Here is a 57,671-nt window from a genome sequence, read left to right as displayed (position 1 = left end):
ATTAAATCAGCCAGCTTAAAACCCACTCGATACCATTCTAGTAACGTAAACTCAGGGTTATGAAAACGCCCCCGTTCAGACTGTCTAAATGATTTTGCTATTTGATAAATAGAACCCGAGCCCGCAGCCAGCAAACGCTTCATGGCAAATTCAGGTGACGTTTGCAAGTACAGTTTTTGAGACGCCGACAGGGCCGTACAAAAACTATCTAAATTAATATCACAACTTGCTGCTGCTGAAAGCACCGGCGTTTCGACTTCCAGAACAGCTTTTTCTATAAAGAAAGCCCTGATCGTTCGATAAAGCTCGGCACGCTGATGCAATAAAGCCGCTGAACAAGTCGGCGGCCATTGCTTATTGTTAAGGTCAGTCAATTAAAAACTAGTTTTTCACACGTGAAGTGTATTCGCCTGTGCGAGTATCAACCTTAATCACTTCGCCAATTTGCACAAATAAAGGAATTCGAACAACTGCACCTGTTTCTAATGTTGCGGGCTTACCACCACCGCCAGAAGTATCGCCTTTTAAGCCAGGGTCGGTGTCGGTCACTTCAAGCTCTACAAAATTTGGTGCCGATACCAATAAAGGCGCCCCATTCCATAAAGTCACAATACATTTATCTTGTTCTTTTATCCACTTTGCAGCATCGCCAACTGCGGTTGCATCACCGGATACTTGTTCGAACGTTTCATCATCCATGAAGTACCAAAAATCCCCATCGTTATATAAATAAGACATTTCAGTTTCCATTACGTCAGCCGCTTCAACGGTTTCGCCCGACTTAAACGTGCGGTCAATGACCCTACCTGTTTTTAAATTACGAATCTTTACTCGACTAAACGCAGGCCCCTTACCGGGTCTCACGAATTCATTTTCAACAATCGTGCATGGCGAATTATCCAACATAATTTTTAATCCGCCTTTAAATTCATTTGTACTGTAAGTGGCCATGTAAATTCTCGTTAATTAATATAGTTAAATTATAAAGTTCTTCAATTAATGGTCATTATAATGGCTAATATGATGAACACAGAAAAAACTTCTTTAATTCCGAGCTGGCAGCAAGAACTCCAATCGGCCTTTACAAACATCAATGACTTATTGTGTTTTTTAAACCTTAATATTGACGACCTTAGCCTTCATACTGAAGCAGCTAAAGATTTTCCACTTCTGGTCACAAAAAGTTACGCACAGCGCATTAAAAAGTCTGATTGGGGTGATCCGCTGCTTCGGCAAGTTCTCCCCGACCCTAGTGAGCTTTTAACAAACCCAGATTATTTAAATGACCCAGTTGGTGACAGCCAAGCCAGTGTCTTGCCCGGCTTGTTACATAAATATTATGGTCGTATTTTACTGGTTAGCACGGGGGCCTGCGCAATACATTGTCGTTACTGTTTTCGTCGTGAGTTTCCATATACTGACAATAGTGCAAACCGCTCACAGCTTGACTCTATTAAACAGTACCTCATTGAACACCCAGAGGTAACCGAGGTCATTCTCAGTGGTGGCGACCCGTTAACGCTAAGTGATACCAGACTTCAGCACTTATTTGACTTGTTTGAACAGCTGCCACAAATTGAGCGTATTCGAATTCATTCAAGAATACCCATTGTGTTGCCTAGCCGGATAAGCAAAAAATTATTGGAAATACTTTCCTCAACAAATAAAAAAGTCATTATGGTTATTCACGCCAACCACCCAAACGAGTTAGATGATAGTGTTTCTAACACTTTGTTTGCTATAAAAAAAGCGGGGCTTACTTTACTCAATCAAACGGTATTATTACGGGGCATAAATGATAATGTAGAAACCTTAACTAACTTAAGCCACCGTCTATTCCATTGCGACACCCTCCCCTATTACTTACACGTTCTTGACAAAGTAAACGGTGCCATGCATTTCGACACACAGATGGAGCATGTGTTTGATGTATACCAACACCTTCAAAAAAAACTCCCAGGTTATTTAGTACCTAAGCTGGTACGCGAAGAAGCCGGCAAGCCTTATAAAACATTATTATCTACAAATATTAACTTTCCTTAAAATAAGGCGCATAATCAAACCTAACTTATAAAAAATGATTTTAAACACACCTTAAATAAATACTGACTTAAGAAACACCACATGGATATGCACAAAAAATTCACGGATAGAATTGGGCCTGTCGTAACTAAATCTCACGTAGATTTGCCTTTTGAGCCTAATACAAGATCCTGCCAAGAGTGGGTAGACGACTTGCCGATCTTAGACGCCGCATCGACAGCAGGAATGATGTTGACAGCAACGCAAGGGCTATTATCAACGACCGTTGCCCCCTACACTGAGTTCAAAATTTCTGAGGTAGTTAGCCCTTATGTTATAAAACTAACTATCCTTAGTCTCAAAACGATAGAAAACTCCAACCTTCCGTTAAGCCAAAAACAAGCTAAGTTATCAACACAAATTTTAAATATCTTAACCAACACCCAAAATGTATATCAAAATATTGTTCGTTCAACATGTTTTATTGAAAACAATTTTGATAAAAACAATAACAATAAATCTGTTTTTTCTGAACATGAAAAAGGCCTTATTATCTTTAGAGCCATAGAACTTCAGGGCATTATTCAGCTTTTTGATGCTCTAGTCTACAGACCCACTGACCATAACTTCTGGAATAACTTAAATGCCCTATATATGCTTGCTGAAGGGTTAAACATTCATCAGTTAGAATATTTGACAATAGATAAAAGAAAACACACAACCATAGAAAATGAATTTAAAAAAAATCACTTTTTCCATTTAGCCAGTCCGAATAGGTTTAACCGACACGACATAAAAACTATTCAGCGTATTTTGTCTATACAGGCTAATAACATTTTAATATCATCAAAACCACAAGCATCAGCGACCTTTTATATTGACATTTCATTACCTAAGCCCGCTTCTCACTTGATCAACTTAAATATAAATGATCATTGTAGATTTATAGATAATGAGAAGCTTTTAAAATTCATTTGTAGTGATCACATCATGTCCCCCAAAAGGTATGACTCAATTTCACTTATGTCTGACAAACCTACCTTATCAAAAATAACAATCCAAAGATTACTTCCTAGCTGGAGTACTTTTCAAAACCGACGGTCAGTAAGGCATGAAAAAATTGAAGAGGTTCTTGTCTACCCTGGCTTTGACAGTATCATTAGAGCTTTAGTTATTGAGCAAAACCCCGAACACTTCAATAATAAATCAGCACAGCAACAAAAGAACTCGATCAACTTTAATGTCGAGAATCTAGAAATAATACCAATGGAGTTACACCAAAGAAATTACCATAAATCTAGTAATGCCCTCGTGAATAAAGCTCTTAAAGCGACTGCCGAGAGCACGCTCAAAGAGACTAACAAATACTCTCTTTCTGCAGAAAAAATCTGGAAAGCCCAATATGCTCTAAACCCAGGTGAAAAAGGCGAAAAAGTAACCGCGCACATTGGAGATAGTAGCTTACAAGGCTTAAGGTTTAATATCACTTCTAATAACAAACCTCTTTTGAAAGCTTGCGATATTATCTGTCTTAAATCAAAAAATGGGTTACTCCAATTAGCGATTATTAGACGTATCAACAAACTTGATGACGGCGATATTTCTGTGGGCGTAGAAATGATGTCACCTAGCCTTAAAATTGCTAATATCAATTTCCATGATAAGGAGCTCCACCCAAAACCCGTCATTTTCCTCCAAAGCATTCCCAATATTCATCAGCCTGACTCAATTATCACCCCATTTTTACTAGACAACACTACTAAAAATATCGCGTTAATAACAAAGGGCAACACCGATTATTATCGTATTGGTACAGCAATTGAAACAAATCAAGTTTTTAACCATTACACAGTGTTAAAAGAAACGAATCTAGATTAAGGTATGCAATAACATAATACTTGGCTAATAGATGACTAAGAGGACTGTACTAACTGTTGATTTTTCAACAAAAGAAATTAAGGCTTTAGAACTTGCATTGAACACAACAAAAACCGATGTCACTTTAACGCCAACAACTATTAACCGTCTAAAACCGGAGTCATACTCTGATGCGAACCTAGTCGTTGTAAAATTAAACGATGATGACTCTAAAAACGAAGATTTAATACGAAAAGTAAAACAGTACTTTCTTCACTTCCCCATAATTTTACTGACAGAAAGACACCTAAGCAGCAAGGAAGTCAAGCTTTACGATGCTAATAACATTATCGATATTCGCAGCTTTAACCCTGTTCTTTTGGTCGCTAAATCTATCGCCCGTGAGGTAACCTTACAGCATAATAAATATTTATTACACCAAGTTAATTCACAGTTTAAAAATGAATCTTACCGGTTCGAGTCTTTTCTAAAACATACCGAAGACGGTGTCGCGCTTATCCACGATGGGCAATATTGGGCAACCAACTCAGCCTATAAACGTATTTTTAACATTCCTGATGATGAAAACATTATTTGCAAACCCGTTATGGAGTTCAGCACCCCAACATCTTGCCCTGTCCATGGTAATCCATCTAAAAGAAACTTCAATACGTCGCTAGAATCGTTACCTGATGAAACCGTCTTATCAGTTCTTATACAAACTCGAGATGGCGACTCATTTATCACCACTCTCTATAAAACGCATTGCTTTGTTAAAGAGCAGCTTTGCACACAAATCTTAATTCATAACCCCGATGCATGGAGTAGCGTAGAAAAAGGCTTCACCGACCTACGAACCTTTGACCATGAAACTGGCTTGTACAACAAAAGATTTGTGACTGAATATATTGATAAAGAGATAGCCAGTGAAGAAGCACATGGCTCGCTGGCCATTATTCTGATTGATGACTTCCGCACTATTCGAGAACAGCATGGTATTAATTATACCGACGACGTTATTCGCTCCCTAAGCCGCACGATTAACGAAACCTGCTCGCAAAATGATATTCTTGCGCGCTATGGTGATGCTGTCTTCACCTTGTTTTCAGATGAGCTTGGGCGCTCTGAGTTTTTGTTAAGCTGTCAAAAAATACTAACCCAAGTTAACAACACCCTCTTTGGCGATGATAGCCAATACATTAAATTAACCTTAAGTATTGGTGTTAGTTTTATTGACCCGCGAGTCACCACCTCTAAACAACTCACCTCACAGGCTGATAAAGCCTGTGACAAAGCCAGTTCTCATGGTGGCAACCAAATTCATGTCTTTGATTCTGTCACGACACCCTTAACCGTTATCATCGATGAGGCAAAAAACACGCATTTGATACAATCTGCTTTAGAACAAGACAGACTTCACCCGTTATACCAACCCATTGTGGAACTATCCCAGAAAAAAACTGAAAATTATGCGGTGCTACTTAGAATTCTTGATAGCAAGAATGCACATATCCCACCCGATCATTTTATTTTAACAGCCGAAAAAACCGGCTTAATCAGCCAGCTTGATGAGTGGGTATTGAAAAGCACCCTAGAACAAATCAAAGAAGCCTCTCGCCAAGGGATTAAAAGAAAATTCTTTATTTCTATCTCTAATATTACCTACCGAAATACACCGTTCATAGAAACGCTTGTGAGTGAATTAAAGTTCTATAATATAGATGCCAGTTTATTGGTTTTCCAAATCAGCTTTTCCGATGTAAAAATTGAACCTACTGTTTTAAAGAATTTCATCACCGTCATTAAAAAAGAGTGTGGTTGTCAAATCGCTTTTGACCAGATTGGTTTTAGTCAAATCACTGACAGCATATTAAAAGAGTACCATGTTGATTACTTAAAAATAGACGGTACGTTTAGTCAAAACTTACTTAACAATGAAGAGTCACAACAAACCATTAAAGATCTTATTCAAGTTACTCGCAGAAATAACGTAAAAACAATTGCAAAGTCGGTTGAGAATGCAAATACACTCGCGCTACTTTGGAACCTTGGTATTGACGCAGTACAGGGCTATTTCTTACAAGAACCCTCCGACATCATGCGTTTTGACTTTGACCTTAACAACTAATCTTCATTTGCCACGCCATGAGGCACATGTCCAGTAGCAACGTGTAGTTGAGCAGACTCGCAGTGCGCTGCTTGATCATCAAAGAAAATATCAGCACCAAATGATTTTAAAAACTCACCTTTTGCTAGCCCACCTAAAAAAAGCGCCTCATCAATTCTAATATCCCAAGAACGAAGCGTTCGAACAACACGCTCGTGGGCTGGCGCTGAACGAGCCGTTACCAACGCTGTGCGAACAGGAGATATTTCTTCAGCAAACTGACTTTGTAAATTATGCAAGGCAGATAAAAAGGATTTAAAGGGACCGCCAGACATCGGTTCTTTAGCTGATACCTGCTCATTTTCAGTAAACGCATCCAGCCCTTTTTCCTTATATATTCTCTCCGATTCATCAGAAAAAATAACCGCATCACCATCAAAGGCTATCCGTAACTGATCATTAGCAGCATCCGTGCCTTTACCAGACAAAATAGTCGCTGCAGCATGCCCTACCTCCAACGCCTTACGTACATCTTCTGGAGAGGTTGAGAGAAACAAGTCCACTTCAAAGGCTGAGATATAACCAAACGGGCTATTACCACTGGTAAAAGCAGCACGCTTTATATCTAAATCATGTTCGCGTATTGAGTTAAATACCCTAAGTCCAGTATCGGCGCTATTTCTTGATAATAAAATCACCTCAACTGATGCCTCAGGTAATCGTTTGTTCAAGCCCAAAAGCTTTTTCACTAAAGGGTAAGCCACCCCGGGGTTTAAACTCTCATCCTCCCTAGCAATTTGATAAGCGCAGTACGCTGCTTTGCCTTCTGTTTCAAACACTTTATTCGATTCGACTAAATCAAATAATGCCATTGAAGAGATCCCAATCGTTAATTTTTTAGAACCTGATGATTGCATGATGAATACCCCTATTTCGCTCGTCCATATTAAATCATGTAGATAAGCCCCATAAAAGAAGCCCTTTGCCATGTACAACTAGTTGAAGATTCAAGCAGTACTGACGATATTAGTTGTTTATAAAGCCTCTATCAATAACTCATATAAGCATAAACTAACTGCTAGTTTATTTGTTCATCTGTTGAAATCAGATCAGCGCTTAATTAGACAGAACTAATGCCTTCGCCTGTGGCTGCTAAGTCCTCAGAATTACCTCGTTCCACCCAGTTCCATGCAACAAAAAATGCTATTGCACTCAAGAAAGAGGCCATAGTAAATACCCATTGCGAACCAAACGCATCCCAAAGAAAGCCCGCTAGCAGCCCACCAAACATGCCACCTGCCCCATAACCAATACTCGTATATAAAGCCTGGCCTTTATCTTGCGCCGCACCTTTAAAGTAGTGATGTGTTAACTGTATGCAAACAACATGAAATGAGCCAAAAGATGCGGCATGTAATAGTTGCGCCACTAACAGCGCGACCAAACTTTCTGCTAGCCAAGCAATAATTAACCATCTAATAATGGTTAAAAATATACTTAACAATAAAACAAACCGTAATTGAAGATGATGAAAAAGCTTCTGAATTATGATAAATATCGCAATTTCAGCAAAGACGCCTAACGACCATAACAGGCCTATTTCAGTTTCGTTGTAATCTAACTTATCGAGTAATATCGAAAAAAATGCGTAATAGGCTCCATGTGAGGCTTGCATTAAAAAAACCACCATAAAAAATGCGACTATTGCCTTTTTGCTCAAAATGGAATAAATCGTAGGTCCCTTTGTTGGATGTTTTTTTCGCCCTTTTTCACTCAGCAGCAAGCTAGATAAAAAAATCATCACCAAGCACAGACTGACCAAGAGCGGCCATTCATCTAAACCGATGACTGTCAGCACATAGCCAACACCCAACACCGTCACAACAAACCCCACCGAACCCCATAACCTTATTCCGCTATATAGGTTTGTTCGCTGCGCCAATTTAGTTAATGTCACTGCCTCAAACTGCGGCAACATGGCATTCCAAAAAAAACTAAAAACAAAAAATATCAACAAGATAGCAACAAATTCTTGCTCAAATAGCACACAGGTATAAGCCGCCGCGGATACAAAAGAGGCCAACTGGATCAGTCTCATTCGGTCATTAAACCCTGAAGATATCCAAGCTAAAATACTCGGCGAAACCAGCTTAGTTCCTTGCATCACAGCAAAAACCAAACCTACTTGCACAGCCATATAGCCAATAGAATTTAAATACAGGCCTAAATACGGCGTGAGTGCACCTAAGGATGCAAAATAAAAAAAATAGAACCCAGATAACCGCCAATAAGGCAATTTTTGATTAGCCAACGAAATAAACCTTATGCCAGACTATTAGTGAACACTATAACGAGCTGTCTCCCGCTGGAATAATAGGTGCCGCTGATTTCACATCACTGTTTTGTCCTGTGTGTCTTAGCATATGATCCATTAACGTAATGGCCATCATCGCTTCTGCAATGGGGGTTGCTCTAATGCCTACACAAGGATCATGTCGTCCTTTAGTAACAACCTCTATGGGCTGCCCATGTATATCGACAGACTGACCAGGAATTCGTAAACTGGATGTGGGTTTCAAGGCGATACTGGCCGAAATCGCCTGACCAGTAGAAATACCTCCTAAAATACCGCCGGCATGATTACTGAGGAATCCTTCTGGCGTTATTTCATCTCGAAACGCCGTACCTAGCGCCTCCACACAGCCAAAGCCCCCTCCAATTTCAACACCTTTGACGGCATTAATACTCATTAAAGCATGCGCCAGTTCGGCATCAAGGCGATCAAAAATCGGCTCACCCAACCCTACAGGGACACCTGTTGCAGTAACATTGACCCGTGCACCAACAGAATCGCCTGATTTTCTCAATGCATCCATATAGTTTTCTAATTCACCTACTTTACTGGGATCTGGACAAAAAAATGGATTTTCATGGACATAGGCCATATCAACCACATCAATTTTAATTGGTCCTAATTGAGCCAAATACCCTTTAATTTCAACACCAAATTTCTCTCGCAAATATTTTTTTGCAATACCGCCAGCGGCTACTCTCATTGCCGTTTCACGGGCAGAAGAACGCCCACCACCACGATAGTCACGAAAACCATACTTATGCTGGTAGCTATAATCTGCATGCCCAGGTCTAAAGGTTTCTTTGATATTCGAATAATCCTTAGAACGCTGGTCTGTATTTTGTATCAACAGCCCAATAGAAGTCCCTGTTGTTTTCCCCTCGAACACACCCGATAAAATTTTTACTTCATCAGCTTCACGTCGTTGTGTTGTGTGTCTTGATGTACCAGGTTTTCTTAAATCAAGATCACCTTGTAAGTCTGCCTCGCATAGCTCTAATCCCGGAGGACAGCCATCTACAATACAGCCAATAGCCGGACCATGACTTTCTCCAAAACTAGTCACCGTAAAAATTTTTCCTATTGAATTTCCTGACATATTCGTATTATTACTGTTAATTAATTACGCTAGTTTAGCTTGAAATAGCGTGTGATATTTTAATAATTGTTCTTTCGTTAACATGAAAACACCATGTCCACCATACTCAAACTCTTGCCATAGAAAGGGGACTACTGGGTAACATTGTTGCAAAGCCTCATCTGTGTTTCCAACTTCAACATAAAGCACCCCACCTTCTTTTAAATATTCTGGAGCCTTCACAAGAATGTTATGCACCAATTCTAAACCCGATACTCCACCATCCAAACCAAGTTGAGGTTCTTTATAAAACTCGTCAGGTAAATTAGAAAGCTCCTCATGCCCAACATATGGCGGGTTACTAATAATCAGATCATATTGCCGATTCGCCAAGCCTTCAAATAAATCTGACTCTATAGCCTCTATCCTGTCTGCAAGCTTATGCCGCTGTATATTTTTATTAGCAACATTTAACGCCAACGCTGAAATATCTGCCAAATCAACCTTTGCCTCAGGAAAGCTAAACGCACTAGCAATCCCTATGCAACCGCTGCCGGTACATAAATCTAGAATACTATTTATTTTTGAGCTATCCACCCAAGGAGCAAACCGGTCTTCAATAAGTTCTGCGAATGGCGAACGAGGGACAAGAACATTATTATCAACAAAAAAAGGTAGGCCAGCAAACCACGCTTCACCCACTAAATAGGCAGCAGGAATTCTTTCTACTATTCTACGCTCAAAAGCATCTAAAACTTTTTGCTGTTCATCAACACTCACCTCTGACGATAATATCTGCTCATTATCTAACGGTAAATTCTTTGTGATGCCCAGCACAATATAACTGGCTTCATCTAGTGTATTATCTGTCCCATGGCCAAAATAAAGCCCTGCATCAGCAAATAAATTAGCGCCCTCAGTAATGAGTTCATTAATTGTCTTTATTTTTTGTATTTTAATTGTCATAAGGGCATAGAAAGGGCTATATTTAACTGAATAAATTAATGGGTGATAATTTTAACTCAATTAATACCTTATCAAAGCAGTTTAAAAAAGCAGTTTAAATAATGTCCAGCAGAAGCTTAACAAACGAAGAAGTTAACTCTCTATTTCCTATCAGAAATTTCTCTGATAATAGTAAACAACAACTTCAAGGAATGGTAAAAACAGAACAATATGATGCTAATAGTATTTTATTCTCTGTGGGAAAAAGTGACGATAAGCAAATTTATTTGTTAGAAGGCAAAGTACAACTGACGTTTGCTAACAACAAAGAAAGAATCATTGAAGGTGGTAAAATAGAAGCACGTTTCCCCATTAACAACTCGTTACCACACCAAGCTACGGCTACTGCCGTTGAAGAAGTCACCGTTTTATCTATTGAGCGCAGCACATTAGATAATTTATTAAACGAAGCACTACCCAACAGTAATATGGCAATTCTCGAGGAAAGTGAAGACCCCTTGCTATACAACCAACTTTACTTTGAAATCACTCAAGAGATGCAAGCTAATAAACTTACCTTACCATCTATCCCTGAAACAGCTATAAAAGTTCGTAAAGCAATCTCGAATCCTCACGCAACCTCGGACACTATTGCGCAACTTACTCAGCAAGATCCTGCCATAACCGCTCAGCTAATCAAAGTCGCTAATAGTCCATTGTTTAGGGGCCGCGAAAAAATTGAATCACTTCCTCTTGCAATAACTCGACTAGGTATAAAAGCGACTAGCAATCTCGTTACAACATTTACCATGAGAATGGTTTTTAATGCTAAAACAAAAGACATAAAGGATTTGATCTCAGCGTTATGGCTTCACAGCCGAGATGTCTCTGGAATTTGTGCTGTGATGGCTAAAAAGCTCAAAGGTTTTAATACCGATAAGGCCATGCTGGCCGGCTTAATACACGATATCGGCTCCATTCCTATTTTAACTCATGCAGATAAACACCCAAACTTAATACATAACAAAACAGATGTTCAATATACACTTAAAAAGCTCTCCCCTGTTCTTGGAAAGATGGTCTTAAAAAAATGGAATTTCACTGACGATTTTATTGAATTAACTAGTAATGCTGAAAATTGGGAACGAAAAAATGACCAGCCTGCTAATTATACAGACCTTATTATTGTTGCCCAATTACTTAGTTTTAGAAACACTCTCCACCAAGATAGCTACCCAGAAGCCTCATCCACACCTGCTTATAACCGGCTATCTAAACTATTAAGAGACCCTAATGACTCTCTTGATGTGCTGGAAAACTCGCAAGAAGAACTAGCTCTAGTTAAACAACTTTTCAATTAAATAGCGACTTTTTTTTCATTGGAAATACCTAGCCTCCCAACCCGCGTAACAACAGCAACTAGGGAGACTGCTTTAATTATAGACAAGCTCCAAACCGGCCAACCCTTACAAGTAAAAATAGTCGATCAATTAGCCAATAAGCATGACGTTATTATCCGTTTAGGTAATCAACTGATAGCGGTAAAAACAAATATTCCCGTCACTGTTGGTCAAACGATTAACGTGATAGTCGACAGAACGCCTACTGAACTGATCCTAAACGTTAAACAGCCACCACAAGCCAATCAACAAATACCGTTAAGCTTACGTCACTTACTTCCAAAACAAACTCCCGTCAGTGATTTCCATCAGCCACTCGGCGAAGTGCTTGCTGGGATTAATAAGCAAACAGTTCAATCAGCGCTGACTCAGTCAAAAGAACTGGCGCTGCAATTACTTCAGCTTCGGCGTTTAGCCAATAATATTATTCACACCTTGCCCAAGCAAAAAAATATAACAACAGCTGCGGGACTAAAAGACGCAGTCCAGCACTCAGGTGTGTTTTTAGAACCAACCTTACAAAAAATGCTGTTGGACAATAAAGCCGCTTTAAAAAACCATTCTGATAACGCAACAACGAAACATCAGCTTCCACTCGAACATTTAGCCACTAAAGCATTAAACCAACAATCTACTGAGCTCTCTCGCGTTGATATAAAGGCAAACCTTATTAAACTCATACAATTATTGAATGCCTGGCCAAACTCCACAGCAAGCCAACAAAAAGCGCAGCCACAAAGGCTAACGAAAGAAGCGGCACCATCGTCCTCAGTAAAACCTACCGTTATGACACAACAGGCAAGCGCAGCGCAATTATTCGACCAACAAATAAAGGCCTTACTCAATAAAACAGAAGGTGCGCTTTCTAAAATAACGCTAAACCAACTGGCAAGCAGCAATATCGATAACAGTACCGGCCGCCAAACATGGCAAATTGAAATTCCGTTTCTAAACCAACAAGCTACGGAGTCTGTTTTTCTAAAAATTGAACAAGAAGACCCCTCTCGTAAAAAAACGAATGAGACGAGCCCTCAATGGGTCGTTTCGCTTGAAATGAACCCTCCAAAATTAGGCCTCATTAAAAACAAACTCACACTTCAAAACCATCAAATCAGCAGTCATTTTTGGGCAGAACAACTCGAAACACGGCAGCTAATTGATCGTCACTTAAATACCTTCAAAGAACAACTTAGCCGCGCCAACTTAAAGACCGATAGTATTCAGTTACAAGAAGGGCCAGGCCCGATAATGCAAAACAACAAACCTAGCGAATCTATTTTAAGTGAGAAGGCCTAATGACTGACATAGTAAACCCTGCTGATATTGCCATTGCTTTAAAATACGACGGTCAACATGCACCTACTATAACCGCAAAAGGTAGGGGTGATCTTGCACAGGACATTATTGACCTTGCTATTGCTAATGACATCCCCTTTGATCACAACCCAGAATTAGTCAAAATACTCAGTAGTATTCCTCTCGGAGATGAAATTCCCGAAGCACTTTATATAGCCGTTGCAGAAGTCATTGCCTTTGCTTATTTACTATCCGGTAAAGTACCAGACAACTATACAGAGCAACCAGACTAAGCCTTATGTAAGCGAATCAGTAAACTGGCTTCATCAACTGTTAGGTGGCACTTTTCAACAATTTCATCAGCGCTAGCCCCTTTTTGCGCCAACTCTATCGCACCTTGGAACTCTTGTAAGTGCTCAAACGTATCGCTTTCTTCTAATTCTTCTATACGGCCCATTAAACTACGAACACGCCGCTCTGCCCCACCCACGCGCTCATCAACACCTAAACCACTCGCACAAAGGGCTGAAATATCATGTTGAACCGTGTTAAGTTTCTTACCAAGGTGGCTAACTGTAGACTCTAGTGCTTTAGTTCTACACCATTGTTTATAGGTTAGAAAAAACAGCATCACCACCGCCAACAGCAGCGCGGTAACAACTATAGGTATATAAAATTCCATCAAACCCTTTCGTCTATATGTTTAGGCACTGAGTCATCCTCAGTATCTTTTGGTCGTTGCTTTTCAATTTTTTTATTTGTTTGAGCATCTGGTTTATTTTTATTGTTCGGCTTAACAGGACGAACAGCTCTACTTGGTGTTATTTTATTTATACCGGTCATCTTTACTAACCCATATATTAATTCAAAAATTTATTAAACCGACTATTTTTGGCTTTCTCAAGCTTCTCTATTTTTTCAGCTGTCGATTCATTTGATTCACTCACATTACCCATTGGCAACTCAATCGCTTCTTGCAATTCGACCGCTTTCTTTTCAACAACCATAGGCTCTTCAATAACCGCCTGCGCTGATTTTCTTTTTTCTGCAAAACGTGAAATAGCATTCGATTGAACCACAATAACCACTCGTCTATTCCTTTCACGCCCTTCTGGGGTTCGGTTATCCTCAACTGGGTGGTGTTCGCCATAACCAACCGCCGCCAAACGTTGCGGATCGATCCCATATTTAGTCAATAAATGAACAACACTGGCTGAGCGTGCGGCAGATAATTCCCAATTAGAAGGGTATTCAAATGAATTTATCGGAATATTATCCGTGTATCCTTCTACTTGCACCGTATTATTTAATTTTCTAATTGGCTTGGCGACTTGCCATAAGACTCTTAACGCTTCATCAGACAAGCTCGCATTACCACTTCCAAATAACATTTTGCTGTTCAATTCAATTTCGACCCAAAGGTCATTTTTTTTAACCGACACAAGGTCACTATCTATTAATGGGGACAAACCAGACTCCAAATTGTCGGCTAACTGGCCTAAGACTTTCGCTTCACTTATTGTTTGATCACTGTCAATGTCACTATCAACAATTTTAGCTGTTTGTTGTGGTTTGGCCTCAGAAAATAGCTCAGGAATCATTTTATCGCCCCCTCCTTCCAGCTCCATCAGCCTTTCAATCAGCGCTTTATTTTGCAGAACATCGCCAATTTCTATTGGATTCATGGTTCTAGGCTGACCTTTAAAAGCGCCATCTAAAGTGCTTGATAACACTCTATATTTCCCTTCATTCACCGACGAGACCGAATACATCACCACAAAAAAGGCAAATAAAAGGGTAATGAAGTCCGCATAAGAAACCATCCATCTCTCATGGTTTTCAACCTCTTCAAGCTTTTTTTTGCGTCTTGCCATTGACTATAAATACCCTTGAAGCTTTATCTCAACATTCCGTGGATTTTCACCTTCGGCTATCGCCGCAATCCCCTCTATCATCATTTCTCGAGATTGCGAGTATGCTTGAATTTGAACTTTTAATTTGGAGGCCATAGGAATAAATAATAAGTTAGCTAAGCCTACACCATAGATGGTTGCAACAAATGCGGTTGCAATACCAGCTCCTAATTTACTTGGGTCGGACAAGTTTTGCATAACATGAATAAGACCCATAACAGCACCAATAATGCCGATTGTTGGTGCATAACTACCCATCGACTCAAACACTTTTGCACTCAGCAACTGCCTTTCTTCTAGCGCTTCTAATTCAAGCATTAATATATCGCGTATTACTTCTGGTTCAGCTCCATCGACCAATAATTGCATTCCTTTTTTAGCGAACTCATCTTCTTCATCATCAACAACCGCTTCTAGACCGAGTAACCCTTCACGTCTAGCAATTTCGCTCCATTCAATAATTTTAGTGATTGACTGTTTTAGCTTAAGCTTAGGAGGAAAGAGCACCCAGCTTAATAACTTAAGTGAACCAAAAAATATTTTTGCGGGTGATTGCAGCAAAACTGCGCCAATGGTTCCACCCAGCACAATCAAGGCTGCCGGGCCATTAATCAACGCAGACAGGTGGCCACCATCCATAAAATTGCCACCTAAAATAGCACCAAAGCCAATAATTACGCCCAAAATGGTCAAAATATCCAAATTACACTCTCCTGGTTTAGGGCGAATAACATCGAATGAAAAATCATCAATACAGCTCCATTGTCTTAATTATTAGGCTTAATACCTGATGCTTATGAGGGCGCATAATTTACCAAACGTGATTTCAAGCGAAGCATTGCTTGATTATTAATTTGACACGCTCGTGATTCACTTACCCCTAATACACTGCCTATTTCTTTTAAATTTAGTTCATTATCATAATACAATGATACGACCATTTGCTCTCTTTCCGGCAAGCTAGAAATGGCCCCTGCTAGTGCCACTCTAAAGTCTTCTTCATTGATGTTTTCTAAAATATTTTCTGTAGAGACTTGGTCGCTTTCTCCCTCCATCTCATCGGTACTGAATAACCGACAACATGTACTATCTTGCAATATTTTATGGTATTCCTCTATTGTGATATCTAGCAGCGCGGCTATTTCTGTGTCACGCGCATCTCGCCCAGTTTGCTGTTCAATACGTCGCATCGCTTCAGTAATTTGACGCGCTTTTCTATGCACCGACCTAGGCGTCCAATCGGTGCGCCTAACATCATCCAACATGGCGCCTCGTATGCGAATTCCAGCATACGTTGCAAAACTAGCCCCATAGTTATCTTTATAGTTATTAGAGGCTTCTAATAAACCTATCATACCTGCTTGAATAAGGTCTTCTACTAAAACAGTATCCGGTAGTTTCGCTAATAAGTGATAAGCAATGCGTTTAACTAAAGGCGCATGTGTAGCAACCAGTTCCCCAGCAGTTTTTGCTTGAAGGTTGGTATACATCGCAATGCCGTTCACTCCGTCAACTCTCCTATTTAACTCGCCTGAATAAGCCGTTCTACAAAAAACTCTAGATAACCTGCCGCACCCCGTTGCACAGGCCATCGATCAATTTTATTTGCTAGGTTTTTAATCGCTACGGCGGCGTGACTATTTGGCGCAGACTCAAGTACTGCTTGTTGTTTTTGAACTGACTTACGGAGACTTGGATCAAATGGAACAGCACCTGTAAAATACAGCGCTACATCAAGATATTGATCCGTGACTTTACAGAGCTTTTGGTACAGCATTTTCCCATGTTGAAGCGACTCCACCATATTGGTAATAATATGGAAGCGAGACAGGCCATGATCACGGTTTAACAACTTAATCAACGCATACGCATCGGTTAATGACGTTGGTTCATCACAAACAACAATCAACACCTCTTGACAAGCCCTTGCAAAATTAATCACACCGCCATGAATGCCCGCTGCGGTATCAACCAATAATAAATCAATTTCTTCTTGAAATTCGCTGAACGCATTAATAATCCCAGCTTGTTCCAGCGTGCCCATTTCTGCCATATGCTGAACACCTGATGAGGCTGGAATGACTTTTAAGCCCTGAGGGCCTTCAACAACAATTTCGTCTAACGTTTTTTCCCCACTTAACACATGGGTTAAATTAAATTCCGGGTGCAGCCCCAGCAAAATATCAACATTGGCTAACCCCATATCTGCATCAAGCAGCGCAACTTTTCGGCCTAATTTACAAAAAGCGATTCCCAGGTTTACAGATAAATTTGTTTTACCCACCCCACCTTTACCACTGGCTACTGCAATCACTCTCACAGGTTTTTTATTTGTCATCTGTTTCATTCCTGATGCTTGATTCAAGCCTTCTTTAAACATTCGCATGTCGCGAAGACCCATCTAATAACACAGATAAACCAATATCTTCTTCATCTGCTAATAATTCACTGGGTTCAATAAACGTTGCCATAAGCTCGCTGGCAGATGGGTAATGGAGATCTTCAGGTACTCGTTGCCCATCTGTTACAAAACCCAAGGGTATTTGTTGTTCAATAATGGCAGATAGTGCACTGCCAGGGCAATCTGTTTCATCCAATTTACTAAGAATGCAGCCTTTTGGCTCTGCATCTGCAAACGTTTTAATCACTTCGCGCATAGCCCTAGATTCGGTAGTCGCCGAAATGACCAAATAATTATCTATCTCAAACTTATCGTCTTGCAATAATTTGAACTGTTCTGTCATCCGAATATCTCGTTGACTCATCCCAGCTGTATCGATCAATACCAACCGTTTATCGACGAAATCCGTTAATGCATCTTGGAAATCCTCTTCGGTAGAAGCAACACGCATAGGCACACCTAAAATTCTAGCAAAATTACTCAATTGCTCATGAGCCCCAATACGGAAATTATCTGTTGTGATTAATGCTAATGAATCAGGCCCGTGACGCATTCTAAAACGTGCAGCAATTTTTGCGATAGTGGTGGTTTTACCCACACCTGTAGGGCCCACTAAAGCGACCAAACCACCGTCATCAAGTATTTTGTTCTCCATGATAGGTAGTGAATCGGCGGCTAGTGTTAAGCAATTAAGCCACGCCTCTTCAAGCTCTGTTTCTGTAACAACCGTTTCGGCCAACTTAACACTTAGTTTTTTTGAAAACCCGGTATCCAACAATCGTCTAATAACATCAATTCGTACTGGGTTTTGTTGCGTCCGGTCTGACCAAGACAATTCGTTTAATACGGTTCTAAACTCATGCCGCATCATGTCTAATTCATGTTTAACTGCCTTAATAGCTGGGTCTTCAACCCATGTTGGCTCAACCCCTGCCGGTTTGTTTTTTGCTGGTTTTGGTTTAACTAACCGTTGTTTCAGCGCCGGTTTTTTGTGGCCCGGCGTATAGTCCTCTCTAAACGCCTGCTTAGGCGGCTCATTCCAGTCTATTGACACCCTGTCATCTTTTAGCTCCTCATCCAACCTAGCATCTAGCAACGTTTCTTTCTTATCGGCCGCTGCTTGAATGGCTTGCTCATCATAATCCTTAGCCGCCACAATTTCGACGCCACCGTCTACTCTATTATTTGATAGGATAACCGCATCCGCACCCAGCTGCTCTTTGACCAGCTTAAGTGCTTCACGCATATCGGGAGCAAAAAAACGTTTAATTTTCATCGAATATAACCTCGTAAAGTCTATTATCCATTTTGCCCAACACTCCCAACAACACGAACTTGTCTATCCTCAGGGATTTCGTTATACGACAAAACATTTAATGTTGATATTGAGTGGCGAACAAAATGAGCTAACCAAGGGCGCAAAAAGCCAGAGACTAGAAGAACGGCACTTTTCCCTTCCATTTCTAGTTTTTGAGTACTTTCTTGCAATGCATTTATCATTCTTTCTGCTAACCCTGGTTCCAATCCTGCGCTACCATCTTCTGACGCTTGTAAGCTTTGTTGCAATAAGCGTTCCAAATCTGGATCTAAAGTAATCACTGACAGTTCACTGTCTAAGCCACTGATTTTCTGGACTATTGAGCGGCCAAGGGCAATTCTAACGGCCGCTGTTAATGCGCCAGCATCTTGACTGCTACGCCCATGTTCAATCAGTGTCTCGGCAATTGTTCGCATATCTCGAACCGGAATATTTTCCTGTAATAAATTTTGCAGCACTTTAACAACTGTACCTAATGAAATGGTTTCTGGTACTAAGTCTTCAACCAGTTTTGGCGCTGACTTTTTCAGCGTATCGAGCATTTGCTGGACTTCCTCATGGCCTAATAACTCATGCGCATGTGTTTGAATAATCTGACTTAAATGTGTTGCCACAACAGTCCCAGGGTCAACAACGGTATAGCCCATTGTTTGTGCTTGGTCCTTTTGCGATGAGTCAACCCAAACCGCGTCTAGACCAAACGCGGGGTCTTTTGTAGCAATGCCTTGAATATCACCAAATACTTGGCCTGGATTAATCGCCAATTCCCTATCAGGGTGAATTTCAACCTCGCCAATATTAACGCCCATCAATGTTAGGCGATACACATTCGGTGCCAAGTCTAGGTTGTCACGAATATGCACAGATGGAATTAAAAAGCCTAATTCTTGCGAGAGCTTTTTCCGTACCCCTTTAATTCTTGACATCAGCTCACCACCTTGCGTTTTGTCAACTAAGGGAATCAACCGATAGCCCACCTCTAGGCCAATCATATCGACTGGGGCCACATCATCCCAAGACAGTTCTTTTGGTTCATCTGGCAATGCTTGTACAGGCGAATCAAGCTCAACAGGTGTTAATTCTGCCTGTTGCTGTTTTTTATGCATTAAATAAGCAACATAACCTAAGGCACCGGCCAATGACATAAACACTAAGTTGGGCATTCCTGGAATCAACCCTAATACGCCAATAATCGCACCAGCAATAGCCAATGCTTTCGGGTTACTAAGTACTTGCAGTGACACCTGCTCACCCATATCTTGATTACTATTCACTCGCGTCACGATAATGGCTGTTGCGGTAGAGAGTAATAAGCCGGGGATCTGCGCCACAAGACCATCACCAATTGTTAGCAATGTGTAATATTCCATTGCTTGAGAAAAAGCCAAGTCGTGTTGCAACACACCCACACCAAGGCCGCCAACAATATTAATTAGTAGAATCAAAATGCCTGCAATAGCATCACCACGAACAAATTTACTAGCCCCGTCCATCGAACCATAAAAATCAGCTTCCTGACTAATCTCTGCTCGTCTGTCACGTGCTTCATCTTGTGTTAACAGCCCCGCATTTAAGTCTGCATCAATAGCCATTTGTTTACCCGGCATTGCATCCAAAGTAAACCGAGCGCTCACTTCTGAAACACGGCCTGCACCCTTTGTAACTACCACAAAGTTAATGATAATCAAGATGCTAAAAACTACTAAACCAACCGCGTAGTTACCACCAATAACAAACGCACCAAATGCTTCGATCACTTTACCGGCAGCATCACCACCATTATGCCCCTCAAGTAAAACCACCCGCGTTGATGCAACATTTAAACTAAGCCGTAATAGCGTAGCTACCAATAAGAAGCTTGGAAAAACAGCAAAATCCAGTGGCCGTAATGCATAAACCACTACCAATAAAACAATCAACGACAACGCAATATTAAAGGTAAATAACATATCCAGCAAAAAGGGTGGCAATGGCAGCACCAACATCGCCAAGATGACCATAATCAAAATGGGTGCACCTAAACCATTTCGCGCGAAATCTAATAAAATTTTTGAAATGTCGTTAAAATTCATCGTCTATTGCTACCTTGTTAAACGCTAATCGGTGTTGTTTGTATATTTTTTGTATTCATCTGGAATAGAAATATCACTTGGCGCGACTGGTTTCTTCCAGCGCTTTTGTGTTGCAATTCGTAATTGATAAACATATGCCAAGACTTGAGCTACCGCTAGGTAAAGCCCTTTAGGGACTTCTTGATCAATTTCCGTCGTAAAGAATAAGGCCCTAGCTAAAGGTGGCGCTGAAACCAGCGTAACCCCATTACCAACCGCAATATTCCTTATTTTCGCGGCTATTAAATCCGCACCTTTAGCAACAACGATGGGGGCATCGCTTCCACCTTCCTCGTATTTAAGTGCTACTGCAAAATGCGTGGGGTTGGTCACAATAACATCAGCCTGTGGTACCGCTTCTAGCATTCTTCCTTGTGACATTTCTTGTTGCAATTGACGTATTTTACCTTTTACTTCGGGCCGCCCTTCGGTCTGCTTCATTTCATCTTTCACTTCTTGAAGCGTCATTTTTAGCTTTTTCTTGTATTCCCATAAACTAAACGGCACATCAATCGCCACGACCAATAATAAAGACGAGCATAAAATGACAAAAGATAAGGTCATCACATCGCTGGCTCGAAGCAAGGCATTTTCTAACGGTAATTGACTAAGATAGATAAACTCGCGCAAATAGATATCCACTAACAAAGCCATAATGCCTAATATTAAGCCAAACTTAAGTAAAGATTTAACCAGCTCTATTAGACTGCGCATCGCGAACATTCGCTTAAAGCCTTCAAGCGGATTCATTTTGCTTGCCTTAGGAGCAAAGGCTTCAGCACTAAATGACCAGCCCCCCATCGCAATAGGGGCCGCTAACGCAGCAACCACCATCGCCGCTAAAAAAGGGGCCACGAACATTAGTGCCTCCTGCATAGCGAACTGAAGGCTGTTAATTGATGCTAAAGGGTCAAACAAAGTGCTTCTTTCTATCGTAAAAGCCTCTTCCATCACGCGCCACATGCCTTTCATGATGCGCTCACCGGTCATCCAAATCATCACCGAGCCCACCATTAAAACAACGACCGTATTCAGTTCTTTAGAGCGTGCAATATCACCCTTTTTTCGGGCGTCTTCCTCACGTTTGGCGGTGGGTTCTTCGGTTTTTTCTTGGTCGTTATCAGTCGCCATATCAACGCCTTATCCGTAAAAAGTCGCCAATCACACCATAACTTTCTGCCAGCAAATTGGTAAAATTTCCAAGTACTGACGTAAGGGTAACCCACATTAATAATGTTCCTAAAATGAGTGTAATGGGAAAACCAACCGCAAAAATATTAAGTTGTGGCGCTGCTCTTGTAACAACACCGAAGGCAATATTGACCATTAATAACGACACAATGGCTGGTAATGCCATTAATAGCCCAGCTGAAAAAATTCTGCTTGACCAGGCAATAATGGACCAAATGTCCGAACGCTCCATGCCGATATCACCAATCGGTAGGGTATTAAAACTATCGATCAACATTTCAATTAACACCAAGTGCCCCCCAAGTGTTAAAAACAAAAGAGTAGCCAGTACCAAATAAAATTGACTAACCACCGGTACGCTGACGCCGGTAGTTGGGTCCATCATCGAGGCAAAACCTAGGCCCATACTGTAAGCAATTCCCTGTCCTGCAAAAATAATAGCACTGAATACCAACTGCAAAACAAACCCCACTGACAGGCCAATCAATAATTGTTGCAACCCCGTCATAATGCCTTCATGACTCAACACATCAATCGCTCGGTGTTCAGGTAAAAGAGGAAGCGTAAAAAAAGTCACCATCAATGCTGCGCCAACAAGAATTTTATTATCAACAAAACGCCCACTAAACACAGGGATTGCAATAAACATGGCACTTATGCGAAGCAAGGGCCAAAAAAAACTCGATGCCCAAGCCATGATTTGTTGTTCACTATAGACCACGCTTAGAGTATCCGCTTAACCGATTAAATCAGGAATACTTAGATATGTTTGGCGCGTAAAATTAATAATTAAGCGCAACATCCATGGCCCGGCAATAGATAAAACAACAACGATGATCAATAACTTAGGAACAAAACTTAATGTCTGCTCATTAATTTGTGTTGCTGCCTGAAACATCGCAACAATAAAACCAATGGCTAACGCCGATAATAAAATAGGTGCCGATAAAAGGACCGTTACTTGCAAGGCTTGCTCGCCTAAATTCATGACGCTATCAGGTGTCATTAGTTCTACCTCCTAAGTAAAGAAGCTCGCGGCTAAAGTCTCCATAATCAGCGACCAGCCATCTACTAAAACAAATAACATCAGCTTAAATGGCAAGGAAATAATCAATGGAGATAACATCATCATACCCATCGACATCAAGACACTGGCCACGACCATATCGATGATAAGAAAAGGAACAAAGATCATAAACCCAATTTGAAACGCTGTTTTTAGCTCACTGGTCACAAACGCCGGTAATAACAGCGATAACGGCACATCTGACTCATCTGTGATAGGCTCCGCTCCAGAAATTCTGGCAAACATTTCCAAATCATCACTTCTGGTCTGGCGCAACATAAAGCCACGAAACGGCTCTATTGCTTTTGTAATAGCTATATCTGCCGCTATCTGATCGTTTAAATAAGGTTGCAGAGCCTCTTCATTCGCCTTTTCTAACACTGGCGACATAATGAAAAAAGTTAAAAATAAAGCCAGCCCCAACAAAATTTGATTGCTAGGTGTTTGTGGTGTGCCCATCGCTTGGCGAAGAATGGAAAAAACAATAATGATTCGTGTAAACGAGGTCATCATTACTAACAAGCTTGGTAAAACTGTCAGCAATGTCATAACTGCTAATATTTGCAGCGTGACCGAATAACTTTTACCGTCTCCAGCGATAGTAATGGCCTCAATGCCATTCGCCGCAAAACTCGTCATGGGAACAAGAGAGAAAAAAATAATAAACAATAGTGGCCTTTTCATTCTGCGCCCTTTTTATTCATTACTTTTTTTAAACTGTCTTGAAAAGCTGTCGGTACTGCTTCTTCCTGACTAAGGCTTTGAGATATTTCACCGGCCTCAAAGGTATGCAAGGTCACCACCCTACCCGGTGCAACACCAAGTAGCAGGTGTTGATTACCCGCCTGTATCAAGACTGCTTTTTCTCGATGCCCCAACGACACACCAGACAGTACTTTCAAATGACCTTTATGACTAGAGGCTAGCCCTGTAAAACGCTTTGCGGCCCAAGCAACGATAAGAATCAGCAATAAAACAAAGAACAAACCTATCGTCCACTGCGTTAGATTCGCTGTAGACAACGGATCTACGCTATTCGAACCAATAGCAGTTGGCACCGATGAGAAGGCAGCTGTTGAAGTGAACATCAATGATAAAGCCCGTAAGTAGTTCATTACTTCAGCTTCTTTACTCGCTCGGCGGGGCTGATAATATCCGTTAAACGCAGGCCAAACTTATCATTCACAACCACTACCTCACCACGCGCGATAAGCGTTTTATTCACCAGCACATCCATCGGTTCACCAGCTAGGCGGTCTAACTCAATCACCGAGCCTTGGTTTAGCTGAAGTAAGTTACGAATACTGATCTTTGTATTACCCACTTCCATTGAAACAGTCACTGGCACATCTAAAATAACATCCAGATTTATTTCGCTGTCCATGCTGCTAGGCGCGCTGGTATCAGAGACAGGTGCGAACGCTGCTGCTTGTGCATCATCATGTTCATTAGTACTCTCATCGCCCCAATCAGCATTGTTATCTGATGGCTCATTTGCTGTCCCACCTAGGTCAGAAGTGTCATTAGTATTATCGTCATCACTCATTTTCTTTATTCCTCATCATTGACCAAAATCTTCACTTCTTCACGTTCCATCTTCTCTTGAAGTTTCACCGCAAAGTGTCCATTACTTTCACCAAGCTTGCCTCTAAACAATGGCATTTCTCCAGACTCAACAATGACCTGCTCTGGTAAGGTAATCGGTAAAATATCGCCTTCCTTAAAGGATAAAACCTCTTTAAGTGAAACTTCTTTCTTTAGTAATACACAGTTAATATCCACATCTGCTGTTTTAATGTCGTTCCTTAATGCAGACTTCCAACGTACATCAATATCACCACGGTCACTTTGAATACCGGCATCTAACAGTTCACGAATCGGTTCTAACATGCTGTATGGCAAACTAAATTGAATATCTCCGCCACCCCCTTCAAGCTCAAGATGAATAGTCGATACCACCATCACCTCTGTCGGGCTAACGATATTGGCAAATTGAGGGTTTACCTCAGAATTAACATACTCAAACTCAAGTTTTAAAACCGGCTCCCATGCTTTCATCAAGTCTTCAAAAACAATGTCCAAAACAATTCGAACTACGCGTATTTCTGTTGCTGTAAATTCGCGTGCTTCGCTCGTATTATGAAATTTTCCAGAACCGCCAAAATAACTATCCACAATCATAAAGACCAAGCTTGGGTCAAAAACAAACAAGGCTGACCCACGTAAGGCCTTTATTTTTATAATATTTAAGTTAGTTGGTACAAACAGGCTTTGGACGTATTCTGAAAACTTCAACATTTGAATGCCTGATACAGACACCTCTGTTGAGCGCCTTAAGAAGTTAAACAGGCTAATGCGGAAATAACGTGCAAAGCGCTCATTAACCATTTCAAGTGTTGGCATTCGCCCACGCACGATTCTATCTTGGCTATTAAAGTCATAATTGCTCGCCTCACCGTTTGGCGCATCAACGCCTGTTTCTGTTTCAACATCGCCACCATCGACACCTTGCAATAAGGCATCAATTTCATCTTGCGATAATAAATCCGAATCAGACATTTACTGCATGACCAAGTCTGTAAAAAAGACTTCTTTTACGTTAGAAGAGACACTTCTCTTAACTAAAATTTTATTAATTTCTTCTTTAACATCTGATTGCAGCTGTTCTTTTCCTTTTGATGTTTTAAGTACTTCAGGATCTTGAGCAGACAGCATCATTAGAATATTGTTTCGAATCACAGGGTCATGTTTTTTTACCGCATCAATAACGCCTTCATCATCGACCATAATACTGATAGCCAGTTTTAAGACCTTTATATTGCCGTCTGAAAAATTAACCATAAACGGCGGCGTCAATGCTTGATAAACGGCTACCGCTTCAGCCTCATCAGCATTCTGTTCATCTGCTTTTTCTTCAATAGCTTCTGTTGACTCACCCACAACCGGACCTTTTTCTGCTTCAAAAAAACCTGTGAAATACAAGCCAGCGCCTAGCAGTATAATGGCCAACACAACACCGCCCGCGATCATAATTAACTTCTTTTTAGAACCCGCCGCATTTTCAACTGCTGTTTCTTGCTCTTGCTCTTCGTCTGCCATAATATTTACGTCCAAAAGTTATTACATAAAAACAGTAATAGCAATTGCTGTGCCATATATTAAATCAATATTTTTCAATGACTTATAATAAACTAATGCTCAGGCGTCAAAATCAAGTCATTAAGCAACCTAGTATTTTTGGTGTTTGTCAAAATTTAACCACCCTAAACGTAAAAAAGCCTAAGTGTTCTTAGAACAACTTAGGCTTTTAAAACATCCTAACTAACTGTCTATTTAAACGTCAGGCAAAGTCACTAAATAAACCAGTGTATCGTCGTACTTGTTCAGCATCTTGTGAATCAAACATTGATTCACCGGTGTCCCGATTAAACTCATCTGATTGAGCCATTCCACCTTCTTGGCTATTGGAAGCTTGTTCACGTTGATCACTAAATGAATGTTGCGATACATCAATACCCACCACGTTGACGTTTTGCTCATTCAACATATCGCGTAAGCGGGGAAGAGCCGCCTCAATGGCTTCTCTTGTTGCACCATGTTGTGCAGTAAATGACACCATTGCTTGATCATTTTGCATTTGGACTCTGACCTCAATAGGCCCCATATGCTGAGGGTTCAACCTAATCTGGGCGCCAGACATGGATTGGCCCACTACCCACTGTACTCGCTGGGTGAAGTGCTCCCCCCACTTCTGACTGTTCATTGGCGTATCAAGCTGCAAATTTGCCTTATCAATTACGGCATGTTGTGTTTGCCCAGCAACCGGTGCCCCTACATTTAATAACAAGCCTTCTGTTACTGGTAAAGCTTTACTGCCTGCCGTTTGCTGAGTAAACATGGAGTTTACCGTATCAGACACTGTGTTTTTTAAATCACCTACAAGTGCATCAGGCAGACTTGTAGATTGAGGCTTATTTAAGGATGGCAGCGTAGCCGACGAATTCAAAAAATTCACTTCGCCACCTTTCCCATTCAATCTACCCCTCTGGTCCGGCAACCGTCCGGCCGTTAGTGGGTCAAACACTATATCTTTGTCGCGCACATTAGCATTAGCCAATATATCGCTGTTTAATGGGCCGCCCAAAGCTGCCGCTGGTGGCAATTCATTGCCGCTAATCGCAGCCATAGCTTCCCCTGCTTCAAGCTTAGGCTCAACTAATATTACGCCTACCTCTGTGGGTATCTCAGCTGTATTTTCTACGATAATGACGTCTTCATGCAGTTGCCCTGAAGCGTTAGATAGCACCTCGGTAACCGTTGCCGTTTGTTCTGATTGAGTTTCATCAGCCGTTACAATCTTGGAGGATGAAGCAGCTTCCGGCGCATTAGTCTTATTAACAACAACCGCCGTGTTACCAGTGTTTTCAGCATGTTTATCCGATGATGCTGGTTCATGACTCTGCCTATTAAGACGGTCTATATTTTTTTCAAAATGTTTTGAAAACCCGTCATCGTTTGAGCGACTGGAATCACTTATAACCGAATCAGCAGCACCCTTCGAGGCGCTACCCATCTGTGGACTTAATATAGCTGGTACGTCCATTGCCATCTCCATATTGCTTTAAATATGTTTACAACAGAGCAATTGGCATGCCAGATCAATAAAAGCCTTAACAACTAGGTCTTAGCTTTAGTTTTATCAAGCTTATTTTTAGATTACTACCGCCTACATATTCCGGCGGTACTGTCCGCCGACCTCAAAAAACGCCTCTGTAATTTGGCCCAATGAGCAATAGCGACCTGCCTCCATTAACACCTCAAAAACGTTCTCATTATTTTGCACCGCCTGTTGTAAATCATGCAGTGCTTCTACGGCCTTATCTTCGTTTGCTTCGTGGGTAGCCTTTAATCGATGCAATTGACTTTGTTTTTCTTCTTCCGTGGAGCGCGCCAATTCGATAGACGTTACGGACTCATCAGCCGTTGGATTTTTAAACGTGTTTACCCCAATAATTGGCAGCTCACCTGTATGTTTCAACATTTCATAATTCATTGATTCATCTTGAATTTTCCCACGTTGATACCCCGTCTCCATTGCACCGAGCACACCACCACGTTCAGAAATGCGTTCAAATTCGCGTAGCACTGCTTCTTCGACTAAATCAGTCAGCTCTTCGATAATAAAAGCCCCCTGCAAGGCATTTTCATTTTTTGCAAGGCCGTACTCTTTATTGATAATAAGTTGAATTGCCATCGCACGGCGGACAGACTCTTCGGTTGGTGTTGTCACCGCTTCATCATATGCGTTGGTATGAAGGCTATTGCAGTTGTCATTAATGGCAATCAATGCCTGCAAAGTAGTCCGAATATCATTAAAATCCATCTCTTGAGCATGTAATGAACGGCCCGATGTTTGGATATGGTATTTTAATTTTTGTGAGCGATCATTTGCCCCGTATTTAAAACGCATTGCAACGGCCCAAATTCGCCGCGCTACTCGGCCCATAACGGTATATTCCGGGTCCATACCATTAGAAAAAAAGAATGACAAATTAGCGGCAAAATCATCAATATGCATACCTCGTGACAAATAGGTTTCTACATAAGTAAAGCCATTTGACAAGGTAAAGGCCAACTGGGAAATAGGGTTCGCGCCCGCTTCAGCGATGTGGTAACCCGAGATCGAGACTGAGTAGAAATTACGGACTTGTTTATCGATAAAATATTGTTGGATGTCACCCATCATTTTCAGGCTAAATTCTGTCGAAAAAATACACGTGTTTTGACCTTGATCCTCTTTAAGAATATCTGCTTGAACGGTACCTCGTACATTCGATAAAGCCCAATCTTTAATCTCATTGCGTTCGTCCTCTGAGGGGCAGCGTCCTTTTTCCTCTTCAAATTTATCGCACTGTTGATCAATAGCGGTATTTAAAAAGAACGACAATAAGGTTGGCGCTGGGCCGTTAATCGTTAGCGAAACGGATGTTGTTGGTGCGCATAAGTCAAAACCATCAAACAAAACTTTCATATCGTCTAAAGTAGCAATAGAAACGCCCGAATTGCCAACTTTCCCATATATATCGGGCCTCACACCTGGGTCATTGCCATACAGTGTTACCGAATCAAAGGCTGTTGATAGCCGTGTTGCCTCTGAACTTTCAGACAATAATTTAAAACGTCGATTGGTTCTGAAGGGGTCGCCCTCACCCGCAAACATACGGGCTGGGTCTTCACCTTCGCGCTTAAAACTAAACACACCGGCGGTATACGGAAAGCTTCCCGGTAAATTTTCTTTTAATAAAAAACGTAATCGTTCGCCATCGTCTTCATAAGCGGGTATTGAGACTTTTGGAATACGGGTGCCTGACAAAGAGTATGTTGCTATATTCGTTGTCACTTTTTTATCCCGAATAGTGTTCACATAGGTGTCTTCTTTATAGGCTTTTTTTGTATCTTCCCAAACATCAAGCAATCTTTTACAACGTGGATCGAGCGCATTTTCACGCTTCAAAATTTGTCTATTGAAGGCTTCGTCGCTTGCAGGCTCACCCAACATACGTTGCACTTGTTTCAATTGCTGACGTTCTCGTGCAACGGTGACTTGCTGTTCGATTTTTTTATGGTAATCACGCACTGTTTCGGCAATTTCAGCTAAATAACGTTGCCGTTCAACAGCAATAATCGCGCTACTTGTTGTTGAGCGTTTGATGGCTACTTGAGCAAAAAAGTCACCTTCCCAGCTGTTAAGCTCTTTGCTCTCGAAGATTTTTAATAAGCCCTGATACAACGCCGTTACCCCATCATCATTAAATTTTGATGCGATAGTGCCATAAATTGGCAGTTCTTCGATCGGGGTTGTAAAGAGTTCGTAATTACGTTGATACTGCTTTCTAACATCGCGAAAAGCATCGTCACTGCCTTTGCGATCAAATTTATTAATCACCACTACATCAGCAAAATCCAACATATCAATTTTTTCTAACTGACTGGCTGCCCCAAACTCAGGCGTCATCACATACATCGATACATTAACAAACGGAACAATACCCGCATCACCCTGCCCAATGCCTGGGGTTTCTACAATAATTAAATCAAAATTTGCAACTTTGCAGGCATCTATAATGTTTGGTAATGCTTCAGGGACTTCGCCTTTCGTGTTGCGCGTTGCGATCGATCGAAAATAAATATTCGGGTGATTAATCGCATTCATACGAATACGGTCGCCTAATAGGGCACCACCCGTTTTACGTTTGGTAGGGTCAATGGCAATAACCGCAATTTTTAAATGCTCAAGCTCAATATTAAAACGTCTAATAAGCTCATCTGTTAAGGACGACTTACCAGCACCACCGGTTCCCGTAATACCCAACACAGGGGTTTTTGAAAACGCCTTAGCACGCACATTGATTGCATCAGTAGATTGTTTTGAAACCGTATTTTCATCGAAGCCTGTAATAAGACGTGATAATTTTCGATACCCGTGTTCATTCAAATCATCAAAATCATCAGGTATACCCACCTGTGCAAGGTCATAGTCCGATGTTTCGATCATCTCATTGATAATCCCTTGTAGCTGTAATGATTGCCCATCGGCTGGACTAAATATATGAGACACACCATAGGCATGCAACTGTTCAATTTCTTCTGGCACGATAACCCCACCGCCGCCTCCAAAGACCTTGATATGCGATGCCCCCTTTTCTTTTAACAGGTCAATCATGTATTTAAAATATTCAACATGTCCGCCTTGATAAGAGCTTATTGCAATACCATGCACATCCTCCTGAATAGCTGCATTAACCACTTCTTGTACCGAACGATTATGCCCTAAGTGAATAACTTCAGCCCCCGTTGATTGAAGAATACGGCGCATAATATTAATCGCCGCATCATGACCGTCAAACAAACTGGCTGCGGTAATAAAACGCACGTGGTTATTAGCTTTATATTTTACAAGTTTACTGGGGTCAACGACCGTCTCTTGTGCTACTGACATGCTATAACTCCTAACTGTTTTGCCTTAGTTCAATACGCCTTATTTTTCCTGAAATTGTTTTTGGTAATGACTCAACAAATTCAATTTCTCGTGGGTATTTATAAGGTGCTGTCTGTTTTTTCATGAAGGCTTGAATGTCTCGTCTCAGCTCATCACTAGGTTGATAGTTACTGGCTAAAATAATAAACGCTTTAACTACTTCGCCACGTGCTTCATCTAGCTTTCCAATGACCGCTGACTCAAGAACGGCAGGGTGTTCTAATAAAGAACTTTCTACTTCAAATGGGCTAATTCTGTATCCCGATGAATTAATCATGTCATCTGAGCGCCCAACAAACCAAAAATACCCGTCTTTATCGACGCTACAATTATCTCCCGTATAGTACCAACCGTTTTTGAAACACATTGCCGTTGCTTCATCATCTTGCCAATAGCCCTCAAACATACCCGGCTGAAGCGGCTCTGTTAGTTCAATGGCTATACTGCCAATGCAATCTACCGCACAAATATCACCTTTTTCATCAACAACTTGCACATTAACACCCGGTACCGGCTTACCCATAGAGCCTGGTTTAACAGGCATGCATGGGTAGTTGGCAACAATATTAATGGTTTCGGTTTGACCATAGCCATCGTAAATTTTTCCACCCGTGGCGTTATACCAAGCTTTAATCACTTCCGGGTTTAACGGCTCACCTGCTCCTAACGCATGACGAACTGAACTTAAGTTATAGCTTGATAAGTCCATTTGAGCAAATACTCGGTAAACGGTTGGCGGCGCGCAGAATGTTGTTACTCCTAACTTTTCAATTAATTTCAAGTGTAATTCGGCATCAAAACCCACACCATCAAACAACACCATTGCAGACCCCATTTGCCATGGTGAATACAACATTCCCCAGGCTGCTTTAGCCCAACCCGTGTCAGACAACGTCCAATGGATATCATTTTCTTGCTGATCCATCCAATATTTACCCGTAATCGTATGGGCGTGTGCATAGGCGTTATCTCGTGGCACCATTTTTGGCATTCCTGTCGTACCAGAGGTAAAGTAAATCATCATTAAATCTGATGCTTTGCTCGGTGCTAATTGTGACCTATCTAAATGAGTGCTTGCAGGTTGAGTAAGTGATTCAAATGTACACCAACCTTCTTTTGGTTCTCCAATAACAATCAGCGTCTTAAGACTAGGGCAGTTCTTTTTAATCGCCTCAACCTTATCTGCGTTATTGGCACTCACAATTGCCATACTGGCCTTTGAGCGATTGATACGATATTCAATATCTTGTGAGGTTAACAAATTAGTAGCTGGCATCGTTACCACACCTAATTTGCAACAGCCCAGCATTACTGAGTACCATTCACCAACTCGGGGAATCATAACAAAAGCCAAGTCGCCTTTTTTAGCGCCTAAGCTTAGCAAGCCATTTGCAAATTGATTAGATCGTTTAGAAAGATCGCTAAATTGATAATATCGAATATTCTCGCCCGTACTATCGACTTCGATATACGCCAATTTATCGGCTTCTTGCGCTCTTTTATCAATGACATCAAAAGCAAAGTTATAAAGTGCCGGCGTTTCTAATCTGAATGATGCTTTGACATCATCATAATTTGTCATATTAAACATACGCTTCCCCTATTTTTATTATTATTCTTTTAATCAGTTTAACACTGGCCAATTATGAGTCAAAAATAGTAAAACTAATGCTTGGGCTATGTATATAGTCCATAGATCACTAATTTCGTGCAAAAAAAAGCCCTTATAAATATACGTTATAAGGGCTTTATGTATTAAGGCATCAATTGTTTAGCATTAACTGAATGGGTTATTCAGAACAATCGTCTCTGTCCTTTCTGGTCCTGTGGAAACAATATCAATAGGCACCTCTACGAGTTCCTCTAATCGTTTAATATACGCTAGCGCTTCTTTTGGAAAGCCGTCTAACGATTTACACCCTTCCGTTTGACCTTGCCAGCCAGGCATTGTTTCAAAAATTGGCTCACACTGTGCATAATTTTCAGCACCAATGGGTGGTACGTCAATAATCTCACCGTTTAACTTATATGCGGTGCATATTTTTACTTCCTTGAGTCCATCCATTACATCCAGTTTGGTTAAGCAAATACCAGTTAAACTGTTCAAGCGGGCAGAGCGTCGAAGTGACACAGCATCGAACCAGCCACAACGCCTTTCACGACCGGTTGTTGCACCAAACTCATGCCCTTTTTTACCTAAGTACTCCCCCACTTCATCATTTAACTCGGTCGGAAACGGTCCGCTACCAACACGCGTTGTATAAGCTTTAGTGATGCCTAAAATATAATCCATATCACAAGGCCCCATTCCGCTGCCACTGGCCGAACTACCAGCAGTAGTGTTAGACGAAGTAACATAGGGGTAGGTGCCATGGTCAATATCTAATAATGCGCCTTGTGCGCCTTCAAATAAAATATTTTGACTGTCGCGACTGTATTTATGCAGTTGATCGGCCACATCAATAAGCATTGGCTTAATGATCTGTGCCTGCTCCATTACTTGGTCATACATTGTTTGAAAATCATACGTTTCGGCATTGAAATAATGCTCCAACACAAAATTATGGTACTTCAATAGTTCTTGCAGCTTTTCCGCAAAAATCTTTGGTGTTAATAAATCGCCGGCACGCAAACCTCGTCTTGCAACCTTATCTTCATAAGCAGGCCCAATTCCACGTCCTGTGGTGCCAATTGCTTTATTACCTCGTGCTCTTTCGCGCGCTAGATCTAAACCTATATGCACAGGTAATATTAATGGACAGGCTTCACTAATCTTCAAGCGTCCATCCAACTTAACACCGGCTTTTTCTAAAATATCCATTTCAGTCAATAAAGCTTCGGGCGATAACACAACACCGTTACCAATTAAACACTGAACATTTTCTCTTAAGATACCTGATGGAATCAGATGCAATACTGTTTTTTCATTTCCAATCACTAAGGTATGGCCAGCATTATGCCCCCCTTGAAAGCGCACAACTGCAGCAACATCATCAGTTAATAAATCAACCAATTTACCTTTGCCCTCGTCACCCCACTGGGTGCCAATTACGACAACATTTTTTCCCATTTTATGTCTCTATCTAAACTATGATTATGAATTGATACAAGTGCGTTATTCACTCACTTGCCATTGACCGTTTATCTGTTTGATGGTCAACGTATGATCGGGTTGTTGCGTATCACCGGGTAGCGCTTGTATAACAATTCGGCCCGATGCTCGCAATTGACGAATAACATCATGCAAATCAGCATCCATTACATCGGGCGCTAAAATAACATTGTCAGTTTGTTCTTCGCTTAACTGACTTAAGCGTGATAACACTTTGACATCCGCACTAAACCCAGTGGCTGGTAGCAAATCGTCCATTTGTTCTGTTAAGTTATCGTATCGGCCACCACGCGCCACTTCTGAGCCAAAGCCCGGCACAAACGCAGCAAACACAATACCTGTTTGGTATTGATAACAACGAAGCTCACCTAAATCAAAGTATAAAGGTAACGCGGGGTAAATATTCTGCAGTAATTCAGCGGTCCGTTGAAGCTCGTCTATCGCTTGTAAAACATCAGCGCCGCCAATTGCTAAATTAGTTTTTGCATCATTAAGAACAGATATATCACCATTTAGGTTTAACAACTGATAAAAAGCCTCATACCAAGCTTTATCTAACTGGAAGGTTGATAGCAATTCTTCTAGCTCTTCCGTCGCTTTTCGTTGCAATACTTCAAATAACTCAGCTTCTTGCTCAACCGTTAAGCCGGCGTTTTTGGCAAGCTCTCTAAAAATGGCCACGTGACCTAAATCTAAGTGAACTTCTTGTAAGCCAGCTATTGCTAAGGTTTCGAGCATCAACCGTATAATTTCCACATCACTTTCAATGTGCTGGCTGCCGTAAAGCTCTACCCCTACTTGAATTGGGCTACGTGATTTTTCAATCTTAGCACCTCGCGCCTGTAGTATTGAGCCGAGGTAACAAAGCCTAGTAGGTGCCTCTTTATAAAGGTGATGTGAGGCCATACGAGCCACTTGCGGCGTCATATCGGCTCTAACCCCTAAAGCTTTACCACTGATCTGGTCAGTTAAATTAAACGTCTGAAGCGCTAATTCACTGCCCGTTCCTGTTAGCAAGGTATCGCGAAATTCAACCATCGGTGGAATAACATACTGATACCCCCAAGATCGAAACAAATCTAACAATTTGCGCCGCATGGTTTCCAAACGAGCCGCCTCATTCGGGAGTAAGGCATCAATACCTTCTGGTAACATCCAATTATTTTTCTTAGCCATTAACTTGTTAACCTTATCGCACCAGCGTTAATAAAATAACACCCGCAATCATGCTTAAAAGCCCTGACATGCGAATCGTTTTATCATCCATTTCTATTAACCGCTGATAGGTTTTGCGTAGTGCATCGGGGCTTATAAATGGAACAATCCCTTCTAAAACCAACACCAATGCCATTGCCGCAAATAGTTCTTGCCACGCCATTACAAAACCCCATTAGCAATTACTGCTTATATAAACTTACTGTTTCTTAAAATATTTAAAGAAATCAGATGTCGGTTCAAGCACAATAAGGTCATCTCCTGCCCCCATACTTTTACGATAGGCATCTAAACTACGGTAAAAAGCGAAGAACTCTTTGTTCTTATTATATGCACCGGCATAAGTTTCAGCCGCTTCGGCATCACCCCTACCACGTAATTCTTGCGACTCCCTATAGGCTGTCGCTAAGATAATTTCACCTTGTTTATCAGCATCCGCTTTAATTCTCTCAGCTGCCTCTTTACCTCTTGATCTAAAGTCACGTGCCACACGCTCACGCTCTGACTCCATTCTTTTGTATACAGACGCGCTAACTTCCTCTGGCAAATCAATTCGTTTAATTTGAACATCAATAATATCGATGCCTAGACCATTTGCTAACTCATTAATTTCTTTAACAAGCCCTAAACGGATTGTATCTCTACCTACCGAAATTAACTCTTTAATTGTTTGCTTACTAAACGCTGCTCGCATGCCTTCTTTTACAAATTGATTTAATCGTGTATCAACTTGCCTAGGGTCGCCACCAACAGCTCGATAGAAATTATCCACATTGGCGATTCTCCATTTCACGAAAGTATCAACAATCACATTTTTCTTTTCAGAGGTTAAAAAACGCTCTGCCTTAGAATCAAGCGTTTGAAGACGACCATCATATTTTCGAACGTTATTAATAAATGGAAATTTGAAGTGTAACCCTGGCTCTAGGTCTGTTCGAACAATTTCACCCAAGCGAAAAACGATTACCCGCTCTCGTTGATCGACCGTAAAAATACTTCCAGAGCCAATAAAAAGAACCGCTGCTAAAACAACCAACATCATTGGATTCATTTTCATTATCTTCCCCTCCCTCTATCTCTGTAACTTGTATCTCGCCCTGTGTTATCAGGCGTGGTTTTTTCTGGCGGTGTAATAAAGCGATTCGGGGCAGCCGATGCTTTAGCAGCGGTTGATTCCATCAATTTATCAATAGGCAAATACATTAAGTTATTGCCACCTTTAACATCCATGATGACTTTTTTAGAATTACCCAACACATCTTCCATTGTTTCTAAATAAAGTCGTTTACGAGTCACTTCTGGAGCTGCTTCGTACTGAACAAGCAGTTGATCAAAACGTGAAGCATCACCTTTCGCCTCTGATTTTACACGTTGCTCATAGGCTTGTGCTTCTTGCACAATTCTTGATGCCGCACCACGTGCTTTAGGTATGACTTCATTAGAGTAGGCTTGCGCTTCGTTGATAAACCGCTGCTCATCTTCTCGAGCCCGAATAGCATCGGAAAACGCACCTTGGACTTCTTCAGGTGGTTGTGCTTCGACAAGATTCACAGACAAAATGATCAGACCGGTTTCATATTCATCTAGCATGGTTTGCAGCTTTGTCTCAACTTTTGCGACAACCTCACTTCTACCTTCAGTTAAAACAAAGTCCATTTTATTTTTGCCGATAACAGATCGTAAGGCACTTTCAGCAGACTGTTTTAGCGTAACCTCAGGCGCTCTAACGTTAAAAATATAATCTTGTGGATTTTTAACTCTATATTGCACTGCTAAGCGAACATCAATGATATTTTCATCTTCTGTCAGCATTAATGCTTCTTTTCGGACACCGCTGGCTGCTTGCTGGTTAGCACCAGAACGGTAACCAATTTCAATAAATCTTTGCTGATCGACATTAACAATAATCGCGCTATCGACTGGGCGAGGGAATCGCCAGTGGGGCCCGGGCAATGTTGTTTCATGATATTTACCGAAACGTAATATAACGCCTCTGTTACCTTCATCAACGATATATATCCCTGTGGCAAGCCAAATTAAAGCGGCAATTCCAACCAACACACCAAGGTTAGCGCCTGATGGGCCATTTGAAGGTTTCTTATTAGACGTTCCTTTTGAACCGCCCCCACCAAACAAGCCACCAAATTTTTCTTGTAAGGAGCGTACTAACTCGTCTAGATCTGGAGGAGTTTGTTGTTCTTTTTTACGCCCACTCCATGGGTCTTCCTTCTTTTTATCGTTACCTGAGTCATCCCAAGACATAGTTAAAACCTCAACTTTAAAAATTTATTTATTTCAGCACACAATTTTAGGGTGCTACGCCATGCTAAGCAAGAATTTAAACCACTAATTCAATGATGCCCTGCTAGATGGTCGTCAGCAAATGTTTATATTTATTGGATATATTGAGCTCTATAACCCAGCAACCATCATCCCGGTTTTCTTCTTTAAGAATTTGTGCAACTTGGAATAACTTCGCTCGTAGTTTAGCCTGCTCGGGCTTTAAAACGACACTCATTCGTGTGTTTTCATCATGACAAAGCGTCGATAGTGTCTCTAACAATAAGTTTATTCCATCACCGTCCATTGCTGATAACCAGACCGCGTTGACACTGTCTGTTTCGTCTTTATCTACATGCGCATCGACGGCTGGTAAGCAATCAATTTTATTGTAAACCATCACCTGTGGGATGTTGTCTGCTTCAATTTCTTTCAGGACAGAATTTACTTCGTGGATTTGTTCTTGCCTATTAGGACTACTTGCATCAACTACATGTAATAGCAGGTCAGCCTCAATCGTTTCTTGCAGGGTAGAACGAAAAGCTGCAACTAATTCATGCGGTAAGTTTTGAATAAAACCAACCGTATCAGCCAATACAAGCTCACCGTAATCAGGCAATTTCACTTGACGTAATGTTGGATCTAATGTGGCGAAAAGCTGATCCGCTGCATAAATAGCAGAGTTTGTCAGTGCATTAAAAAGCGTTGATTTTCCGGCATTTGTATACCCCACTAAAGACACCGTGGGCACATCAGCGCGTTGCCGACTTCGCCGCCCTTGATCGCGCTGCTTATTAACTTTTGTTAACCGTGTTTTAATTTGACGGATACGTTGGCCTATTAGTCGGCGGTCTGTTTCTAACTGTGTTTCGCCCGGCCCACGCAAGCCTATCCCACCCTTTTGTCTTTCTAGGTGAGTCCAGCCTCTAATTAAACGCGTCGATAAGTGCTGTAATTGCGCCAGCTCGACTTGCAGCTTACCTTCAAAAGATTGTGCTCGTTGGGCAAAAATATCTAGAATTAAGTTCGTCCGATCTAATACCCGAACTTCTAATTCTTTTTCTAAATTGCGTTGCTGACTTGGACTTAGGGTATGGTTAAACAACACAATATCAGCGCAAGTTTCATGCAACTGATGCTTCACCTCGTCTAACTTACCCTTCCCCACAAAAAATCTAGCGTCTGGCGAACGTCGTGAGCCAGTCAACGTTGCCAGCGGCTCAACATTGGCCGATATAACCAATTGCTCAAACTCGCTTAGATCATCTTCTGAAAAACTTTCATTAATCGATAAATGAACAATAAGCGCCCTTTCACCCGTACCGGGGCGATCAAACAACTCCATTAATTAGGCCCAGCGCTAATCATTAAATCAACCGAATAAATAAACTAAGCCTCCTCACCAGCACGAGGCATCGTAACCGCTCTAGCAGGCACAACTGTGGAAATAGCATGCTTATAAACCATTTGATTAATCGCATTTTTTAAAATGACGACGTATTGATCAAATGACTCAATTTGCCCTTGCAATTTAATCCCATTAACTAAAAAAATCGCCACAGGAATATGTTCCTTTCTTAATGTATTTAGAAAAGTATCCTGTAAGTTATGCCCCTTAGACATCTTGTTTCTCCTTATTATTTTGAATATTAACTTAATGACTCCAAAACGATCGAATCCATTCTATTTTGCAGTGCAACAAATTGTACCTCAAAACATCTCAATTTTGTTTATTAATATTGTCTATTGCTTATAGATGATGATGTCATCACAATATTTCAAGCCTACCGCATTGTTTTTTTGTTAACCTCGCTCAACACCTGCTCTAACACCCTTGGAGCGGCTATGTCCAAAAGGGTTGTTTTAGTCTGTTGTCGCAACCAGGTAAACTGCCTTTTTGCCAATTGTCGTGTGGCTATAATCGCTTTTTCACGAAAAGTCACTTCGTCATATTCGCCCAATAAGTGTGACCATGCCTGTCGATACCCAACTGCTCTAATAGCCGGCAATGATGCCGTTAAATCACCTCGTTCAAACAAGCAACGAACCTCATCAAGAAACCCGTTTTCAATCATCTTATCCATTCTTAAGGCGATCTTGTCATGTAGCTCTATACGATTGCTTGGCATGATAGCAAATTTAAATACTTCAAACGGTAGAGGTTGTTTTGCCTGTTCTAACAACCAATCGCTTTGACTTTTACCCGACACCAAAAACACTTCAAGCGCACGTTGTATTCTTTGCGTGTCATTCGGGTGAATTCGCTTAGCCGCCTCCGGGTCAACTTTTTTTAAATGATCATGAACCGCCTCCCAACCTTCACTCGCTGCTTGCTGATCAATCTCTTGACGAATCGCTGCATTAGCATCGGGCAATTTAGCCATACCATTTAATAAAACATGAAAGTACAGCATCGTACCACCAACTAAAATCGGCATTTTCCCTCTACTCGCTACCTCATTAATCAGCCCGAGTGCCTGCTCTCGAAATTGCCCTGCCGAAAAACTTTCAGAAGGGTCTAAAATATCAATTAAATGATGCTTAACACCTTGCCTTTCAGTTAAATCTGGCTTTGCTGTGCCAATATCCATCCCTCGGTAAACTAACGCCGAATCAACACTGATCACTTCACCATCTAAGGCCTTTGCTATTTCAACCCCCAAGGCTGTTTTACCAGAGGCAGTTGGCCCCATCAACATGACCACACGAGGTAAAATTGACATACGTTTATTGACCTCTTAAAAACAATGAGTCTAATTGTTGAACATTAAGTAGCACCCATGTTGGTCGCCCATGATTGCATTGACCGCTATTCTCGGTCTGCTCAATGTCTCTCAACAAGGCATTCATTTCCATTTCTGTTAGGCGTCGATTGGCTCTAATGGAACCATGGCAGGCCATATTACCCAAAACGGTATAACACCCCTCTTGAATACTTTTTGTTTCCCCTGTTTGTGCCAAATCTTGAATTAGTTTCCTAACCAACACCTCAGCATCATCTTGTGCCAGCAAAACAGGTATAGCTCGAACCAAAAGCGTATTTGGGCCTGACAAACTTAAGTCTAACGCTAAGCCTTCAAGCATGTCTTGGTATTGCTCAAAAGCCACCACCTCTTCATCCGATAAATGTATCTTCTGTGGAATCAACAACGGTTGCGATGGTATCTCACCCGCGTCATATTGTTTTTTCATCTTTTCGTACACAATCCGCTCATGGGCCGCATGCGTATCTACCAATACCAAGCCTTGTTCCGACTCTGCAAGAATATAAGTATTGTGCAAGTGTGCAATGGCATACCCTAGCGGAGGCGCACCCTCTGCTTGCTGAACACGATTATCAACTGCTGGAGCCGCCATTGACATTTTTGGAGCGGTGTATGATGTTCCTTTAGCGTAATGAACAGGCGATTCAGAAACTGACATTGGCATTTGACGCTGCTGCATATCGCTGTAACTGGGCACAGTATTTGGCGTAGTCGGCGTTAGTGTTTTAACCGCATGATGGTCTGAGGGCCGAACATCCGTCAATAATTGTTTTATTCGCCGATAAACAAAGTCATGAACCGCTTTACTTTCGCGAAAACGCACTTCTAATTTAGCTGGGTGCGCATTGACATCAACTAACCTAGGATCAATACTCAAATACAAGACATAAACCGGGTGACGCCCATGAAATAAAACATCCTGATAGGCTAAGCGAACCGCGTGATTAATCAATTTGTCTCTGATCAAACGGCCATTGACATAAAAAAACTGCATATCTGCCTGCGACCTTGAATAAGTTGGTAAACCAACCCAACCTTGCAGACCTAAGTCTCCATTGACGACATCCACTTCTAGCGATTCATGGACAAAACCATCACCACACAATAAGCCCACTCGTTCGCTCTTTTCAGTATTAGATAAGGCCGGTTTTAAATCCATAATTTGACGCTGATTATGCCTAAGGCTAAACCCTGTATCAAAGCGACTTAACGCCATTCGCTTAAGCACTGTTTCAATATGGCCAAATTCTGTCTTTTCTGTTTTAAGGAATTTTCGGCGTGCAGGCGTATTGTAAAAAAGATCACGCAGTTCTACGCATGTGCCAATAGGGTGTGCGGTGGGCACAGGGTCTAGCTCCTTTTCTGTACCGTCTGCCTTAACAGACCAGCCTGCATTATCACTTTCTTGTCGTGAGGTTAACGTTAATCGTGACACCGAACTCATACTCGGTAAGGCTTCGCCGCGAAAACCAAAGCTAAGCACTGACTCTAAATCATGCAAGGAACCAATTTTACTGGTTGCGTGACGCGATAAAGCGAGCTCTAGATCCACTTTAGCAATACCTAAGCCATTATCGGTAACACGTATTAACCGCGACCCACCTTCTTCAATTTCTATCAAGATTTGAGTAGCACCGGCATCCAGTGAGTTTTCTACTAATTCTTTCACTGCAGAGGCGGGGCGTTCGATAACCTCACCTGCCGCAATTTGGTTAATCAGCTGTGGAGGTAGTTGCTTAATGAGCATAAGGCATTCGATACGTTTGTTGTTTTGCGTCTATATGAAGGTAGACACATTGTATCGAAAAAAAACTAACTGGGTATTTGAATAACTTGGCCAACTTTAATTTTACTGCTGCGCATGTCATTGGCTTTTTTCAAGGAACTAAGAGAAACCCGATGGCGTTGCGCAATGCCCGACAAAGTATCACCTCTTTGAATTTTATAAGTTGCCGCAGCCATACGAATCGTTGGTTCTGACGGTAAGCGTTGATGAGCAAAATATGTCTTAACGCCTTTCATAATGGCATTCGCCATTTTCATTTGATGCCTTGGGCTTCGTAGCTTAGCTTCTTCATCTTTATTTGAGATGAAGGCCGTTTCAACTAAAATCGACGGTATATCTGGCGACTTCAATACCATAAAGCCCGCTCGCTGGACTTGTTTTTTATGTACATGGCCAACGCCTTTTAAGTTTTTCAGCACCTCACTTGCCACTTTTGCACTGGCATCTTCAGTATGGTTTTGCGATAAATCCAGCAGTACAGAGGCCAACATGCCGTCTTTATCATCCAAGCTAACACCACCCACTAAATCGGCTGCGTTTTCACTTTTAGCTAACCACCTCGCCGCTTCACTACTAGCACCACGGGTAGACAACACATACACGGACGAACCTCTCGCACGTTGGTCTTTAAACGCATCGGCATGAATAGATACAAACAAATCGGCTTTAGCCTTACGAGCCTTTTCCATTCGCTCACGCAAACCGATGTAATAATCCCCTGAACGAACTAAATAAGCTTGCATATTGGGCTGTTGGTTCACCAGCGTCGCTAATTTTTTAGCAATCGCTAACACCACTTCTTTTTCACGCGTTCCTCTATGGCCTTGTGCGCCCGGGTCTTCTCCACCATGACCCGCGTCAATAGCAACAACCCACTTGTTATGCTGAGCAGAACTCACTGACTTTTTGAAGACTGCATGCTGCTTAGCCTCTGCATTTTGTTTAGGGTATAAATCAACCACTAAACGATGGCCATAATTATCATTCGGTTTTAAAACAAAACTTTTTGCCTTAACCGCTGTTTTCAAATCAATGACAACACGCAAATCATTTTTATTACGAGACGCTTGGCGTATTTGGTTTACGACTTTGTGATTGGTCGTAAATGCTGGCACTACCGCGTCAAACTTTGCGTTATTTAAATCAACCACCAACCGAGGGGGGTTATCGAGTGAAAACACTTTATGCACAACTGGTGACGACAAACCAAACACTAAACGCGTATGATCCGGTGCAGTCCAATAACGCAGTGAGTCCACTTTTTTACTTGCAGCGGCGATTGCCGTAGTACTTATTGATAAGGCAAAGACAACCAACATCCGCATTGACACATGCTCTATCAGTTTAAAATTATTCGAGAATAGTTTCATAACCAACTGTTTTTATGAGTCTTTATAGTTAGATATTAACAGTTCTCTCTCAGTTCCGTAAATATTTATTTTAATCAGTAAATCTGGTTCTGTTAATAAGTCTCCGCCATTAACTGGCCATTCAACAAAACAAATTGATTCGTTATTAAAATAATCACGTATCCCCATGTACTCGAGCTCTTCAGCATCCTTTACTCGATACCAATCAAAATGAAAGACTGGTTGATCGTTGATGATGTAGGGTTCAACTAAATTATACGTCGGGCTTTTAACGGCTCCTTGGTGCCCCAGGCCTTGTAAAATACCTCGAACTAAGGTTGTTTTTCCTGCACCTAAATCACCCTCTAAAAAAACAATCATTCCCGCTTTCAACTTCAATGCCAGCTGCTTTCCCGCTGCTAACATGCCCTGCTCATCTTTAATAATCATTCACTAACTCACGAATTGGTTGCATCAAATCACTTGCCAACAGGCCTCTCTGACCCTTCTGAGCCGCACGATCGGCTGCCATCGCATGAACCATCACAGCCATTTTTGCGGCGTCTAAAATCGTTAAGCCTTGAGCCATTAAACCTGAAATAACCCCTGTTAAGACATCACCCATACCGCCTGACGCCATGCCTGGGTTACCAGCTTTACACATATAAATATCATCACCGCCGCCATAAACTAAACTACCAGAACCTTTTAAAACAACCACCCCTCCATATTCATTCTGGAGCTCTTTAACAGCTGCTTGCCGATCTAGTTGAATATCCGCAGCTGAACAGCGCAGTAGGCGCGCAGCCTCACCGACATGCGGCGTTAATACCCAATTTTTATTCTTCCGAGGTGACCTAGACAATAAATTCAGCCCATCCGCATCAACCACTGCTGCTAGCCCCGTTTCTAGGGCCGCTTCATAGAGACTGCTTGACCACCGTGTTTGACCAAGCCCTGGACCGATACCAATAACATCACAGGCCGTCGCTATTCGCCTTAATTCTCTTTGATCAGCGACCCCATGGCACATTAATTCAGGTCGTGACAAAGTAAGGCTTGCCGCATGTTCTTTTTTTGTCGCAATACTAACTAAACCACTGCCAACTCTTAGCGCTGCTTCTCCAGCCAACCGTATCGCACCACAAAACCCACGATGACCACCCACTAGCAAAACATGGCCAAAATCACCTTTATGTGATTCCTGTTCACGAGGCGGCAATAAGGTCATCAGCTCAGCATGTGCCAATACCGATATTTTATTTTGTACTTTTTCGGGCATATGAGGACATTCGAAATTGAGATATAAATTCAATGATCATTTTAAGGTATCCTACCGCAGATGAACGAAAACAACATCGACTTACAACAATTAGCCAAGGAAATAAAATCACTTGGCCAGTCCCTTGGCTTTCAACAGGTCGGCATTACTGACACCGAATTATCTGACGCTGAAAAACAGCTAAATCATTGGCTTGAGGCGGGCTTCCATGGCGACATGGATTATATGCACAAACACGGTACAAAACGTACACGTCCCAGTAAGTTACATGAAGGCACGATACGTGTTATTTCATGCCGCATGGATTATTTACCAGAGCACATGGAGCGCACTAAAGACTTAATGAAAGACCCCGTTCGCGCCTATATTTCACGTTATTCGTTAGGACGAGACTATCACAAACTCATCAGAAAAAGACTTCAAAAACTGGCAACCCTCATTGAACAAAAAATAGGCCCTTTTGGCTACCGTGTGTTTGTTGATAGCGCACCAGTTATGGAAAAAGCAATTGCTGAAAAAGCCGGCTTAGGTTGGATTGGAAAACACAGCAATGTATTAAATAAAGAGGCCGGCTCTTGGTTTTTTTTAGGCGAACTCTACATCGACCTGCCACTGCCCATTGATACAGCCGCCGAAAAACATTGTGGCCGTTGTACCGACTGCATTGATATTTGCCCAACACAGGCTATCGTCGCCCCTTACACCGTTGACGCTAGACGCTGCATATCATACCTGACTATCGAACTGAAAGGCTCGATCCCAGAAGAATTTCGCGCTCCAATGGGTAATCGAATATATGGTTGTGATGACTGCCAACAAGTTTGCCCATGGAATCGATTCGCCAGTTTGACGAACGAAGAAGACTTCCTAGCGCGCCAACATTTAGATACCACGTCTCTCATTGACATCTTTCGCTGGGATGAACACACTTTTTTTAAAAACACCGAGGGCTCTGCTATTCGTAGAATTGGTTATGTCAGCTGGATTAGGAATATTGCCGTTGCCCTAGGTAACGCGCCCCACGATAAGGAAATCATTAAAACCTTGAGCGAAAAACAACATGACGACAACCCAATTATTCAAGAACATGTGCAGTGGGCCATCACACAACAAAAACAGAAAAAGCCTTTAAGTAATTGCTAAGCAAAGTCACTTAGCCAATTTTTATAAAATGCTCTCTGTAGTACTTTAATTCTTCTATTGACTCGATAACATCGTCTAAAGCCTGGTGCGTCGCTTTTTTCTTAAAGCCCTTCATTATTTCTGGTGCCCAACGGCCTGCCAATTCTTTTAACGTGCTCACGTCCAAATTTCTGTAATGAAAAAATGCCTCTAGCGTTGGCATATAGTTCGCCATAAAACGCCGGTCTTGGCAAATACTGTTTCCACACATAGGTGAAGCACCTTGTGGGACCCATTTCTCCAAAAAATCAATGGTTTGCTGTTCAGCATCGCGTTCTGATAATGAACTTTTTAAAACGCGCTCAATCAAGCCAGACTGGCCATGGTGCTGCTGATTCCAATCATCCATTGCATCCATCGTTTGTTTTGTTTGACGTACTGCTAACACCGGCCCTTGTGCAAGCACATTCAGTTCCTTATCGGTGACAATCGTTGCTATTTCAATGATAGAATCGCTGGCAGGTTCTAAACCCGTCATTTCAAGGTCTATCCATATTAAATTCTGTTTATCTTGAGACATTTTATTACCTTATATAAATTACAAATATTAATAACACCCAGCATGCTAGTAAAATTATGAATGAGTTTAGCTATATTTTTTTATTTTTCTTAGTCGCCTCAACACTACTAACACTGTGGTTGAATAAACGCCAAATAATGCACATCATGCACCACCGGAATGGCGTACCCAATGATTTCAGTGACAAAATTGATTTAACCGCCCACCAAAAAGCGGCTGATTACACCATTGCTAAAACAAAAATAGACAACTTACAAACCCTGCTAAGTGCTGGCATTTTAATCATTCTAACCTTAGGCGGCTTGATTAATGTCATTCTTGAAACAAGCCAGACTTACCTCTATAGCGATATTTGGGCTGGGGTGAGCTTAGTTCTTTTTGTTTTTGTTCTCTCCCATCTTATTGGTCTACCTTTGAGCGTCTATCAAACCTTCAAGGTCGAACAGTACTTTGGTTTCAATCGTACAACGGTAACGCAGTTTATCAAAGATCAGTTTTTACAACTGAGCTTAATGTTTGTGATCGGCATTCCGCTGCTGTACGCGCTGTTATGGGTTATGGATAAAATGGGTACATATTGGTGGCTGTATGCTTGGATACTAACCATCAGTTTTACATTTTTTATGACTTGGTTAGTTCCTACAGTTATCGCCCCCTTGTTTAATAAGTTCACCCCGCTTGAAGAAGGCGAATTAAAATCAAAAATCACACAACTTTTTGAACGGTGCGGTTTTAATAGCAAAGGCATTTACATCATGGACGGGTCAAAACGTTCAGGGCACGGTAACGCTTACTTTACAGGCATTGGAAACAATAAGCGTATCGTTTTTTTTGATACCTTAATTGACGCCCTAAGCCCCGATGAAATAGAGGCCGTACTTGCTCATGAGCTCGGTCATTTTAAATGCAAACATATTCTCAAGCAGATGCTCACATCAACGCTCATTACCCTGATAGGGTTTGCTATCTTGGGCGTGTTAAAACAACAAAATTGGTTCTTTGAAGGTTTGGGTGTCTTGCAAAATAACAACGCTGTCGCGCTACTACTTTTCATCTTAGTGATGCCGGTTTTCACTACTTTTTTACAACCACTTAGCAGTCATCTTCAGCGTAAGTTTGAGTTTGAAGCAGATGCCTTTGCAAGCACAATGGCTAACCCAGAGCACCTAATTCAGGCCCTTGTGAAGCTCTATCGAGAAAATGCCAGCACACTAACGCCAGATCCACTTTATTCAAGCTTCCACCATAGCCACCCGCCTGCTGGCGTGAGAATTAATCACTTAAAAGAGTTAGCCCATAAAGCTTATTAACGCTGCCTATGAACGTAAACGCCCGCTGCACGCTGTTTTTGCCTGTTAAGCCTTACTTTGTAAAAATGCTAACAAGCATTCAACGAATTGTTTCGCAAACAGCTTATCATTCACCTAAAACCCGTATTCTGTGAAGACTAACAAACGCGCGCAACACACTAAAAAGGAGCAACAAAAGCTTCTTAAAGGTCGCATTATTGCTCACTTAGGAAAGGCGTTAATTGTAGAGGACGAGCAAGGTCGAACGGCTCGCTGTAAAAAACGCACACAGCTACAACAACCTGCTGTTGGCGACTATGTAGAATGGATAAAAACTGAGGATGATGCGGGGCGCGTTGAAAATGTATTAGAACGTCGTTCGCTACTGTCTAGACCTGCAAAAAATGGCCAAACACGGCCTGTCGCTGCTAATCTTGACCAAATTGTTATTATTATTGCCGTTAAACCTACAATAGATCCGCTGCTACTCGATCAATACTTGATTGTTTGTGAGTTCCAAGAAATAAAACCACTTATTGTATTGAATAAAGTTGACCTGCTTGATGAGGGCTCAAGGAAAAGCACTGATGAGCTGATCCTACTTTATCGAAACCTTAGCTATGAAGTTATCGAGGTTAGCGCTGTAGAAAAAAGCGGGCTAGACAAACTAAGAAAACGGCTGAAAAATGAAACCAGTATCTTAGTTGGACAGTCTGGCGTGGGCAAATCAACCATCACCAATTCATTACTACCTGACCTAGACCTTCAAACAAAAGCTCTTTCCACGGCATCAGGCTTGGGCAAACACACAACCACCTCATCCACTTTGTACAAACTACCTGAGGGTGGTGACATTATTGATAGCCCGGGTGTTAATATTTTTGGTTTAGCGCACATTACCGAACAAAATTTGGCTTATGGCTATCGAGAAATCAAGCACTTAGCAGAGCATTGTAAGTACTCAAACTGTCTGCACCTAAAAGAGCCCAAATGTGCCGTTAAAGACGCCGTTGAAACAGGTGATGTTTCAAAAAAACGCTATTTACGATATTTGAAATTACGCGATAAACTTGCTTACTAGCCTGGAGGCCACTGCATTGCTCTTCCACCTAGCACATGCAGGTGAATATGGTAGACCTCTTGGCCAGCATCTTGTTTACAGTTAAACACGGTTCGATAACCTGACTCCGACAACCCCTCCATCTCAGCCACTTTTTTAGCCGCCTGCATAATTTCACCCATTAACAAGGTGTCTTCCTCGCCCATATCTGCCAATGTCGGGATATGCTTTTTAGGAATAACCAATATATGCGTTGGTGCTCGCGGATTGATATCTCTAAACGCTAAAACAGACTCGGTTTCATACACAACGTCTGGTGTTATTTCACCGTTCACCATCTTGCAGAATAAACAATCCGTCATTTATTGCTCCTTTAAACTTCACTACGTCCACTAAACGCGTGAGACAACGTACCACTATCAATATATTCCAACTCGCCGCCAAAAGGCACACCGTGCGCTATACGCGTAGCCCTAACGGAGTATTTTTTTGCCATCTCACTAATATAATGCGCTGTTGCTTCACCTTCAACCGTTGGATTAGTCGCCAAAATAATTTCTTTAATGACGCCCATTTTCAGTCTATCAACCAATTTATCCAAACCGATGTCCGCTGGCCCCAAGCCATCGAGCGGAGACAAGCGGCCGTTCAACACAAAATACACCCCTTTAAAAGAGGTTGCACCGTCTATCGCCATCACATCAGCAGGTGTTTCCACAATACATAATAACTGTTGATCACGGCGATCATCTGAACATAATCCGCAAATATCAGCAGACGACAACGTTTGACAAACCGAACAGTGTCCAATTTTATCCACCGCTTCTGCAAGGCTTTGCGCCAATTTAAAGGCGCCCTGACGGTCACGTTCTAGTAGATGAAACGCCATTCGTTGGGCCGACTTTTGACCGACACCCGGTAAACAGCGCAAGGCCTGAATAAGGTCTTGAAGAATGGGTTCAGATTGCATTTAAAAAGGTAATTTGAAGCCTGGAGGTAGTGGAATGCCTGCGGTCATCCCCGCCATACTCTCTTTATTTTCACTTTCAACTTTACGCACCGCATCATTAATCGCTGAGACAATTAGATCTTCGAGCATTTCTTGGTCATTATCTGCAATCAAACTTGGGTCTATCGATAACCTTTTGGCTTCGTGTTTTCCTGTCAGTACGACCTTAACAAGACCTGCTCCGGACTCGCCCGTTACTTCAAGTTCTGCCAGCTTTTGTTGCGCCTCTTGCATCTTTTCTTGCATTTTTTGCGCTTGTTGCATTAAGTCGCCTAATTGGTTCTTCATTTCTTTCTCCGTACTATACCGTGGTTAATCTATTGGCTTAATTGAGCCCTCTATAATAGTAGCGTCAAACAACTCCATTATTTTCTTTACTGCGGGGTTGTTTCTTACTTCTTGCTCTGCCTGACGTTGCCTTTCAGCCACTTTATCATTAGCAATACTATTCGGTGTCACAATGTCTTTAGCCCCTTCGATGAGCTGAAGCTGTAACTTGCGCCCATAATAATCAGACAATGCCTGTTCTAAGTTTAGCTCTGATTTTTTATTTAGAGAAACATGCCCGCCCATTAACATCAACTCACAGACGTGCTCGTCCAGTTTCACCAATGTTGCATTATTCGCTAACTGAAGTGTCATGGGATCCAAGCCTAATGTTGGCACCAACTCATGCCAAGGCAGATCTACATTAGCAGCTGGTTTTACTGTTTCAACAGGTTGTATAAGAGCCGTGGGGGCTGCTTTTTTAGCGACAGAAACCGGTTCTACCGGACGCTTTGTTACTGGCGCTATATTTTTAGGTGTTTTTTTTTCAGGAATAATCAGTTTAGGGGCTTTTTTAGCTTTGCCCGTCTCTTTGCTGTCCTCTACTGTGACCTTTTTTGGCACCGCTGCTACTTCAGTTAATTTTTGAGCCGCCACTGGTGGCTTTGGCTTAAGGCTAGCTTGTGCGATGGGTTTATCACTCCCATTAGCAACATCAACCGGTGCAAAGGCTAGCATCCTCAATAACACCATTTCAAACCCAACTTTTGGCGTAGGTGCCAACGGCAAGTCTTTTTGGCCCATCAGTGCTATTTGATAATACAGCTGCACATCTTCTTTGCTTAACTGCTGAGCCAACATGGCCAATGCTTTATCTTCTGCGTCAGTTCCAACTATTTGACAGACTGCTATTTGATGCAGGTGAATCAATAACGACTGCAACACTTCTGCATAGTCTGGGGCAAATTCATCCAGTGTTTGAATGCTAGCTAGCACTTCTGATCCTTGCTGAGTTAATAATGCCTTTAGTAAATCTAGTACCGGTTCGCGTGCAACGCTACCCAGCATATCAATTACATCAGCTTCATTCAGCTCACCGTTGCCGTGAACAATCGCCTGATCTAATAAACTAAGACCATCACGCATACTTCCGTCAGCTGCACGTGCCAATAACTCAGTTGCTTGTTGTTGATATGCAATGCCTTCGCTTTCAAGAATTAGCTTAAATTGACCTTCAATTTGATCTGGCGATAAGCGCTTCAGGTTAAACTGCAAGCAACGAGATAAAACGGTCACTGGCATTTTTTGTGGATCTGTCGTTGCTAAAAGAAACTTAACATGAGCAGGCGGCTCTTCTAATGTTTTAAGCAGCGCGTTAAAACTACTTTTGGAAAACATATGCACTTCATCGATCAGGTAAACTTTATATTTACCGCGACTCGGCATATATTGAACGTTTTCTAACAGGTCTCGCGTGTCATCGACACCGGTTCTAGACGCCGCATCAACTTCAATTAAATCGGGGTAACAACCTTGATCGACTTCTAGGCAAGTTTCACACTCGCCACAAGGCTCTGCATTAGTAAGATTAGGGCAATTTAATGCTTTAGCTAATACGCGGGCAATTGTTGTTTTCCCTACTCCGCGTGTTCCTGTGAAGAGATAGGCATGATGCAAGCGGTCATTTTCTAAGCCATTGACCAAGGCACGCACGATATGCTCTTGCCCAACCACTTGAGCAAAATTTAACGGGCGCCATTTTCTTGCAAAGACTTTATAACTCATAAGTTTTTATAGGGTAACAAAGGCAATGGGATTGTGCGAATTTTTAGCCCTTTAAGCTAAAACTAAAGAAGCCTCTAAAAAATGGGTGGTAACCCATGCCAGCCGCACCCCGGCACATGACTCCATCGCTACCGTTGCTCCCTTCCGGGCCTGGCGGAGTTCACGACTTCACATTGCGAGGGGACCAACATGAGTCACCATTGTTCGTTGCTTTCAATCAGGGTGGGGATTGTCCATCATTGTGTGCGATCAATCAAGAAGGGAGAATAAAGTTTATTCATTATTTTTAAACCAGGAAGCCTCGTTATGCTAAATATGCTTAGTAAGAACTTCCTTTAAATGCTAATTTACCGGAGAGTAGAAGTATACCTTGGCCCAATTCTGCATTATTGCGCATGAAGAACTCACCAAACTCCCTCTTATTACAAAATTTAAGCTACAGCACGCTAATGCCTAACTGGCCGCTTTGCTAATTTACGCTGCAAGGTTCGCCGATGCATATTAAGTCGCCTTGCTGCTTCCGAAATATTCCCATCACAGTCCAATAAAATTTTCTGCATATGCTCCCACTCAACGCGTTTAACAGAAAGCGGTTTATCAGATGGTGCGACATCAGAGTCTGCCTTTTCTTGCGCAAAGGCCGCTAGAATCTCATCCGCATTTGCCGGTTTAGTAATATACTGAATAGCACCCAATTTAACCGCTTCTACTGCTGTCGCAATACTTGCATAGCCCGTTAACATCACTATGCTTATGGCCGCGTCTTTATCTTTCAAGCGTCGAATCAGTTGCAAACCAGAACCGTGCTCTAACCGCAAATCCACTACTGCCATATGTGGTTTAAACACCTCTGCCTTATGAATAGCTTGCTCTTTTGTCTGTGCCGATGCCACCTCAAAACCACGACGCGTAAAGGCATCACATAATACTGAACAGTAAACTTCGTCATCATCAATAATCAGCATTCGTTTATGAGTGTCTTCCATGCTCTTTGCCTATGCTATTACGGGAATACAAATACTCACACAAACACCCTTTGGCTGGTGATTTTCCCATTTAATACTCCCTCCTAATCGTTCTAGAGTTGCCTGCGTAATATAAACACCAAGACCTAACCCTTTGTCTTTAGAACTCATCATATGTTTGCCTAATTTAAGTAATTGCGCTTCATCTATTCCGCAGCCTCTATCTTCAATACGAATATGTATATTGCTATCAGTCCAGCTCAATACAAGTTTCACATACTCTGGGGAGACTCTTGCTGCATTGTCTAACACATTGATTAATGCACGCGTTAATGCAAGATCGGTTATCAACTTTGGGGCGTGCCCAACTCCTTTAACCTTTTCAATTAAAGGCACATTTAAATTAGATATTCGCCATTGGGCAACAACATTAGCCAAGTATTCATCAATCGCTAATAATTGCCCTGAGTCATATTTTTCAGACGTTGCTCTTTCAGTAATCGTCGACAGAACCTTTTTACAACGTTTGATTTGTCCTTGAAGAATCGATAACTTAGAGCTCGCAGCCTTATCTCCCGCTGCCTGAAAATCAAGCTCAAGCTCATGTGCCAACACGTCCATTGTCCCTAATGGCGTTCCAAGCTCATGAGCAGCGCCTGTCGCTAAGGTCCCCAGCGCAATTAAACGCTCATCTCGAAACATGCGTTCCTTCATAGTCGATAACAGCTCGTTTCTCTTACGTAATGATTGTGCCATCCCTGCTACAAAATAAGCCAGTAAGAATATAGACAATAAAAACCCTATCCACATACCGATCACATGGTCTTTAAAATGCCCACCTGCTTCCACTTCCACGGGGTTATTAATGTGAACAAGTGGCTGATAATAAAACACAATTAAGCTATACGATAGTGATGTCAATAATGCCATTAGCCAAACATAACGTTGTGATAACAGTGTTGCCGCAATACTGTGGGGGACTAATAAAAACCAAGCAAAGGGGTTTGTCGCACCGCCTGTGAAATACAAAATACCGGTTAGCGCAACCACATCACTAATCAATTGGTAGAAAAATGCCTCATCTGTAATTCTTGATGAATCCTTTAATAAAAAAAGAGTCGATACACTCCAAATAACTTGACCTACTAATATCGCCGCTAACGGTTTAACTGGCAATGCCATTTCTAAATAGTAAATCGTTGTTAAAATAGCAATCAATTGCCCGCTTATATTCAGTGCTCGTAACGATAATAAACGCTTTAGGTTCTCACCAGGTGCTGAGGTTGTTGTATTGGCCGACAAAGTAATCATTAAAATATTTAAAAAATAAGCGCTTCTTACTTTAACAGCTAAATCTATTGACGAAGAATCCTTGCGTCAATTTGACTCAGTTAATCACTCATTATTTTTGTAATTTTTATATGTCTCATCTAGTAAATTCTCAATAACCTGTCATTATTATTAATGTATTTATATTTGGAACTTAACTTATGACCCATAATCAACAAGAAAGTCGTTGCCCTATTACTGGCTTGCCCGATGCAGCGACTTTTTCAGAGCAAACAGAACAACTACTAGAATTTTGTACCCGTACTCATGCTAACGCCCTTATGCTTTTTATTACTTTTGATGCGAGTGTTAGCGAGATCAATGGCCAACAAAATGACCTCGCCCTTAAAGCCATTGCAAAGCGATTACTCTCTAAAGCCCGTGATTCAGATATTTACGCCCATTTAGGTGAAATGAACTTCGCTAACCTAACTATTGAAACCAGTGAAAAACATACGCCGATCTTAATTGAAAAGCTCAAAATAGAACTCGCACAACCGATCACGTTAATGGACGGCTCTTCTATCAAACTAAACACTAAAGTGGGCCTTGCCGAGTATCCTAAGCAAGGAAAATCTTATGCAGAGCTGATTGAGGTTGCTAGAAAAAACACTCAAACGTTATAGCTTAGAAAGCAACATACCCCAGATACAAAAAAACCTGGCACCTATTGAATTAGGCGCCAGGTTCAACTCAATATTAACTACTTAAGTTGTTATTTCAATGAAGCAAGCGCCTCATTAAATATCTTTGAAGGTCTCATAACCTCACGCACTTTATCAACATCTGGCTTGTAATAACCACCAATGTCTACTGCATGCCACTGCTCTGTAGTTAATGTACCAACAATTTTCTCTTCATTCTCAGTTAGTGATGCTGCTAATGGCTGAAAATGAGCTTGTAAGGCTTCATCTTCTGTCTGTTCAGCAAGTGCCTGCGCCCAATACAACGCAAGGTAAAAGTGACTACCACGGTTATCAAGCTCCCCTGTTTTACGTGACGGCGATTTGCCAGTATCGAGTAATTTAGCCGTTGCTTCATCTAATGTTTTTGCCAACACAGCTGCCTTCGCATTGCCATCTGATATCGCTGTATGCTCAAGTGAAGCGCACAGAGCTAAAAACTCACCTAGCGAATCCCAACGTAAATGATTTTCTTCTATCAATTGTTTAACATGCTTAGGCGCTGAACCACCTGCACCCGTTTCAAATAAACCACCGCCTGCCATAAGCGGCACGATAGACAACATCTTTGCACTGGTCCCTAACTCAAGAATCGGAAATAGATCGGTTAAGTAATCACGCAAAATATTACCCGTCACAGAAATTGTATCTTTACCACGTAAAATACGCTCAAGTGTGTAACGCATCGCTCTTGTTTGCGACTTAATTTTAATATCTACGCCGGTTAGATCATGATCTTTAAGGTATTTTTCAACTTTTTTAATCAATTCATTTTCGTGCGGACGGTACTTATCTAACCAAAAAACAGCCGGCGTATTTGATAAACGTGCGCGCTTCACAGCCAATTTCACCCAGTCTTGAATAGGTGCATCTTTAACTTGGCACATTCTCCATATATCACCTTCTTCAACATCCATTTCAAGTAAGACATTACCTTCTTCATCAACAATACGGGTGCTGCCATCCGCCTTCATCTCAAAGGTTTTATCATGGGAACCATATTCTTCAGCTTTTTGAGCCATTAGGCCAACATTGGGGACTGTTCCCATTGTGGTTGGGTCAAACTCACCATGCGTTTTACAAAAGTTGATTATTTCTTGATAAATTCGAGCGAAAGTACTCTCCGGCATCACTGCTTTCGTGTCTTTCATTTTACCGTCAGGGCCCCACATTTTGCCGCCTGCGCGAATCATTGCAGGCATTGATGCATCAACAATCACCTCATTAGGCGTATGTAGGTTAGAAATCCCTTTAGCGGAATCCACCATAGCAAGCTCTGGGCGCTTTTCGTAACAGGCATGCATATCACTAAGAATTTCTTCTTTAATCGATGCAGGTAGCTTCTCAATATGTTCATAAACACTGCTCAAACCATCATTAGGGTTAACACCTAATTCATCAAACAGCTTGCCATGTTTTTCAAACAAGTCTTTGTAATACACTTTTACCGCGTGTCCAAAAACAATAGGATGAGACACTTTCATCATGGTCGCTTTTACATGAAATGAAAACATCACACCGGTTTCTTTCGCGTCGTTCATTTCATCTTCTAGATACGCACACAATTGCTTCTTGCTCATAAACATACTGTCTATGATTTCACCTTCTTGTAGCGCTAAACCCTTCTTTAATACGGTGACCTCACCATTCTTAGCAACAAATTCAATGTTCACCTTGCATGCTTTGTCCAGCGTTAAGCTTTTCTCACTAGAATAAAAGTCACCTGAGCGCATATGAGAAACGTGTGTTCTAGACGCCTGACTCCACTTACCCATAGAGTGTGGGTTTTTCTTGGCATATTCTTTAACTGCCTTAGGTGCGCGACGATCAGAGTTACCCTCGCGTAGTACCGGGTTAACCGCACTTCCTAACACTTTACCGTACTTTTGTTGAAGAGCTTTTTCCTCATCAGTTTGAGGATCTTCTGGATAATTTGGAATATCAAAACCCTTTCCCTGCAACTCATTAATAATTGCTTTTAACTGAGGAACCGATGCACTGATATTCGGTAATTTGATAATGTTCGTCTCGGGATTTTGCGTTAAACGTCCTAATTCAGACAATGCATCGGGGACCTTTTGATCATCAGGTAGCTGATCAGCAAACGTAGCAAGCACTCTAGACGCTAACGAGATATCACTCACCTCAACGTCAATGCCAGCTGCTCCTGCGAACGCTTCAACAATAGGAAGAAATGAAGCAGTCGCTAATAAAGGCGCTTCATCCGTTAACGTATAAATAATTTTGGACTTTTTGACAGTCATTCTCTCTCCGTGCATTGATAGGGTAATTTAAAGATGCCTGATTATACGACATTTTAAAGCCCTTCTAACTGTTTAGAGCACGAAAATTCAGCAATGACTAGCTGAGTGTATTCCAGCTAGTTTGAACTTAATGCAAAACATCATCATCAAAAACCGCTTAGCTTTCGTATTGTAATTGAAATACGAGTAACCTTTTAGAGACACCGTTGTGTTTTAATTCCGACATGGAGGCTGAGAGCGGAATCGAACCGCTGTACACGGCTTTGCAGGCCGCTGCATAACCACTCTGCCACTCAGCCAGAGAGGACTTTATTGATAAAACCGTGGTGGTATCACGGCTTAAAATTTGGAGCGGGAAACGAGATTCGAACTCGCGACCCCAACCTTGGCAAGGTTGTGCTCTACCACTGAGCTATTCCCGCTTTGAGGCCGT

Annotated in this window: 55 protein-coding genes, 2 tRNA genes and 1 other RNA gene (1 of these 58 running past the window's edge); 10 read left to right on the top strand and 48 right to left on the bottom strand. The window is 41.6% G+C overall.

Going from position 1 to position 57,671, the window contains the following annotated elements; all coding sequences use genetic code 11:
* Positions 1-374, bottom strand: partial view of an EF-P lysine aminoacylase EpmA gene (epmA, locus tag KUG63_RS06135; RefSeq protein WP_016390028.1) — the beginning only. The gene continues 601 nt to the left of window position 1, outside the view; the window shows 374 of its 975 coding nt (coding positions 1-374); its start codon is at positions 372-374; its stop codon lies off the left edge, out of view.
* A gap of 7 nt (positions 375-381) precedes the next feature.
* Positions 382-951 carry an elongation factor P gene (efp, locus tag KUG63_RS06130; protein WP_015006323.1) on the bottom strand — a complete coding sequence of 190 codons (570 nt, stop codon included), beginning with the start codon at positions 949-951 and terminating at the stop codon, positions 382-384.
* Between the two features lie 60 nt (positions 952-1,011).
* Between efp and epmB the strand changes: the two genes are divergently transcribed.
* The 3 genes from epmB to KUG63_RS06115 all read left to right on the top strand — a co-directional run bounded on the left by epmB (position 1,012) and on the right by KUG63_RS06115 (position 6,007).
* Positions 1,012-2,043: an EF-P beta-lysylation protein EpmB gene (epmB, locus tag KUG63_RS06125; RefSeq protein ID WP_287554425.1), complete on the top strand. Its 1,032-nt coding sequence runs from the start codon at positions 1,012-1,014 to the stop codon at positions 2,041-2,043.
* 81 nt (positions 2,044-2,124) lie between these two features.
* Positions 2,125-3,900: a GTPase-translation elongation factor gene (locus KUG63_RS06120; RefSeq protein WP_287554423.1), complete on the top strand. Its 1,776-nt coding sequence runs from the start codon at positions 2,125-2,127 to the stop codon at positions 3,898-3,900.
* 31 nt (positions 3,901-3,931) lie between these two features.
* Positions 3,932-6,007, top strand: coding sequence for an EAL domain-containing protein (locus KUG63_RS06115; RefSeq protein WP_277641972.1), 2,076 nt, complete (start codon positions 3,932-3,934; stop codon positions 6,005-6,007).
* On the opposite strand, the gene KUG63_RS06110 is transcribed toward KUG63_RS06115, so the two are convergent.
* From KUG63_RS06110 to prmB, 4 genes are all read right to left on the bottom strand, one after another.
* Positions 6,004-6,903 carry a 5'-nucleotidase gene (locus KUG63_RS06110; protein ID WP_015006327.1) on the bottom strand — a complete coding sequence of 300 codons (900 nt, stop codon included), beginning with the start codon at positions 6,901-6,903 and terminating at the stop codon, positions 6,004-6,006. The two genes, KUG63_RS06115 and KUG63_RS06110, sit on opposite strands and share 4 nt — an antisense overlap.
* A 203-nt stretch (positions 6,904-7,106) precedes the next feature.
* A complete protein-coding gene (locus tag KUG63_RS06105) occupies positions 7,107-8,297 on the bottom strand; it encodes an MFS transporter (RefSeq protein ID WP_020162440.1) in 1,191 nt (396 codons plus the stop codon).
* 34 nt (positions 8,298-8,331) lie between these two features.
* The gene (aroC, locus tag KUG63_RS06100) at positions 8,332-9,438 is read right to left on the bottom strand and encodes a chorismate synthase (protein ID WP_020932258.1); all 1,107 of its coding nucleotides are present in this window, start codon (positions 9,436-9,438) and stop codon (positions 8,332-8,334) included.
* Positions 9,439-9,462: 24 nt separating this feature from the next.
* Positions 9,463-10,383 carry a 50S ribosomal protein L3 N(5)-glutamine methyltransferase gene (gene prmB, locus KUG63_RS06095; RefSeq protein WP_020932257.1) on the bottom strand — a complete coding sequence of 307 codons (921 nt, stop codon included), beginning with the start codon at positions 10,381-10,383 and terminating at the stop codon, positions 9,463-9,465.
* A gap of 101 nt (positions 10,384-10,484) precedes the next feature.
* Here prmB and KUG63_RS06090 point away from each other — a divergent pair, with 101 nt between their 5' ends.
* Genes KUG63_RS06090 through KUG63_RS06080 form a run of 3 tightly spaced genes read left to right on the top strand, consistent with a single transcriptional unit; the run spans position 10,485 to position 13,351 of the window.
* Positions 10,485-11,723 (top strand): HDOD domain-containing protein, encoded by a 1,239-nt coding sequence (locus tag KUG63_RS06090; RefSeq protein WP_020932256.1) that lies wholly within the window; start codon positions 10,485-10,487, stop codon positions 11,721-11,723.
* Between the two features lie 18 nt (positions 11,724-11,741).
* Positions 11,742-13,058: a flagellar hook-length control protein FliK gene (locus KUG63_RS06085; RefSeq protein ID WP_020932255.1), complete on the top strand. Its 1,317-nt coding sequence runs from the start codon at positions 11,742-11,744 to the stop codon at positions 13,056-13,058.
* Entirely contained in the window at positions 13,058-13,351 is a 294-nt protein-coding gene (locus KUG63_RS06080) for an EscU/YscU/HrcU family type III secretion system export apparatus switch protein (protein WP_020162445.1), read from the top strand. The genes KUG63_RS06085 and KUG63_RS06080 overlap by 1 nt, the downstream gene beginning before the upstream one ends.
* Here KUG63_RS06080 and KUG63_RS06075 read toward each other — a convergent pair.
* The 31 genes from KUG63_RS06075 to KUG63_RS05925 all read right to left on the bottom strand — a co-directional run bounded on the left by KUG63_RS06075 (position 13,348) and on the right by KUG63_RS05925 (position 44,885).
* Complete coding sequence (locus tag KUG63_RS06075) at positions 13,348-13,740, bottom strand: DUF2802 domain-containing protein (protein WP_015006334.1); 393 nt, start codon at positions 13,738-13,740, stop codon at positions 13,348-13,350. The genes KUG63_RS06080 and KUG63_RS06075 overlap by 4 nt on opposite strands.
* Positions 13,740-13,901, bottom strand: coding sequence for a hypothetical protein (locus KUG63_RS06070; protein WP_020932254.1), 162 nt, complete (start codon positions 13,899-13,901; stop codon positions 13,740-13,742). The genes KUG63_RS06075 and KUG63_RS06070 overlap by 1 nt, the downstream gene beginning before the upstream one ends.
* Before the next feature lie 17 nt (positions 13,902-13,918).
* The gene (gene motD / locus KUG63_RS06065; protein WP_020162447.1) at positions 13,919-14,932 is read right to left on the bottom strand and encodes a flagellar motor protein MotD; all 1,014 of its coding nucleotides are present in this window, start codon (positions 14,930-14,932) and stop codon (positions 13,919-13,921) included.
* A 3-nt stretch (positions 14,933-14,935) separates the two neighbouring features.
* Positions 14,936-15,673: a flagellar motor protein gene (locus tag KUG63_RS06060; RefSeq protein ID WP_016390021.1), complete on the bottom strand. Its 738-nt coding sequence runs from the start codon at positions 15,671-15,673 to the stop codon at positions 14,936-14,938.
* 92 nt (positions 15,674-15,765) lie between these two features.
* Complete coding sequence (locus KUG63_RS06055) at positions 15,766-16,461, bottom strand: RNA polymerase sigma factor FliA (protein ID WP_198003986.1); 696 nt, start codon at positions 16,459-16,461, stop codon at positions 15,766-15,768.
* Positions 16,462-16,493: 32 nt separating this feature from the next.
* Complete coding sequence (locus KUG63_RS06050; RefSeq protein WP_015006339.1) at positions 16,494-17,351, bottom strand: MinD/ParA family protein; 858 nt, start codon at positions 17,349-17,351, stop codon at positions 16,494-16,496.
* On the bottom strand, positions 17,344-18,648 hold the full coding sequence (flhF, locus tag KUG63_RS06045) for a flagellar biosynthesis protein FlhF (RefSeq protein WP_020932253.1): 1,305 nt from the start codon (positions 18,646-18,648) through the stop codon (positions 17,344-17,346). Before flhF ends, KUG63_RS06050 begins: the two co-directional genes overlap by 8 nt.
* Before the next feature lie 23 nt (positions 18,649-18,671).
* Positions 18,672-20,762: a flagellar biosynthesis protein FlhA gene (flhA, locus tag KUG63_RS06040; RefSeq protein WP_020162449.1), complete on the bottom strand. Its 2,091-nt coding sequence runs from the start codon at positions 20,760-20,762 to the stop codon at positions 18,672-18,674.
* Positions 20,763-20,786: 24 nt separating this feature from the next.
* Entirely contained in the window at positions 20,787-21,932 is a 1,146-nt protein-coding gene (gene flhB, locus KUG63_RS06035; protein ID WP_015006342.1) for a flagellar biosynthesis protein FlhB, read from the bottom strand.
* 1 nt (position 21,933) lies between these two features.
* Positions 21,934-22,689, bottom strand: coding sequence for a flagellar biosynthetic protein FliR (gene fliR / locus KUG63_RS06030; protein WP_223253231.1), 756 nt, complete (start codon positions 22,687-22,689; stop codon positions 21,934-21,936).
* Between the two features lie 39 nt (positions 22,690-22,728).
* Positions 22,729-22,998: a flagellar biosynthesis protein FliQ gene (gene fliQ / locus KUG63_RS06025; protein WP_020932251.1), complete on the bottom strand. Its 270-nt coding sequence runs from the start codon at positions 22,996-22,998 to the stop codon at positions 22,729-22,731.
* 12 nt (positions 22,999-23,010) lie between these two features.
* Positions 23,011-23,742 carry a flagellar type III secretion system pore protein FliP gene (fliP, locus tag KUG63_RS06020; RefSeq protein ID WP_020932250.1) on the bottom strand — a complete coding sequence of 244 codons (732 nt, stop codon included), beginning with the start codon at positions 23,740-23,742 and terminating at the stop codon, positions 23,011-23,013.
* Positions 23,739-24,173 (bottom strand): flagellar biosynthetic protein FliO, encoded by a 435-nt coding sequence (gene fliO / locus KUG63_RS06015; protein WP_287554416.1) that lies wholly within the window; start codon positions 24,171-24,173, stop codon positions 23,739-23,741. The genes fliP and fliO overlap by 4 nt, the downstream gene beginning before the upstream one ends.
* On the bottom strand, positions 24,173-24,604 hold the full coding sequence (gene fliN, locus KUG63_RS06010) for a flagellar motor switch protein FliN (RefSeq protein WP_020162453.1): 432 nt from the start codon (positions 24,602-24,604) through the stop codon (positions 24,173-24,175). The genes fliO and fliN overlap by 1 nt, the downstream gene beginning before the upstream one ends.
* A gap of 5 nt (positions 24,605-24,609) precedes the next feature.
* Positions 24,610-25,617, bottom strand: a complete 1,008-nt coding sequence (gene fliM, locus KUG63_RS06005) for a flagellar motor switch protein FliM (protein ID WP_015006348.1) — start codon at positions 25,615-25,617, stop codon at positions 24,610-24,612.
* Positions 25,618-26,157 carry a flagellar basal body-associated protein FliL gene (gene fliL, locus KUG63_RS06000; RefSeq protein WP_073022959.1) on the bottom strand — a complete coding sequence of 180 codons (540 nt, stop codon included), beginning with the start codon at positions 26,155-26,157 and terminating at the stop codon, positions 25,618-25,620.
* A 241-nt stretch (positions 26,158-26,398) separates the two neighbouring features.
* Positions 26,399-27,661: a flagellar hook-length control protein FliK gene (locus tag KUG63_RS05995; protein WP_287554414.1), complete on the bottom strand. Its 1,263-nt coding sequence runs from the start codon at positions 27,659-27,661 to the stop codon at positions 26,399-26,401.
* A 123-nt stretch (positions 27,662-27,784) separates the two neighbouring features.
* Positions 27,785-31,057, bottom strand: a complete 3,273-nt coding sequence (icmF, locus tag KUG63_RS05990) for a fused isobutyryl-CoA mutase/GTPase IcmF (RefSeq protein WP_287554413.1) — start codon at positions 31,055-31,057, stop codon at positions 27,785-27,787.
* A 10-nt stretch (positions 31,058-31,067) separates the two neighbouring features.
* Complete coding sequence (locus KUG63_RS05985) at positions 31,068-32,687, bottom strand: acyl-CoA synthetase (RefSeq protein ID WP_287554411.1); 1,620 nt, start codon at positions 32,685-32,687, stop codon at positions 31,068-31,070.
* A gap of 186 nt (positions 32,688-32,873) precedes the next feature.
* Positions 32,874-34,166, bottom strand: coding sequence for an adenylosuccinate synthase (locus KUG63_RS05980; protein WP_015006352.1), 1,293 nt, complete (start codon positions 34,164-34,166; stop codon positions 32,874-32,876).
* A 45-nt stretch (positions 34,167-34,211) separates the two neighbouring features.
* On the bottom strand, positions 34,212-35,384 hold the full coding sequence (locus KUG63_RS05975; RefSeq protein ID WP_041932897.1) for an ATP phosphoribosyltransferase regulatory subunit: 1,173 nt from the start codon (positions 35,382-35,384) through the stop codon (positions 34,212-34,214).
* A gap of 13 nt (positions 35,385-35,397) precedes the next feature.
* Positions 35,398-35,586, bottom strand: a complete 189-nt coding sequence (locus KUG63_RS05970; protein WP_015006354.1) for a DUF2065 domain-containing protein — start codon at positions 35,584-35,586, stop codon at positions 35,398-35,400.
* Between the two features lie 36 nt (positions 35,587-35,622).
* Positions 35,623-36,480 (bottom strand): protease modulator HflC, encoded by an 858-nt coding sequence (hflC, locus tag KUG63_RS05965; protein WP_015006355.1) that lies wholly within the window; start codon positions 36,478-36,480, stop codon positions 35,623-35,625.
* On the bottom strand, positions 36,480-37,685 hold the full coding sequence (hflK, locus tag KUG63_RS05960) for an FtsH protease activity modulator HflK (protein WP_015006356.1): 1,206 nt from the start codon (positions 37,683-37,685) through the stop codon (positions 36,480-36,482). Before hflK ends, hflC begins: the two co-directional genes overlap by 1 nt.
* A 103-nt stretch (positions 37,686-37,788) precedes the next feature.
* A complete protein-coding gene (gene hflX, locus KUG63_RS05955) occupies positions 37,789-39,048 on the bottom strand; it encodes a ribosome rescue GTPase HflX (protein WP_020932244.1) in 1,260 nt (419 codons plus the stop codon).
* Between the two features lie 44 nt (positions 39,049-39,092).
* Complete coding sequence (gene hfq / locus KUG63_RS05950; RefSeq protein WP_015006358.1) at positions 39,093-39,326, bottom strand: RNA chaperone Hfq; 234 nt, start codon at positions 39,324-39,326, stop codon at positions 39,093-39,095.
* Between the two features lie 161 nt (positions 39,327-39,487).
* Positions 39,488-40,426 (bottom strand): tRNA (adenosine(37)-N6)-dimethylallyltransferase MiaA, encoded by a 939-nt coding sequence (gene miaA, locus KUG63_RS05945; RefSeq protein ID WP_020932243.1) that lies wholly within the window; start codon positions 40,424-40,426, stop codon positions 39,488-39,490.
* 4 nt (positions 40,427-40,430) lie between these two features.
* Positions 40,431-42,215: a DNA mismatch repair endonuclease MutL gene (gene mutL, locus KUG63_RS05940; RefSeq protein WP_020932242.1), complete on the bottom strand. Its 1,785-nt coding sequence runs from the start codon at positions 42,213-42,215 to the stop codon at positions 40,431-40,433.
* A 65-nt stretch (positions 42,216-42,280) separates the two neighbouring features.
* Positions 42,281-43,624 (bottom strand): N-acetylmuramoyl-L-alanine amidase, encoded by a 1,344-nt coding sequence (locus tag KUG63_RS05935; protein WP_223253224.1) that lies wholly within the window; start codon positions 43,622-43,624, stop codon positions 42,281-42,283.
* Positions 43,625-43,636: 12 nt separating this feature from the next.
* Positions 43,637-44,053, bottom strand: coding sequence for a tRNA (adenosine(37)-N6)-threonylcarbamoyltransferase complex ATPase subunit type 1 TsaE (gene tsaE, locus KUG63_RS05930; protein ID WP_020932240.1), 417 nt, complete (start codon positions 44,051-44,053; stop codon positions 43,637-43,639).
* Positions 44,043-44,885: an NAD(P)H-hydrate dehydratase gene (locus tag KUG63_RS05925; protein WP_020932239.1), complete on the bottom strand. Its 843-nt coding sequence runs from the start codon at positions 44,883-44,885 to the stop codon at positions 44,043-44,045. The genes tsaE and KUG63_RS05925 overlap by 11 nt, the downstream gene beginning before the upstream one ends.
* A 60-nt stretch (positions 44,886-44,945) precedes the next feature.
* Here KUG63_RS05925 and queG point away from each other — a divergent pair, with 60 nt between their 5' ends.
* On the top strand, positions 44,946-46,028 hold the full coding sequence (queG, locus tag KUG63_RS05920; RefSeq protein ID WP_020932238.1) for a tRNA epoxyqueuosine(34) reductase QueG: 1,083 nt from the start codon (positions 44,946-44,948) through the stop codon (positions 46,026-46,028).
* Positions 46,029-46,038: 10 nt separating this feature from the next.
* Here the strand turns inward: queG and orn are convergent, their stop codons facing one another.
* Positions 46,039-46,587, bottom strand: coding sequence for an oligoribonuclease (orn, locus tag KUG63_RS05915; protein ID WP_016390003.1), 549 nt, complete (start codon positions 46,585-46,587; stop codon positions 46,039-46,041).
* A gap of 56 nt (positions 46,588-46,643) precedes the next feature.
* Between orn and KUG63_RS05910 the strand changes: the two genes are divergently transcribed.
* Entirely contained in the window at positions 46,644-47,897 is a 1,254-nt protein-coding gene (locus KUG63_RS05910) for a M48 family metallopeptidase (protein ID WP_020932237.1), read from the top strand.
* Between the two features lie 130 nt (positions 47,898-48,027).
* On the top strand, positions 48,028-48,957 hold the full coding sequence (gene rsgA, locus KUG63_RS05905; protein WP_015006367.1) for a ribosome small subunit-dependent GTPase A: 930 nt from the start codon (positions 48,028-48,030) through the stop codon (positions 48,955-48,957).
* Here the strand turns inward: rsgA and KUG63_RS05900 are convergent.
* The 7 genes from KUG63_RS05900 to KUG63_RS05870 form a co-directional block, all read right to left on the bottom strand.
* Positions 48,954-49,298: a histidine triad nucleotide-binding protein gene (locus tag KUG63_RS05900; RefSeq protein WP_015006368.1), complete on the bottom strand. Its 345-nt coding sequence runs from the start codon at positions 49,296-49,298 to the stop codon at positions 48,954-48,956. The genes rsgA and KUG63_RS05900 overlap by 4 nt on opposite strands.
* Positions 49,299-49,309: 11 nt before the next feature.
* Positions 49,310-49,906, bottom strand: a complete 597-nt coding sequence (recR, locus tag KUG63_RS05895; RefSeq protein WP_015006369.1) for a recombination mediator RecR — start codon at positions 49,904-49,906, stop codon at positions 49,310-49,312.
* Positions 49,907-50,233, bottom strand: coding sequence for a YbaB/EbfC family nucleoid-associated protein (locus KUG63_RS05890; protein ID WP_015006370.1), 327 nt, complete (start codon positions 50,231-50,233; stop codon positions 49,907-49,909).
* A gap of 24 nt (positions 50,234-50,257) precedes the next feature.
* A complete protein-coding gene (gene dnaX, locus KUG63_RS05885; RefSeq protein WP_287554403.1) occupies positions 50,258-51,997 on the bottom strand; it encodes a DNA polymerase III subunit gamma/tau in 1,740 nt (579 codons plus the stop codon).
* A 93-nt stretch (positions 51,998-52,090) separates the two neighbouring features.
* Positions 52,091-52,187: signal recognition particle sRNA small type (gene ffs / locus KUG63_RS05880), an RNA gene on the bottom strand.
* Positions 52,188-52,443: 256 nt separating this feature from the next.
* On the bottom strand, positions 52,444-52,983 hold the full coding sequence (locus KUG63_RS05875; protein WP_015006372.1) for a response regulator transcription factor: 540 nt from the start codon (positions 52,981-52,983) through the stop codon (positions 52,444-52,446).
* A gap of 9 nt (positions 52,984-52,992) precedes the next feature.
* Positions 52,993-54,273, bottom strand: coding sequence for a GerAB/ArcD/ProY family transporter (locus tag KUG63_RS05870; RefSeq protein ID WP_287554401.1), 1,281 nt, complete (start codon positions 54,271-54,273; stop codon positions 52,993-52,995).
* 179 nt (positions 54,274-54,452) lie between these two features.
* On the opposite strand from KUG63_RS05870, the gene KUG63_RS05865 reads away from it, so the two are divergent.
* On the top strand, positions 54,453-54,917 hold the full coding sequence (locus tag KUG63_RS05865; RefSeq protein ID WP_277641955.1) for a GGDEF domain-containing protein: 465 nt from the start codon (positions 54,453-54,455) through the stop codon (positions 54,915-54,917).
* An 89-nt stretch (positions 54,918-55,006) separates the two neighbouring features.
* Here the strand turns inward: KUG63_RS05865 and KUG63_RS05860 are convergent, their stop codons facing one another.
* The 3 genes from KUG63_RS05860 to KUG63_RS05850 form a co-directional block, all read right to left on the bottom strand.
* Entirely contained in the window at positions 55,007-57,238 is a 2,232-nt protein-coding gene (locus KUG63_RS05860) for an NADP-dependent isocitrate dehydrogenase (protein WP_020162468.1), read from the bottom strand.
* 225 nt (positions 57,239-57,463) lie between these two features.
* Positions 57,464-57,537 (bottom strand) — tRNA-Cys (locus KUG63_RS05855).
* Positions 57,538-57,585: 48 nt separating this feature from the next.
* Positions 57,586-57,660 (bottom strand) — tRNA-Gly (locus tag KUG63_RS05850).
* Positions 57,661-57,671: the final 11 nt, after the last annotated feature.

Source organism: Cycloclasticus sp., assembly GCF_019090545.1.
Classification (GTDB): Bacteria; Pseudomonadota; Gammaproteobacteria; order Methylococcales; family Cycloclasticaceae; genus Cycloclasticus; species Cycloclasticus pugetii.
The sequence above is the reverse complement of the archived record's forward strand: the minus strand, read 5'-3'. Positions and strand labels throughout refer to the sequence as shown.

Coding starts and splice junctions, on each gene's coding strand:
- flhB (WP_015006342.1), bottom strand. CDS start 21,932: ATGGCGACTGATAACGACCAAGAAAAAACCGAAGAACCCACCGCCAAA.
- hflK (WP_015006356.1), bottom strand. CDS start 37,685: ATGTCTTGGGATGACTCAGGTAACGATAAAAAGAAGGAAGACCCATGG.
- fliQ (WP_020932251.1), bottom strand. CDS start 22,998: ATGACACCTGATAGCGTCATGAATTTAGGCGAGCAAGCCTTGCAAGTA.
- KUG63_RS05925 (WP_020932239.1), bottom strand. CDS start 44,885: ATGCCCGAAAAAGTACAAAATAAAATATCGGTATTGGCACATGCTGAG.
- aroC (WP_020932258.1), bottom strand. CDS start 9,438: ATGTCAGGAAATTCAATAGGAAAAATTTTTACGGTGACTAGTTTTGGA.
- fliR (WP_223253231.1), bottom strand. CDS start 22,689: ATGGCTTGGGCATCGAGTTTTTTTTGGCCCTTGCTTCGCATAAGTGCC.
- KUG63_RS05865 (WP_277641955.1), top strand. CDS start 54,453: ATGACCCATAATCAACAAGAAAGTCGTTGCCCTATTACTGGCTTGCCC.
- icmF (WP_287554413.1), bottom strand. CDS start 31,057: ATGTCAGTAGCACAAGAGACGGTCGTTGACCCCAGTAAACTTGTAAAA.
- KUG63_RS05860 (WP_020162468.1), bottom strand. CDS start 57,238: ATGACTGTCAAAAAGTCCAAAATTATTTATACGTTAACGGATGAAGCG.
- KUG63_RS05975 (WP_041932897.1), bottom strand. CDS start 35,384: ATGGCTAAGAAAAATAATTGGATGTTACCAGAAGGTATTGATGCCTTA.
- miaA (WP_020932243.1), bottom strand. CDS start 40,426: ATGTCAATTTTACCTCGTGTGGTCATGTTGATGGGGCCAACTGCCTCT.
- motD (WP_020162447.1), bottom strand. CDS start 14,932: ATGGCAAGACGCAAAAAAAAGCTTGAAGAGGTTGAAAACCATGAGAGA.
- KUG63_RS05870 (WP_287554401.1), bottom strand. CDS start 54,273: ATGATTACTTTGTCGGCCAATACAACAACCTCAGCACCTGGTGAGAAC.
- KUG63_RS05985 (WP_287554411.1), bottom strand. CDS start 32,687: ATGTTTAATATGACAAATTATGATGATGTCAAAGCATCATTCAGATTA.
- KUG63_RS06055 (WP_198003986.1), bottom strand. CDS start 16,461: ATGTATACCAACCTTCAAGCAAAAACTGCTGGGGAACTGGTTGCTACA.
- orn (WP_016390003.1), bottom strand. CDS start 46,587: ATGTCTCAAGATAAACAGAATTTAATATGGATAGACCTTGAAATGACG.
- KUG63_RS06115 (WP_277641972.1), top strand. CDS start 3,932: ATGACTAAGAGGACTGTACTAACTGTTGATTTTTCAACAAAAGAAATT.
- prmB (WP_020932257.1), bottom strand. CDS start 10,383: ATGACAATTAAAATACAAAAAATAAAGACAATTAATGAACTCATTACT.
- KUG63_RS06120 (WP_287554423.1), top strand. CDS start 2,125: ATGGATATGCACAAAAAATTCACGGATAGAATTGGGCCTGTCGTAACT.
- hflC (WP_015006355.1), bottom strand. CDS start 36,480: ATGAAAATGAATCCAATGATGTTGGTTGTTTTAGCAGCGGTTCTTTTT.
- epmB (WP_287554425.1), top strand. CDS start 1,012: ATGGCTAATATGATGAACACAGAAAAAACTTCTTTAATTCCGAGCTGG.
- KUG63_RS05910 (WP_020932237.1), top strand. CDS start 46,644: ATGAATGAGTTTAGCTATATTTTTTTATTTTTCTTAGTCGCCTCAACA.
- queG (WP_020932238.1), top strand. CDS start 44,946: ATGAACGAAAACAACATCGACTTACAACAATTAGCCAAGGAAATAAAA.
- KUG63_RS05900 (WP_015006368.1), bottom strand. CDS start 49,298: ATGACGGATTGTTTATTCTGCAAGATGGTGAACGGTGAAATAACACCA.
- fliN (WP_020162453.1), bottom strand. CDS start 24,604: ATGAGTGATGACGATAATACTAATGACACTTCTGACCTAGGTGGGACA.
- KUG63_RS06110 (WP_015006327.1), bottom strand. CDS start 6,903: ATGCAATCATCAGGTTCTAAAAAATTAACGATTGGGATCTCTTCAATG.
- KUG63_RS06075 (WP_015006334.1), bottom strand. CDS start 13,740: ATGGAATTTTATATACCTATAGTTGTTACCGCGCTGCTGTTGGCGGTG.
- tsaE (WP_020932240.1), bottom strand. CDS start 44,053: ATGATTATTAAAGATGAGCAGGGCATGTTAGCAGCGGGAAAGCAGCTG.
- hflX (WP_020932244.1), bottom strand. CDS start 39,048: ATGGAGTTGTTTGATCGCCCCGGTACGGGTGAAAGGGCGCTTATTGTT.
- KUG63_RS05995 (WP_287554414.1), bottom strand. CDS start 27,661: ATGGACGTACCAGCTATATTAAGTCCACAGATGGGTAGCGCCTCGAAG.
- KUG63_RS05935 (WP_223253224.1), bottom strand. CDS start 43,624: ATGAAACTATTCTCGAATAATTTTAAACTGATAGAGCATGTGTCAATG.
- fliL (WP_073022959.1), bottom strand. CDS start 26,157: ATGGCAGACGAAGAGCAAGAGCAAGAAACAGCAGTTGAAAATGCGGCG.
- flhA (WP_020162449.1), bottom strand. CDS start 20,762: ATGAATTTTAACGACATTTCAAAAATTTTATTAGATTTCGCGCGAAAT.
- efp (WP_015006323.1), bottom strand. CDS start 951: ATGGCCACTTACAGTACAAATGAATTTAAAGGCGGATTAAAAATTATG.
- recR (WP_015006369.1), bottom strand. CDS start 49,906: ATGCAATCTGAACCCATTCTTCAAGACCTTATTCAGGCCTTGCGCTGT.
- KUG63_RS06080 (WP_020162445.1), top strand. CDS start 13,058: ATGACTGACATAGTAAACCCTGCTGATATTGCCATTGCTTTAAAATAC.
- dnaX (WP_287554403.1), bottom strand. CDS start 51,997: ATGAGTTATAAAGTCTTTGCAAGAAAATGGCGCCCGTTAAATTTTGCT.
- KUG63_RS06050 (WP_015006339.1), bottom strand. CDS start 17,351: ATGTTTAAAGAAGGCTTGAATCAAGCATCAGGAATGAAACAGATGACA.
- KUG63_RS05890 (WP_015006370.1), bottom strand. CDS start 50,233: ATGAAGAACCAATTAGGCGACTTAATGCAACAAGCGCAAAAAATGCAA.
- fliM (WP_015006348.1), bottom strand. CDS start 25,617: ATGTCTGATTCGGATTTATTATCGCAAGATGAAATTGATGCCTTATTG.
- hfq (WP_015006358.1), bottom strand. CDS start 39,326: ATGTCTAAGGGGCATAACTTACAGGATACTTTTCTAAATACATTAAGA.
- flhF (WP_020932253.1), bottom strand. CDS start 18,648: ATGAAAATTAAACGTTTTTTTGCTCCCGATATGCGTGAAGCACTTAAG.
- KUG63_RS06070 (WP_020932254.1), bottom strand. CDS start 13,901: ATGACCGGTATAAATAAAATAACACCAAGTAGAGCTGTTCGTCCTGTT.
- KUG63_RS05970 (WP_015006354.1), bottom strand. CDS start 35,586: ATGGCGTGGCAAGAACTATTTGCGGCAATGGCATTGGTGTTGGTTTTA.
- KUG63_RS05980 (WP_015006352.1), bottom strand. CDS start 34,166: ATGGGAAAAAATGTTGTCGTAATTGGCACCCAGTGGGGTGACGAGGGC.
- fliO (WP_287554416.1), bottom strand. CDS start 24,173: ATGAACTACTTACGGGCTTTATCATTGATGTTCACTTCAACAGCTGCC.
- KUG63_RS06090 (WP_020932256.1), top strand. CDS start 10,485: ATGTCCAGCAGAAGCTTAACAAACGAAGAAGTTAACTCTCTATTTCCT.
- mutL (WP_020932242.1), bottom strand. CDS start 42,215: ATGCTCATTAAGCAACTACCTCCACAGCTGATTAACCAAATTGCGGCA.
- fliP (WP_020932250.1), bottom strand. CDS start 23,742: ATGAAAAGGCCACTATTGTTTATTATTTTTTTCTCTCTTGTTCCCATG.
- KUG63_RS05875 (WP_015006372.1), bottom strand. CDS start 52,983: ATGGAAGACACTCATAAACGAATGCTGATTATTGATGATGACGAAGTT.